57 protein-coding genes and 1 pseudogene (2 of these 58 running past the window's edge) are annotated in these 55,505 nt (G+C 59.6%); 31 read left to right on the top strand and 27 right to left on the bottom strand.

Annotation, left to right across the window (positions count from 1 at the left end; all coding sequences use genetic code 11):
• On the top strand, positions 1-133 hold the 3' end of the coding sequence (gene prfH / locus OLZ32_RS08625) for a peptide chain release factor H (protein WP_094087574.1). Its footprint begins 482 nt before the window's first position; the window shows 133 of its 615 coding nt (coding positions 483-615); the start codon falls outside the window, past its left edge; it ends in the stop codon at positions 131-133.
• A gap of 104 nt (positions 134-237) precedes the next feature.
• On the opposite strand, the gene preA is transcribed toward prfH, so the two are convergent.
• The 4 genes from preA to OLZ32_RS08605 form a co-directional block, all read right to left on the bottom strand.
• On the bottom strand, positions 238-1,551 hold the full coding sequence (preA, locus tag OLZ32_RS08620) for an NAD-dependent dihydropyrimidine dehydrogenase subunit PreA (protein WP_018073748.1): 1,314 nt from the start codon (positions 1,549-1,551) through the stop codon (positions 238-240).
• Positions 1,552-1,566: 15 nt separating this feature from the next.
• Positions 1,567-2,928 carry an NAD(P)-dependent oxidoreductase gene (locus OLZ32_RS08615; protein WP_264397496.1) on the bottom strand — a complete coding sequence of 454 codons (1,362 nt, stop codon included), beginning with the start codon at positions 2,926-2,928 and terminating at the stop codon, positions 1,567-1,569.
• 407 nt (positions 2,929-3,335) lie between these two features.
• On the bottom strand, positions 3,336-4,331 hold the full coding sequence (locus OLZ32_RS08610) for a sensor histidine kinase (RefSeq protein ID WP_172643670.1): 996 nt from the start codon (positions 4,329-4,331) through the stop codon (positions 3,336-3,338).
• Between the two features lie 192 nt (positions 4,332-4,523).
• Positions 4,524-5,318 carry a response regulator gene (locus OLZ32_RS08605; RefSeq protein WP_003542253.1) on the bottom strand — a complete coding sequence of 265 codons (795 nt, stop codon included), beginning with the start codon at positions 5,316-5,318 and terminating at the stop codon, positions 4,524-4,526.
• A 269-nt stretch (positions 5,319-5,587) separates the two neighbouring features.
• Between OLZ32_RS08605 and OLZ32_RS08600 the strand changes: the two genes are divergently transcribed.
• A complete protein-coding gene (locus OLZ32_RS08600) occupies positions 5,588-5,794 on the top strand; it encodes a NepR family anti-sigma factor (protein ID WP_026159989.1) in 207 nt (68 codons plus the stop codon).
• A 9-nt stretch (positions 5,795-5,803) separates the two neighbouring features.
• Complete coding sequence (locus OLZ32_RS08595; protein WP_003542247.1) at positions 5,804-6,361, top strand: RNA polymerase sigma factor; 558 nt, start codon at positions 5,804-5,806, stop codon at positions 6,359-6,361.
• A gap of 278 nt (positions 6,362-6,639) precedes the next feature.
• Here the strand turns inward: OLZ32_RS08595 and OLZ32_RS08590 are convergent, their stop codons facing one another.
• The 7 genes from OLZ32_RS08590 to hemP all read right to left on the bottom strand — a co-directional run bounded on the left by OLZ32_RS08590 (position 6,640) and on the right by hemP (position 11,673).
• The gene (locus OLZ32_RS08590; RefSeq protein ID WP_028743304.1) at positions 6,640-7,041 is read right to left on the bottom strand and encodes a hypothetical protein; all 402 of its coding nucleotides are present in this window, start codon (positions 7,039-7,041) and stop codon (positions 6,640-6,642) included.
• A gap of 9 nt (positions 7,042-7,050) precedes the next feature.
• A complete protein-coding gene (locus tag OLZ32_RS08585) occupies positions 7,051-7,395 on the bottom strand; it encodes a DUF883 family protein (RefSeq protein ID WP_003542229.1) in 345 nt (114 codons plus the stop codon).
• 148 nt (positions 7,396-7,543) lie between these two features.
• Entirely contained in the window at positions 7,544-8,338 is a 795-nt protein-coding gene (locus OLZ32_RS08580) for a heme ABC transporter ATP-binding protein (RefSeq protein WP_264397558.1), read from the bottom strand.
• A gap of 38 nt (positions 8,339-8,376) precedes the next feature.
• A complete protein-coding gene (locus OLZ32_RS08575; RefSeq protein ID WP_264397497.1) occupies positions 8,377-9,489 on the bottom strand; it encodes a FecCD family ABC transporter permease in 1,113 nt (370 codons plus the stop codon).
• A gap of 2 nt (positions 9,490-9,491) precedes the next feature.
• Positions 9,492-10,421, bottom strand: a complete 930-nt coding sequence (locus OLZ32_RS08570) for a heme/hemin ABC transporter substrate-binding protein (RefSeq protein WP_264397498.1) — start codon at positions 10,419-10,421, stop codon at positions 9,492-9,494.
• 11 nt (positions 10,422-10,432) lie between these two features.
• Positions 10,433-11,482, bottom strand: a complete 1,050-nt coding sequence (locus OLZ32_RS08565; RefSeq protein ID WP_264397499.1) for a hemin-degrading factor — start codon at positions 11,480-11,482, stop codon at positions 10,433-10,435.
• Positions 11,483-11,490: 8 nt separating this feature from the next.
• Positions 11,491-11,673, bottom strand: a complete 183-nt coding sequence (gene hemP, locus OLZ32_RS08560; protein WP_012758649.1) for a hemin uptake protein HemP — start codon at positions 11,671-11,673, stop codon at positions 11,491-11,493.
• Between the two features lie 176 nt (positions 11,674-11,849).
• Between hemP and OLZ32_RS08555 the strand changes: the two genes are divergently transcribed.
• The 5 genes from OLZ32_RS08555 (at position 11,850) to OLZ32_RS08535 (ending at position 14,780) form a co-directional block, all read left to right on the top strand.
• Positions 11,850-12,272, top strand: a complete 423-nt coding sequence (locus OLZ32_RS08555) for a hypothetical protein (protein ID WP_003542212.1) — start codon at positions 11,850-11,852, stop codon at positions 12,270-12,272.
• A 54-nt stretch (positions 12,273-12,326) separates the two neighbouring features.
• Entirely contained in the window at positions 12,327-13,670 is a 1,344-nt protein-coding gene (locus tag OLZ32_RS08550) for an energy transducer TonB family protein (protein WP_003542210.1), read from the top strand.
• 109 nt (positions 13,671-13,779) lie between these two features.
• A complete protein-coding gene (locus OLZ32_RS08545) occupies positions 13,780-14,187 on the top strand; it encodes a DUF2325 domain-containing protein (protein ID WP_003542208.1) in 408 nt (135 codons plus the stop codon).
• Positions 14,184-14,456 carry a hypothetical protein gene (locus tag OLZ32_RS08540; protein ID WP_003542206.1) on the top strand — a complete coding sequence of 91 codons (273 nt, stop codon included), beginning with the start codon at positions 14,184-14,186 and terminating at the stop codon, positions 14,454-14,456. The genes OLZ32_RS08545 and OLZ32_RS08540 overlap by 4 nt, the downstream gene beginning before the upstream one ends.
• Positions 14,457-14,465: 9 nt before the next feature.
• On the top strand, positions 14,466-14,780 hold the full coding sequence (locus OLZ32_RS08535; RefSeq protein ID WP_017989194.1) for an antibiotic biosynthesis monooxygenase family protein: 315 nt from the start codon (positions 14,466-14,468) through the stop codon (positions 14,778-14,780).
• 145 nt (positions 14,781-14,925) lie between these two features.
• Here OLZ32_RS08535 and OLZ32_RS08530 read toward each other — a convergent pair whose 3' ends face one another.
• Entirely contained in the window at positions 14,926-15,297 is a 372-nt protein-coding gene (locus OLZ32_RS08530; RefSeq protein ID WP_003542202.1) for a DUF423 domain-containing protein, read from the bottom strand.
• Positions 15,294-15,704 carry a group II truncated hemoglobin gene (locus OLZ32_RS08525; protein WP_003542200.1) on the bottom strand — a complete coding sequence of 137 codons (411 nt, stop codon included), beginning with the start codon at positions 15,702-15,704 and terminating at the stop codon, positions 15,294-15,296. The genes OLZ32_RS08530 and OLZ32_RS08525 overlap by 4 nt, the downstream gene beginning before the upstream one ends.
• 168 nt (positions 15,705-15,872) lie before the next feature.
• Between OLZ32_RS08525 and OLZ32_RS08520 the strand changes: the two genes are divergently transcribed.
• From OLZ32_RS08520 to OLZ32_RS08505, 4 genes are all read left to right on the top strand, one after another.
• Positions 15,873-16,436, top strand: coding sequence for a TetR/AcrR family transcriptional regulator (locus tag OLZ32_RS08520; protein ID WP_264397500.1), 564 nt, complete (start codon positions 15,873-15,875; stop codon positions 16,434-16,436).
• Between the two features lie 18 nt (positions 16,437-16,454).
• Positions 16,455-16,796, top strand: coding sequence for an SMR family transporter (locus tag OLZ32_RS08515; RefSeq protein ID WP_003542195.1), 342 nt, complete (start codon positions 16,455-16,457; stop codon positions 16,794-16,796).
• Positions 16,797-16,987: 191 nt separating this feature from the next.
• Positions 16,988-17,773 carry a ThuA domain-containing protein gene (locus tag OLZ32_RS08510; protein ID WP_264397501.1) on the top strand — a complete coding sequence of 262 codons (786 nt, stop codon included), beginning with the start codon at positions 16,988-16,990 and terminating at the stop codon, positions 17,771-17,773.
• A 9-nt stretch (positions 17,774-17,782) separates the two neighbouring features.
• Positions 17,783-18,826, top strand: coding sequence for a Gfo/Idh/MocA family protein (locus OLZ32_RS08505; protein WP_003542190.1), 1,044 nt, complete (start codon positions 17,783-17,785; stop codon positions 18,824-18,826).
• Positions 18,827-18,919: 93 nt separating this feature from the next.
• Here OLZ32_RS08505 and OLZ32_RS08500 read toward each other — a convergent pair whose 3' ends face one another.
• From OLZ32_RS08500 to OLZ32_RS08475, 6 genes are all read right to left on the bottom strand, one after another.
• Entirely contained in the window at positions 18,920-19,315 is a 396-nt protein-coding gene (locus tag OLZ32_RS08500; RefSeq protein WP_264397502.1) for a DUF1236 domain-containing protein, read from the bottom strand.
• Between the two features lie 120 nt (positions 19,316-19,435).
• Positions 19,436-20,545, bottom strand: coding sequence for an ABC transporter permease (locus tag OLZ32_RS08495; RefSeq protein WP_017989191.1), 1,110 nt, complete (start codon positions 20,543-20,545; stop codon positions 19,436-19,438).
• 1 nt (position 20,546) lies between these two features.
• Positions 20,547-21,674 carry an ABC transporter permease gene (locus OLZ32_RS08490; RefSeq protein WP_264397503.1) on the bottom strand — a complete coding sequence of 376 codons (1,128 nt, stop codon included), beginning with the start codon at positions 21,672-21,674 and terminating at the stop codon, positions 20,547-20,549.
• On the bottom strand, positions 21,671-23,416 hold the full coding sequence (locus OLZ32_RS08485) for an ATP-binding cassette domain-containing protein (RefSeq protein ID WP_264420532.1): 1,746 nt from the start codon (positions 23,414-23,416) through the stop codon (positions 21,671-21,673). Before OLZ32_RS08485 ends, OLZ32_RS08490 begins: the two co-directional genes overlap by 4 nt.
• Positions 23,413-24,426, bottom strand: coding sequence for a secretion protein HlyD (gene hlyD, locus OLZ32_RS08480; protein ID WP_264420529.1), 1,014 nt, complete (start codon positions 24,424-24,426; stop codon positions 23,413-23,415). The genes OLZ32_RS08485 and hlyD overlap by 4 nt, the downstream gene beginning before the upstream one ends.
• Positions 24,423-25,124 carry a CerR family C-terminal domain-containing protein gene (locus OLZ32_RS08475; RefSeq protein WP_032987679.1) on the bottom strand — a complete coding sequence of 234 codons (702 nt, stop codon included), beginning with the start codon at positions 25,122-25,124 and terminating at the stop codon, positions 24,423-24,425. Before OLZ32_RS08475 ends, hlyD begins: the two co-directional genes overlap by 4 nt.
• A 436-nt stretch (positions 25,125-25,560) precedes the next feature.
• Here OLZ32_RS08475 and OLZ32_RS08470 point away from each other — a divergent pair, with 436 nt between their 5' ends.
• The 7 genes from OLZ32_RS08470 (at position 25,561) to OLZ32_RS08440 (ending at position 34,047) form a co-directional block, all read left to right on the top strand.
• Positions 25,561-25,713: a hypothetical protein gene (locus OLZ32_RS08470; protein WP_003542181.1), complete on the top strand. Its 153-nt coding sequence runs from the start codon at positions 25,561-25,563 to the stop codon at positions 25,711-25,713.
• A 253-nt stretch (positions 25,714-25,966) separates the two neighbouring features.
• Positions 25,967-26,281: a hypothetical protein gene (locus OLZ32_RS08465; RefSeq protein ID WP_003542180.1), complete on the top strand. Its 315-nt coding sequence runs from the start codon at positions 25,967-25,969 to the stop codon at positions 26,279-26,281.
• A gap of 472 nt (positions 26,282-26,753) precedes the next feature.
• Complete coding sequence (locus OLZ32_RS08460; RefSeq protein WP_264397506.1) at positions 26,754-28,604, top strand: ATP-binding protein; 1,851 nt, start codon at positions 26,754-26,756, stop codon at positions 28,602-28,604.
• Entirely contained in the window at positions 28,601-29,935 is a 1,335-nt protein-coding gene (locus OLZ32_RS08455; protein ID WP_264397507.1) for a sigma-54-dependent transcriptional regulator, read from the top strand. The genes OLZ32_RS08460 and OLZ32_RS08455 overlap by 4 nt, the downstream gene beginning before the upstream one ends.
• Positions 29,936-30,225: 290 nt before the next feature.
• Entirely contained in the window at positions 30,226-31,107 is an 882-nt protein-coding gene (locus tag OLZ32_RS08450; RefSeq protein ID WP_264397509.1) for a transporter substrate-binding domain-containing protein, read from the top strand.
• Between the two features lie 99 nt (positions 31,108-31,206).
• Positions 31,207-32,655: an alanine/glycine:cation symporter family protein gene (locus OLZ32_RS08445; RefSeq protein ID WP_264397510.1), complete on the top strand. Its 1,449-nt coding sequence runs from the start codon at positions 31,207-31,209 to the stop codon at positions 32,653-32,655.
• 123 nt (positions 32,656-32,778) lie between these two features.
• On the top strand, positions 32,779-34,047 hold the full coding sequence (locus tag OLZ32_RS08440; RefSeq protein WP_264397511.1) for a Na+/H+ antiporter NhaA: 1,269 nt from the start codon (positions 32,779-32,781) through the stop codon (positions 34,045-34,047).
• Positions 34,048-34,137: 90 nt separating this feature from the next.
• Here the strand turns inward: OLZ32_RS08440 and OLZ32_RS08435 are convergent, their stop codons facing one another.
• Positions 34,138-35,154 carry an NAD-dependent epimerase gene (locus OLZ32_RS08435; protein ID WP_003542173.1) on the bottom strand — a complete coding sequence of 339 codons (1,017 nt, stop codon included), beginning with the start codon at positions 35,152-35,154 and terminating at the stop codon, positions 34,138-34,140.
• A 280-nt stretch (positions 35,155-35,434) separates the two neighbouring features.
• Between OLZ32_RS08435 and OLZ32_RS08430 the strand changes: the two genes are divergently transcribed.
• Positions 35,435-36,391 carry an endonuclease/exonuclease/phosphatase family protein gene (locus tag OLZ32_RS08430; RefSeq protein ID WP_003542172.1) on the top strand — a complete coding sequence of 319 codons (957 nt, stop codon included), beginning with the start codon at positions 35,435-35,437 and terminating at the stop codon, positions 36,389-36,391.
• A 36-nt stretch (positions 36,392-36,427) separates the two neighbouring features.
• Here the strand turns inward: OLZ32_RS08430 and OLZ32_RS08425 are convergent, their stop codons facing one another.
• The 3 genes from OLZ32_RS08425 to OLZ32_RS08415 all read right to left on the bottom strand — a co-directional run bounded on the left by OLZ32_RS08425 (position 36,428) and on the right by OLZ32_RS08415 (position 39,742).
• On the bottom strand, positions 36,428-36,733 hold the full coding sequence (locus OLZ32_RS08425) for a hypothetical protein (protein WP_026159984.1): 306 nt from the start codon (positions 36,731-36,733) through the stop codon (positions 36,428-36,430).
• Between the two features lie 119 nt (positions 36,734-36,852).
• On the bottom strand, positions 36,853-38,280 hold the full coding sequence (locus OLZ32_RS08420; RefSeq protein ID WP_003542169.1) for a mannose-1-phosphate guanylyltransferase/mannose-6-phosphate isomerase: 1,428 nt from the start codon (positions 38,278-38,280) through the stop codon (positions 36,853-36,855).
• Positions 38,281-38,317: 37 nt separating this feature from the next.
• The gene (locus OLZ32_RS08415; protein ID WP_264397512.1) at positions 38,318-39,742 is read right to left on the bottom strand and encodes a phosphomannomutase; all 1,425 of its coding nucleotides are present in this window, start codon (positions 39,740-39,742) and stop codon (positions 38,318-38,320) included.
• A 239-nt stretch (positions 39,743-39,981) separates the two neighbouring features.
• Between OLZ32_RS08415 and ung the strand changes: the two genes are divergently transcribed.
• The 3 genes from ung (at position 39,982) to OLZ32_RS08400 (ending at position 42,470) form a co-directional block, all read left to right on the top strand.
• Positions 39,982-40,683, top strand: coding sequence for a uracil-DNA glycosylase (gene ung, locus OLZ32_RS08410; RefSeq protein ID WP_003542167.1), 702 nt, complete (start codon positions 39,982-39,984; stop codon positions 40,681-40,683).
• A gap of 237 nt (positions 40,684-40,920) precedes the next feature.
• Complete coding sequence (locus tag OLZ32_RS08405; protein ID WP_003542166.1) at positions 40,921-41,853, top strand: VOC family protein; 933 nt, start codon at positions 40,921-40,923, stop codon at positions 41,851-41,853.
• Between the two features lie 11 nt (positions 41,854-41,864).
• Positions 41,865-42,470 (top strand): alpha/beta hydrolase, encoded by a 606-nt coding sequence (locus tag OLZ32_RS08400; protein WP_264397513.1) that lies wholly within the window; start codon positions 41,865-41,867, stop codon positions 42,468-42,470.
• 104 nt (positions 42,471-42,574) lie between these two features.
• Here OLZ32_RS08400 and OLZ32_RS08395 read toward each other — a convergent pair whose 3' ends face one another.
• Positions 42,575-42,817 (bottom strand): KTSC domain-containing protein, encoded by a 243-nt coding sequence (locus OLZ32_RS08395; protein WP_003542164.1) that lies wholly within the window; start codon positions 42,815-42,817, stop codon positions 42,575-42,577.
• Positions 42,818-43,175: 358 nt separating this feature from the next.
• Here OLZ32_RS08395 and OLZ32_RS08390 point away from each other — a divergent pair.
• Together OLZ32_RS08390 and OLZ32_RS08385 are read left to right on the top strand one after the other, a co-directional pair.
• A pseudogene (locus tag OLZ32_RS08390) lies at positions 43,176-43,445 on the top strand (TolC family protein); the annotation flags it as partial.
• Positions 43,446-43,491: 46 nt separating this feature from the next.
• Complete coding sequence (locus OLZ32_RS08385; protein WP_003542162.1) at positions 43,492-44,283, top strand: metallophosphoesterase family protein; 792 nt, start codon at positions 43,492-43,494, stop codon at positions 44,281-44,283.
• A gap of 115 nt (positions 44,284-44,398) precedes the next feature.
• Here OLZ32_RS08385 and OLZ32_RS08380 read toward each other — a convergent pair whose 3' ends face one another.
• Both OLZ32_RS08380 and OLZ32_RS08375 read right to left on the bottom strand, forming a co-directional pair.
• A complete protein-coding gene (locus OLZ32_RS08380; RefSeq protein WP_003542157.1) occupies positions 44,399-45,727 on the bottom strand; it encodes a UDP-glucose dehydrogenase family protein in 1,329 nt (442 codons plus the stop codon).
• A gap of 267 nt (positions 45,728-45,994) precedes the next feature.
• On the bottom strand, positions 45,995-46,594 hold the full coding sequence (locus OLZ32_RS08375; RefSeq protein WP_264397514.1) for a transglutaminase-like cysteine peptidase: 600 nt from the start codon (positions 46,592-46,594) through the stop codon (positions 45,995-45,997).
• A 309-nt stretch (positions 46,595-46,903) separates the two neighbouring features.
• Between OLZ32_RS08375 and OLZ32_RS08370 the strand changes: the two genes are divergently transcribed.
• From OLZ32_RS08370 to OLZ32_RS08350, 5 genes are all read left to right on the top strand, one after another.
• Positions 46,904-48,328, top strand: coding sequence for an O-antigen ligase family protein (locus OLZ32_RS08370; RefSeq protein ID WP_264397515.1), 1,425 nt, complete (start codon positions 46,904-46,906; stop codon positions 48,326-48,328).
• A 288-nt stretch (positions 48,329-48,616) separates the two neighbouring features.
• Complete coding sequence (locus OLZ32_RS08365) at positions 48,617-49,828, top strand: polysaccharide biosynthesis/export family protein (RefSeq protein ID WP_052635689.1); 1,212 nt, start codon at positions 48,617-48,619, stop codon at positions 49,826-49,828.
• 74 nt (positions 49,829-49,902) lie between these two features.
• Entirely contained in the window at positions 49,903-50,613 is a 711-nt protein-coding gene (locus OLZ32_RS08360) for a hypothetical protein (protein WP_017989173.1), read from the top strand.
• 51 nt (positions 50,614-50,664) lie between these two features.
• Entirely contained in the window at positions 50,665-52,941 is a 2,277-nt protein-coding gene (locus OLZ32_RS08355) for a polysaccharide biosynthesis tyrosine autokinase (protein ID WP_003542148.1), read from the top strand.
• A complete protein-coding gene (locus OLZ32_RS08350) occupies positions 52,941-53,645 on the top strand; it encodes a hypothetical protein (protein WP_264397517.1) in 705 nt (234 codons plus the stop codon). The genes OLZ32_RS08355 and OLZ32_RS08350 overlap by 1 nt, the downstream gene beginning before the upstream one ends.
• 148 nt (positions 53,646-53,793) lie before the next feature.
• Here OLZ32_RS08350 and OLZ32_RS08345 read toward each other — a convergent pair whose 3' ends face one another.
• A complete protein-coding gene (locus OLZ32_RS08345; RefSeq protein ID WP_264397518.1) occupies positions 53,794-54,492 on the bottom strand; it encodes an Ig-like domain-containing protein in 699 nt (232 codons plus the stop codon).
• Positions 54,493-55,180: 688 nt separating this feature from the next.
• Here OLZ32_RS08345 and OLZ32_RS08340 point away from each other — a divergent pair.
• Positions 55,181-55,505, top strand: partial view of a right-handed parallel beta-helix repeat-containing protein gene (locus tag OLZ32_RS08340; protein ID WP_264397519.1) — the 5' portion only. 1,286 nt of this gene lie beyond the right edge of the window; only the first 325 of its 1,611 coding nucleotides appear in the window; it begins with the start codon at positions 55,181-55,183; the stop codon falls past the right edge of the window.

The raw sequence follows: 55,505 nt of genomic DNA, 5'->3' as shown, positions 1-55,505 counted from the left end.
CCTGGCGCTCCGGCGTCTTGAGGCGATGCTGCGCCATATCGAGGCGGAAAAGCAGGAGGCGGCCAAATCCGGGCGCTTCATCGCCAACCGGACCATCGAGCGCGGCAACGAGGTCAAAACTTTCAAGCTGTAATCGGGAATAGCGTGTCCTGACCACAAACAACAACGGCGCCCTTTCATGAAGGGCGCCGTTTTCACCGGTCACGACATGCCGCGGATCCACGGCATTGCAATCCTTTACTCCGCCGCCTGGCGCGCCATCGGGTTGTTCGGGTGCGTCGTCCAGTTGGCATAGTTCGGGTCGACGACCCGGCCGGTGCGCTTGTCGAGGGCGCCGGCGGGAAGCTGCTCCATGGTGATGCAGTTCTCGACCGGACAGACGCTGACGCAGAGATTGCAGCCGACGCATTCCTCGTCCATCACCTCGAAATGGCGAGCGCCATCGACGAAGTTGGTAATCGCCTGGTGGGAGGTATCCTCGCAGGCGATGTAGCAGCGGCCGCATTTGATGCAGGCGTCCTGGTCGATCTTCGCCTTGGCGATGTAGTTGAGGTTCAGATATTGCCAGTCGGTGACGTTGGGGACGGCGCGGCCGGTGATATCTTCGAGGCTGCGATGGCCCTTTTCGTCCATCCAGTCGGAGAGGCCAGTGATCATCTCCTGGACGATCTTGAAACCGTAGGTCATCGCCGCCGTGCAGACCTGGACGTTGCCGGCGCCGAGGACAAGGAATTCGGCCGCGTCGCGCCAGGTGGTGATGCCGCCGATGCCCGAGATCGGCAGGCCGTAGGTTTCGGGGTCGCGGGCGATCTCGGCCACCATGTTGAGTGCGATCGGCTTCACCGCCGGGCCGCAATAACCGCCATGGCTGCCCTTGCCGCCGACCGTCGGGTTGGGGGCGAAGTTATCGAGATCGACGGAGACGATCGAATTGATCGTGTTGATCAGCGAGACGGCATCGGTACCGCCGGCCTTGGCGGCGCGGGCCGGGCGGCGGATATCGCTAATGTTGGGCGTCAGCTTGGTGATGACGGGCATGCGGGTGTACTGCTTGCACCAGCGCACGACCATCTCGATATACTCAGGCACCTGGCCGACCGCGGAACCCATGCCGCGCTCGGACATGCCGTGCGGACAGCCGAAATTGAGCTCGATGCCGTCGGCACCGGTCTCTTCGACCAAGGGCAGGATCGCCTTCCAGGCCTCTTCCTCGCAGGGTACCATGATCGAGGCGATCAGCGCCCGGTCCGGCCAGTTCATCTTCACCTGCTTCATTTCCCGCAGGTTGGTATAGAGATCGCGGTCGGTGATGAGCTCGATATTGTTCAGACCGAGCAGGCGCCTGTCGGCGCCCCAGATCGCGCCGTAGCGCGGGCCGTTGACGTTGACGACGGGCGGGCCTTCTTCGCCCAGCGTCTTCCAGACCACGCCGCCCCAGCCGGCCTTGAAGGCGCGCTCGACGTTGTAGGCCTTGTCGGTCGGCGGCGCAGATGCCAGCCAGAACGGGTTCGGGGACTTGATGCCGACGAAATTATTACGGAGATCAGCCATTGTTCATTCTCCCCTTCAAGCGACGGCGACAGCCGGAGCGGCTGCTGCGGTGAGGGCACGATGGATGGATTCAGCCGCGTCACGACCGTGGGCGACGGCCGAAACCGTGAGATCGTCACCGCCGAAGACGCAGTCGCCGCCGGCCCAGACGCCGTCGAGCGAGGTATGGCCTTCGCCATCGACAGCGATGCGGCCGGATTCCATGCGCAGCGAACCGAGACCAGAGGCGTCAAAGCTCTGGCCGATCGCCTTGAAGATCTGGTCGGCGGCAATCACACCGGTTTCGCCGGTGCCGACGAGGCGGCCATCGAGGATTTTGGTATATTCCACTTCGATCGCGGCGACTTTGCCGTCCTGCGACAGGATCGATTTCGGCGCCAGCCAGTGGCGGATGATGACGCCCTTGGAGCTTGCCAGATCCTGTTCGAATTCGGAGGCGTTCATATGCTCCTTGCCGCGGCGGTAACAGATCGTCACCTCTTCGGCGCCGAGCAGCTTTGCCTGCACGGCAGCGTCGATCGCCGTCATGCCGCCGCCGAGGACGACGACGCGGCGGCCGACGGCGATTTCGCTCTTGTCTTCGGCCTGGCGGAGTGCGGCGATGAAATCGACGGCGTCGTCGACGCCTGTGAGGTTCTCGCCCTCGATGCGCAGCGCGTTGACGCCGGCAAGGCCGATACCGAGGAAGACGCCGTCGTATTGGGCTTGCAGATCGGAAAGCGAGAAATCGCGGCCGAGAAGCTGCCCATGCCGGACCTCAATGCCGCCGATCGAGAGGACGTAATCGACTTCCTTCTGGGCGAAATCGTCGACCGTCTTATAGGTGGCGATGCCGTATTCGTTGAGACCACCGGATTTTTCCCTGGCATCATAGATAGTCACGGAATGGCCGTTCACGGCCAGGCGATGGGCGGCGGCAAGGCCGGCCGGGCCTGCGCCGACAACGGCGATCGTCTTTCTGCTCGGTTCGGCTCTGGCATAGAACTGCCGGCCCGCCTGCATGGCAGCATCGGTCGCATAACGCTGCAGGCGGCCGATCTCGACAGGCCGCTCTTCAGCCGTGTTGCGCACACAGGCCTGTTCACAGAGTTCTTCGGTGGGACAGACGCGGGCGCACATGCCGCCGAGGATGTTCTGGTCGAAGATCGTCTTTGCCGAGCCGATCGGATTGCCGGTCGAAATCTGGCGGATGAACAGCGGAATGTCGATCGAGGTGGGACAGGCCGTCATGCACGGCGCGTCATAACAGAAATAACAGCGGTCGGCGGCGACCAGCGCCTCATGATTGTCGAGGCGCGGATGAAGATCGGAAAAATTTGCCTCATACTCAGCGGGCGAAAGCCGGCCGGCATGAATCCCAGTTTCCAGTCGTTCCATTGAAGTTCCCTCATTATTGGTAAACGGCCTGTGAGGGAAAGCGTAACTCAGGTTTAAAAATTTATCAAACGGTAAAATTTTGACGATTTTTGAGTGTGATCCCGCAAGTAATCCACTGTTTTTACTGGAAGAATTTAATCGACCTCCATCCTTGAAACGGCTGAGCGCGCGACGAGGGAAGGGCATCTGAAAAAAGATGTAAAAAAGCCGATTTTTTTCGGATGGCAGGGAACCAAAGTTTGATGTCGTCGTTATTGCGATATCCGGATGGTGATCGCATCGACCCAACATGCGCGCCCCCAACCCACTATCCGGACGTACTCACGGTCCCCTCCCGGTGAGTGAAGACAGCCGGTGCGCCGCCCTCGCACCGGCTGTTTTTCCGTCTTAGGCTGTCTCCAGGGCTTTCACACTCGCTTGAAGATCTCGAATTCGGTTTCCGGAATGGTCAGACGGTACTCGATGCGGCCGGGAACGAGGTTCAACTCCGCCTTGCCGTTGACCGACGAAGGCACGACACGCTCCAGCACGGTGCGGCCGAAGCTGTTGTCGCTGAATTCGTGGACTTCTGCCTGATCATGCAGAACTTCCGCCCAGGCGACTTCGATCGCCTTTCTGTCGTTGATCATGGCTTCGCGGCAATTCAGCGTGATAGAGGCGGCACCGCCAGCAATCGCGCCGAAGGAGGCGGAGTTGACGATGAGTTCATGGAGGGCGAGCCCGAGATGCACGGCGGCATTCGGTGTCAGGTGAGCGTTGATGCCATAGATCGGCATGGAGCCGGCCGTCTCCGGCCAATAGGGAGCAAACTGCTTTTCGGCGAGTTCGAAGAGATAGGCGCCGCGCCAGCTCGAATCCGTGATCAGGTCCTGCGAGTTGGAAAGCGATTGCAGCCGTCCGCGGAATTTGAGGAGGAAGCTGTCGAGAGAGAGCGTGTTGCGGGCCGTCTGGGTGGCAATGCCTTGAATTATGGCGAGAAGGTTCTTCGAGCGGTGTGAGAGTTCGCGCAGCAGCGATTTCAGAACTTTTTCGCGATGCCGGCTTTCGGTGACTTCAGCCATGACGGACAGAAGTCCATATGCGCCGCGTTCGCCGGTGCGCTGGATCTTCAGTTCATAAGTGCGCCGTTCGCCGTCGACGTCGATCTCGACCTCGGCATTGTTGGGGATGCCGGTTTCCAGCACCTTGTGCTTCAGCGCCGTCAGATATCGGCCGTGCGCATCGCCAAAGAGGACAGCGTCGCTGCTGCCGGGCGCAAAGAGTGCTGCAAAATGCGGCGGCAGATTTTCGGCGTAGAAAATCGACAGTCGGGCGTCCTGGCAGAGGATCGAAATCCCGGCGCTGCCGAGCGCGCGTTCCATCATTGCGGCTTTGCCTTCGAAGGTAAAAGGCATGCCGGACAATGGTTCAGTCGTATTCACTCGGCCGCCTTTCCTTGTGACATCTTGAACGTCGCTGAAGGGAGCGCCCTTCCAGACACCGCCTGCCAACTCTAGAACAAAGCGCTGCAAAAACCGTTAAAGCCACCGGAGCGTCCCGGTAGCACCGGAACGCCTGCTTTGGCGATTTGGTTCCGAAGGCCGGAAAATTGCGTCTCAGGCGGCTACTCTGGTCGATTCATTGAAGAAAAGAGCTTGGCTGATCAATGCCTTGACCATGTCGGGATTGAACGGCTTGGTGACAAGGAAAGTCGGTTCCGGGCGCTCGCCGGTCAGAAGCCGTTCCGGGAAGGCAGTGATGAAGATCACCGGTACGCTCGACGTCTTGAGAATGTCGTTGACTGCGTCGATACCGGAGCTGCCATCGGCAAGCTGGATGTCGGCCAGCACCATGCTCGGCTTGGTCTTATTGTAGAGCGCCACGGCCTCCGCATGCGTACGGGCAATGCCGGTGACGCGATGGCCGAGGCTCTCGACCATCTGCTCGATATCCATAGCGATCAGCGGTTCGTCCTCGATGATCATGATATCGGTTGCGACTTGACGGGAAATCTCCTGCGACGCGACGTCGAGCAGATGCATGACATCCTGTTCTTCGGTTTCCAGGATTTCGGCGATTTCGGCGACGCGGAAATTCTCCACGGAGGCGAGCAGGAAGGCCTGACGGGCGCGCGGCGAAACCTTGGAAAGGTTCAGCGTGGCGCGTTGCTCCCAGGCATAGGGCGAGGTCGGCTCTGGAATCTGGACTGCGGTGGAACCAAACAGTTGCGTGAACAGTTTGTAGAGTGCGACCCGGTCATTCGCCGTATCCGGGAAAATCGACAGATCGGCGATGATGGCTTCGAGAACGGCGGCGACGTAAGCGTCGCCCGAAGTCTGAGTGCCGGTAAGGGCGCGGGAATAGCGGCGCAGATAAGGAAGGTGCGGCGCAATCCGAGTAGAAAGTGTCATTAATGGGCTCCTGCATACAGGCCGGCATTGGCTTCAATGAGCGGTTAACGCCGCCTTGATAAAAAAGTTCCGGAACGGCAGGAACTTTTTTCGTTGCGCCGCATTATTCCAGCCGACGAAGAAAGGGCGTAGCGTTTTGACCCATGCAACGGCAAATGCCATCGACATCGACAATCGAACGTTCGATGTCGATGGTCGAAATCGTTTTTGATCCCATCCACGCCCCTCGACACGCCCCTCGAACAGACAACCGGCGAGAAGACGAATTGATGACTACACGCAAGAAAGAAGTAGCCGATCAGCGAAAGCTGGAGCTGCGGGCAAGCGACATCCTGGACCCGAACAACCAGATCGGCGTCAGGCTGCGGTCGCTCTATTCGGCCGCACAGGATGAGGCGATTCCCGATCGTTTTCTCGACCTTCTCGAAAAGCTCGACCATGCTGAAATGATGGCTTCTGCCAAGATGGCCGAATAGGATCGCCGCATGGAAGACAAATCGCAACCCAGCTTCAAGCGGGAACTGCTGGCGGCACTCCCAAGCCTTCGCGCCTTCGCGATCTCGCTCATCGGGCGGCACGACCGTGCCGACGATCTCGTCCAGGACACCATCATGAAAGCCTGGGCCAAGCAGGATCATTTCGAGATGGGCACCAATATGAAGGCCTGGCTCTTTACGATCCTGCGCAACGAACTCTACAGCCAGATGCGCAAGAGCGGCCGCGAAGTGCAGGACAGCGACGGGCTGTTTACCGAATCGATGGCGATGCACCCCTCGCAATATGGCGCGCTTGATCTGCAGGACTTCAAGAAGGCGCTCGACCAGCTGCCGCCGGATCAACGCGAGGCGATCATCCTCGTCGGCGCCTCGGGTTTTTCCTACGAGGAAGCGGCCGAAATTTGCGGCTGCGCCGTGGGCACCATCAAAAGCCGCGTCAACCGGGCGCGCCAGCGGCTGCAGGAGTTGCTGCAGATCTCAGGCGAGGCTGATTTCGGCCCCGACGCCACCTCGGCGCCGCTGACATCGAAGGCTTTCGCGTTCTGACAGGAGTTATATTTGGGAGGAAAGCCGGCCGCCCCTCGGGGCGCCGGCTTTTTTGCGTCGAAGGGTAGGGAGAAGGACGGGCTCCACGGGATGGACGGCCATTCGGGCCACTACCTCTCATCCTCATTCCTGTGCTTGTCACAGGAATCCAGTGCGCCCAAGTCCTTGGGCGCGAAAGACTCTTTCCACTTGATGTTGGTTCATTCACGGCGCGGACGCGCCGTGGCTGGATTCCTGTGACAAGCACAGGAATGAAGGAGGGGTCGGCTAGTGCCTCTTCAATCCTCGCGCTTTGACCCTACCAGATTGGCCGCGACGATTGCTGCCAGAACACCGGCGGTCAGGAGCGGCTGGGCGCGGATAAGACCGAGCCCGACCGTTGCCAGCGATTCGAGCGCCGCACGGCGTTCGCGGGCGCGGCGTGCTTCCCGGGCGTTGATGATCGACATCGCCACCAGGGCGATGATGGCGATCAGCAGCGCGCAGGCGGCCAGGAAGAGGGCAGCGCCGACCGGGCCGTAGATGCCGGCGAGCCAGATGGCGCCGGCGGTGACAGCCAGCGCGTAGGCGGTGAGAAGGAAGAGCACGGCAAGCGCAATGAAGATGCCGTTGCGCTTGGCGCGCGCAACGGTCCGGTGCACGCTTGCGCCCGTCAGCAGGCTGAGGATCGGTAAGAGCATCGCGCTTCCTCAGCGCCGGGCGAGGAAGGCGATGGCAAGGCCGAAAGCGGCCGCGGCGCCGATGGTTGCTAAGGGATGCTTGCGCACGGTCTCGCGCATTTCCGTCGTTCCACGCTCATAGCCGTGCTGCAATTCGCGCAGCAGATCCTCGCTGCGGCCGAGCAGTTCCTCATAGCCGGCACCGGCCTGGCTGCGGATTTTCTCGCCCTGATGGCGTGAGCTCTTGCCGACGAGGCGCGTCAGTTCGGCGAGTTCGTTGCGCAGCGCCTCAATCTGCTCCTCGATGCCGGATTCCAAATTATGGAAAGTGCCGTTGCGGCGGCTGCGGCCGGACTGGAATATAGAATAGCTCATGGCTGTCTCCATTGGCTGGGGCGCGCGCAAGCCCGCCTATTTCGCACGAGGGTCACCACCGTCCGTTGCATGAATGATATCGCCCGGCATTGACCCAGATCACTGCCGACAACGTGCCGGGCGATCAAAAGTTCCGCTCGCGCAGTGCTCAGAGGCGGGAAATGGCGCTGTGGGCGAGCACAAAGGGCGTGCCATCGGCCGGCACCTGATTGATGCGCAGCGCGCAGCCGAACACCGAGAGCATCGTTTCGTTTGTCAGCACTTCACCGATGCTGCCGGCGGCGGCGAGGCGGCCGGATTTCATCAGCACGATGCGGTCGGCAAAGAGCGCCGTCAGGTTGAGATCGTGCATGACGGCGATGACACCGCCGCCGCGTTCGCAGAAATTGCGGGCGAGCGTCATGATGGTCAACTGGTGGCTGATGTCGAGGCTCGAGACCGGCTCGTCGAGCAGCAGCCAGCAGGGCTTGCCGTCGACGACAGGCTCGGCGATCTGGCAGAGCACGCGGGCAAGCTGCACACGCTGCTGCTCGCCGCCGGAGAGTTCCTGATAGAAACGGCCTTCGAAGCCGGTCAAATCGACGGAGGAAAGCGCTGCCGCCGCCGTCTGCTCGGCCTTGTCGGGATGCAGGTTGAGACCTGACGTCAGGCCCATGCGGACGATCTCGCGCACGGTAAAGGGAAAGGAGATGGTGCTTGCCTGCGGCAGCACGCCACGAATGGCGGCAAGCTGCCAGGGTTTCAGCCCCTTCACCTCGTCGGCGCCGATGCGCACCGAGCCGCCATAGGCAAGTTCGCCGGAGATGGCTTTCATCGTCGTCGTCTTGCCGGAGCCGTTCGGCCCGGCAATCGCCGTCAGTTCGCCGGCCTTTGCCGTAAAAGTGACGTCGCTGATGATGGTTTTGCCGGAAAGGCGCACGGAGACGCCGGAAACTTCGATCATCTCAATGTCACTCACGGGGGGTCACTCACAGGTGTCACTCACAGGGCAAGGCGCGAACGCTGCCGCAGCAGGATCCACAGGAAGAACGGTCCGCCGACCGCCGCGGTGATGATGCCGATCGGCAGCTCAGCCGGGGCCACCAGGGTGCGGGCCAGGACATCCGCGAAGATCAGCAAAGAGCCGCCGAGAAGAGCTGCGGCCGGCAGCAGGAAACGATGGTCGGGGCCGATCGCCATACGCAGGATATGCGGCACGACGATCCCGACGAAACCGATGCCGCCGCTGACGGCGACGGACGCGCCGGTCGCCGCAGCGACACCGACGATCGCGACATTTTTCAGCCGCTGCACCGGAACGCCTATATGAAAGGCGGCCGCCTCGCCGAGCGTGATGGCATTGAGGCCGCGCGCCATGAAGGGCAGAGCGGTGAAGGACAACAGGATGATCGGGCTGGCGGCGGCGATCTTCGTCCATGTGGCGCCGGCAAGCGAGCCCATGCTCCAGAAGGTCAGGTCGCGCAGCTGCTGGTCGTTGGCCATGTAGATCAGCAGTCCCGTGATGGCGAGGGCGAGTGCGCCAAGCGCGATGCCGGCAAGCAGCATCGTCGCCACCGAGGTCTGTCCGTGACGGGTGGCGATCCTGTAGAGCAGCAGCGTCGTGACGAGGCCGCCGCCGAAGGCCGCCGTCGGCAGAGCGTAGATACTGAGAAGCGCCTCGAGTGGAGCTGCGAGGCCGCCGCCGAGCACGATCATCGCGACCGCGCCGAGGCTTGCGCCGGAGGAGACGCCGACGAGGCCGGGATCGGCCAGCGGATTGCGGAACAGGCCCTGCATCACCGTGCCGGAAACGGCCAACGAGGCGCCGATCAGGAAACCGAGGATTGCCCTGGGCAGGCGGATGTCGAAGATGATGATCCGGTCACGTGTGCTGAGCGCCGCCTCGGAACCGGCCATGTTGCTGATGACGTCGAGGATCGAGGCATCCGAGGCGCCGGTCGTTACCGAAAACAGCATCGAAAAGACCGAGCCGACGACGAGCAGCGCGATCGCCAGCAAGGCGAGCCGCGTCCTGTCGCCCGCCTGCCTGATTTCGCGGATGTCCGCCATCGGGAATCGTCGCCTTTGTTCCATCATGGCTTGCGGCAGGGCCATGATCAGCCCCCGTAGATCGCCGTGTTGAGCTCACGCGCGGCGGCTGCGGTGCGCGGGCCGAAGCCGAGCAGGTAGACGCCATCCATTCGGATGATCGCTTTTTTATCGCCTGCCGGCGTCAGCGCGATCGCCGGCTGAGCCAGCAGGTCCTCGTTCTTGGTGCCGGCGCCGTCGCCGCGATTCATCATCAGGATGATGTCGGGCTTGGCTTCGATGATCGCCTCGTCCGTCAACGGCTTGTAGCCCGGGAATGCGCCGACGGCGTTGATGGCGCCGGCGAGCTTGACGATGCCATCGGCGGCCGTGCCGGTCCCCGATGCCATGATCCGGCCGTTCTGGGCGCTGAGGATGAAGAGAACGCGCTTGCGCTCGGCCTCCGGGCGCCTTTCGGCATCGGCGATCGCCGCGTCGAGGTCGGCCGCGACCTTTTCTTCGAGCGCCTTTGCCTTGTCGGGCACGCCCAGCAGCGTGCCGACACGGTCGATCTTGGCGATGATGCCGTCACGGGTAAAGGCGCTCGGCACGGTCTCGAAGGGCACGCTGGCATTCTTCAGCACAGCCAGCGCTTCCTGCGGGCCTGAACCTTCGACGGCGATGATCGCCGTCGGGTTCATGGCGAGGATGCCTTCCGGTGAGAGCGCACGCATGTAGCCGACGTTCGGCAGCTTCAGCGCAGCCTCCGGATACATGCTCGTCGTGTCGCGGGCGATCAGCCGGCTTTCCTCGCCGAGCGCATAGACGATTTCTGTGATGTCGCCGCCGACCGAAACCAGGCGCGACGTGTCGAGCTTCTTTTCCTCGGCGTGGGCGGCGCGGATGAAGGCGAAGCCTTCGACGGTCGGCGCCGTCGGGATCAGCGGCAGCGCCATGATAGCCGCCGTCAGGGCCAGTTCCCAAGGGCGGATCCGGCGCAGATTGTTACGCATCGTCATCGTTGCGATCCTTATGCGGCCACGCTTGCTGCCCGCGGCAGGTTTTCCATGATCTCGCGCCACTCGGCGCGTTCGTCGGAGCCTTCCTTCCGCTTGCCGAAGAACTGGATGATCATCTCGCCTTCGGCATTGTAGGCCTCCAGCGAGGTGACGTGGCCGTCCGTGGTCGGCTTACGTACGGCCCAGGTCTCGGCGATGTGATCCTGGCGCAGATGCAGGTGAAAGGTCGGATCCATGATATTGATCCACGGACCCATCGGCTGCACGTTGAAGATCGGGCCGGAATGGATCTGGACGATGCCGTTATTGGCGACGAAGCACATGATCGGCAGGCCGGATTTCACCGAGGCATGCATCATGTCTGCCGTCGCGCTGTTGTCGAGCTTCCAGGCATAGTCGTCGCCGACGGTGCGCACGGCCGCCTGGCGGCCGATCTTCAGGCGCTTCAGCATGCCGAAGAACTCATGCGTATCGGTGAGCTTGCTCCAGTTGTCGCGCAGTTCGTCGCGGTTGACGTCGGCGGTTTCATCGACGGCATTTAAGGTCTCAGCCTCGACAAATTCCTGCGATTGGTCTTCCAGCTTCAACTCGGCGACGATCGCGTGATAGGCCTCGACATTCGAGCTCGGGCGCAGGTGCACCTTGTGCACCGCGTTGCCCGCCTTATCGAAATATTGCAGGCTGAGGCGCTCCTGGTCACCATCCTTCTTGGATACGGCGAAACCATGCTCCCAGCGGCTCGGGAAGATGCGCAGATCGATATTCTCGCCGAGAACGATCGCGGCCTGCGCGGCGCTCTTGATGTTTTCGAAGACACCGATCTTCTCGTGAACGGCACTTTCGTTGCGCGACAGCGCCATCACTTCGCCGAGGCCGGCCACGCGCTCGAGAAGCTTCAGCGCACTGCCATCGATTCGGGTCACGCTGATGCCGGTTTCGGCGGCGACGAGGGCTGCCTCGGAAATCTTCAGCTGGGCGGCGATATCACGCTCGCGCATTTTCGGATTCTCGGCGCGAAACGCACGGATTTCGGCTGGCGCCGGTCTTGTCTGTTCGGTCATGTCCTACCCTACTTATTGAGAATGAGCTTGCCCTGACGGGTGATCTTCAGGCGATAGACCAAGCCGTCATGTCTTATCATGATCTCGTTCGTGCCGCGGAAAAGATCCGCGCTTTCGACGATCCGGTGCTGCGCCGCAGGCTCGCTCTGCAGCGGCACATGCTTAAAGTTATCTGGCTTTTCAACCATCATTTCGGTTGGCAATTCCGTGAGGCCGGTGATCAGGGTCCCCGGTTGTGATGACAATTATCTTGACTTTATTACTCATAGTTTTTTAAAGACGCAATAGGAGACTAATGCAGTCAAGTTTTTGAGATTGCTGATATGAGGCCGCCTGGCGGCGGTTCGCGACAATGGCGGAGAAGATGATGACGGGTAGGTTTGCGGCTGTTGCAGCCGGCATGGTGATGGCGGTTTCAGGCATATGCCAGGCTCAGGATGCGGCAACCGCCAAGCTGGATGTCGAACTCAACGCTCTGGCGCCATCGCAAAAGGGCTGCATGATGACTTTCGTCGCCGAGAACAATCTCCAGACCCCGATCAACAAGATCTCCTTCGAGCTTGCCTTTTTCAACGACAAGAATGCCGTCGACCGCATCACCGTGCTCGACTTCCGCGATCTGCCGCAGGGCAAGAAGCGCGTGCGCCAGTTCGATATGCCGAATGTGAAGTGCGAGACGGTCACCCGCATCATCATCAACGACACGCCGGTCTGCGACGGTCCGGCGGCCGGCGAATGCATGAAGGGTCTCGTCACCCGCTCGCAGATTTCGGTTCCCTTCGAGGGCTAAGAATACGCCGGGAATGAATCCCGGCGGGCATGTCCAGACTGTCCGAGGCATAAGATGGCAATTTCAGCGAAGACCAGATCGAGACAGGTGCTCATCGGGGAGCCGGACGCTGACGGCGGTCTGAACGATAACAACATGCATCCCGGCCACGAGCTTTCCGACCTGCGCAATGTGCAGCGGCAGCCGGCCGGTGAGGCGGTGGTCCACTACGCGCGCTTCGCACAGATCTCCTCCTTTCCCGATCATCCGGAAACCGAACCGACAGCCTCTGTCCCTGCGCCGCCGATGGATGCAGCGGTGGAAAAGCAGGAGGACGAGAAGGCACCGGTGCGGCGACGGGTGGCGCTGACTTGTGTCGGTTCATTCCTTTTCCATGCAGGTTTGGTGGTCGCTCTTACTCTGTTTGTGCCGAAACCACCGAACGAAGTGATTGAAGATGCCGGGGAGGCCGTCAGCGTCGTCGTATTTGGTGACTTCGATGTTGACCAGACGTCGGCAGGTGATCCCGAGCTAGAAGTGAAGCCGGAAGAAATTGCCGCTGAGGAGGTTAAGCCGGATACGGTCCAATCGACCACTGAGACTGACGAAGTTCAACCAACAGAGATGCAGCCCGAGCAGGCACAACCAGTTGAGGCCGAATCTGTGGAAGCTGTGTCGCCTTCGCAGGAGGTGACACGTGTTTCGCCCGAGACAGTTGTAGCCGCGGAGCCAGAGATTCTTGTTTCTCAGAATCCTGCCGAAACTTTCGTCGCACAGCCGATGGCAACGGCAGTGCCGGAGCAGCCCGTGCCTGATATCATGCCGACTACAGTACCAGAACAGGTGGTGGCGGTGCAGCCGACCGAAGTTCAGCCAGAGGAAGTGAAGCCAGTCGAGGCTGCCGAAGTCTCGCCGGAACCCGAAGAAAGGCCTGAACCGCAACCGAAGTCGAAGATTGAAAAGCCGAAACCGGAGGAAAAGAAACCGCCTCGGAAGAAGGTGGAACCTACGGGTGGAAAAAATGGCACGGATCGCAAAGACACGACGAGGGGCGTAGCGACCGGTCAGGACGCGCCAGAGTTTAATGGCATGGCGACGACAGCGGGCAGAGGCGACGGCATTGGAAGCGCGGCTGTAGCGAATTATCCTGGCAAGGTGCAGAAGCGTATTCGCCGCGCAATTCGAGTGCCTAACGAATACAAGAGAATGGGCGAGGCCATTTCCGTGCGCGTCAGATTGACGATTGATGGAACGGGTAGGCTGTCCTCAGTCTCCGTTGCCGGCAGTTCAGGTATTCCGGATTTGGACAAGGCTGCTCTTGACGGAGTGCGCCGCGCCGCGCCGTTTCCGCCATTGCCCCCCCAGTGGGGCAAGGCTAGCTGGAGCTTCACTCAGGAGGTTCAGGTCACCTCTCGGTAAAATATGATAAAAGCAATCAACTTTATACTTTACTCTAAAAATCAAGTTTAATAAGGTCCACCCGCACACGCAGGAATCGTGTGACGATCAACGAGCGAACGGGTGGCATATGGCTCGCAAGGGCAAGAAGGGTTCGAACCGGGAGGTCCGCGATAGCGCGGGCGAGGACGCCGGTCAGGCATCCTCCGGGCGATCCAAACTGGATGGCCGCAGTTTCCTTTATGTCGGCGGTCGTGACTGCCAGGTGGCGCATCTTCGCCAGATCTGCAGCAATTTCGGCGCTGAGCTCATCCACCATGATGGCGGTCTGCGCGAAGCGGTTTCGCGCATCGATACTCTGCTCCCCTCGGTCGACTGCGTCTTCTGCCCCATCGACTGTATCAGCCACGATGCCTGCCTGCGTGTGAAGACCGGCTGCAAGAAGTTCAGCAAGACCTTCATCCCGCTTCGCAACGGCAGCAAGTCCAGCCTGGAGCGTGCGCTGCAGACGATGAACGAGCGAGACAATTCCCGATGAACGACCAGCGCCCCGACGGCTTCACCATGATCGGCCTGCATAAGCTCGCCGCGCAGACAGGCGAGGGCCTCGTGCCCGAACTTTACGAACTTTTCCAGCAGCATGCCGAACGCCAGCAGATCTACCAGAATGTGACGCTGTTCCCGACCTGGGAAGCGCGCATGCCGGGGGAAGCGACAACAAGACCGCTTGGCCCAGCAGCGGCAAACGGCGATAATGTTCTCGCCTTTCCCTTGCGTTCTGCCAGGGCGGGCAAGAGGAAGGCGTAAGGAGATTTCATGTATATCGCAATGAACCGCTTCAAGGTTGCAACCGGGAGCGAAGGTGATTTCGAGACGGTCTGGCGCAATCGCGATTCCAGCCTAGCCGCGGTGCCCGGTTTCGTCGAATTCCGCCTGCTGCGCGGCAAGGTCAACGACGAGGAGGGCTATACGCTCTATTCCTCGCACACGGTCTGGAAGAGCGAAGCTGATTTTCAGAACTGGACGAAGTCCGAGAGCTTTCGCGCGGCGCACCGCAATGCCGGCGATCACAAAGCGATCTACAAGGGGCCGCCGGTCTTCGAGGGCTTCAACGTGGTCGACAGCATTTAATTCCGGTCGATACGGTTTCGCCTTTCGGTATAGGCGATACTCTTCGTTCCTGTGACAGGCACAGGAACGAAGGAGGAGAGATGCGTCTGCGCCGTGATGCCTCATTGAGGCTTAAGCAATCGGTAGAGCGCTATTCCAAGCTCCCTTACGGACGGACGCGCAGAACCGCGCCCGCCGTAACGGCCAGCCAGCCAAGCATCATCGCCCAGCCGCCGGTCGGCGCGGCGTAGGGGAAGAGGCCGGAGCCGGTGAAGCGCAGGGTGACGAGATCGCCCGCAAAAAGCAGCGTTCCGACAATCATCAGGAAACCGGCCAGCCAGGCGGTTCTGAACCTGGCGTTGCCGAGAGCCAATGCGAGCAGGGCAGGGGCGTGGGCAAGGCACATGGCAGATGCGGATGCCGCAAGATTGGCCTCTCCGCCGCCATGGGCAGCAAGGGCGGCAAGCGCCACGCCGGCTACGCCAAACAGGCCGGCAAAGAGATAGAGCACCGGCTCCAGACGCGCGTTCAAGCTCATGATTGTTCCTTGTTGTCGGTAGCCTTGTTCTGCATGTGATAGGCGAGCCGTTCCACCGGCGCCCAGATGAGATCGCGCAGCGCTTGGCTTGCGACCGTCTCGTCCAGGGCGCGGCGGAAGCAGAGCAGCCATTCGTCGCGCTCGACAGGGCCGATCTCGGCGACGAAATGGCGGCTGCGCAGACGCGGATGGCCGCGCTTATCGGTATAGAGCGGCGGGCCGCCGAGATAACCGGTCATATATTCGTAAAATTTCTCTTCGCTGCCCACAAGGCTCGGCGGGTGTACGGCGCGCACGTTGCTCGCCTCCGGCAAGCTGTCCATCAGTTCGTAGAAACGGTGCGTCAGTGCCCGCACGACAGGATCGCCGCCGATCGCCTGATATAAGGTGGTGACCTTCTCCGTCACGAAACCATCCCCATTGCCTCAACCATTCCCCGGCCTCTTCATGCACCGGTCGGAAAATGATCGCAACTGTCATCAAGTTGCCGCGGCATTTCGCGCATAATGCCGGCACGGCAGGGGTTGCGGCCGATTCTCCTTGACAAAACCGTCCGGACGGTATCTTTTATCTGCATGTCGAACGCTCATCATCGCAAGAAACAGCCCGTGCTCGTGCGCCAGCAGTTGCTGGAGGTCGCCGCGCGCCTTGCTGCCAGCGACGGCATGGCCGCCGTCACGCTCGATGCGGTTTCCGCTGCGTCCAGCGTCAGCAAGGGCGGGCTGCTGCATCACTTCCCGACGAAGAATGCGCTGCTCGATGCGCTGTTCGAGAGCCTGCTCGAAAAGTTCGACGCCGATATAGAGGAACTGATGCGCGGCGATCCGCTGCCGCAGGGGCGCTTCACCCGCGCTTATCTGAGGGCGGTATCCGGTCTCAAGGAGCGTCCCGACGATTCCAGGAGTTGGACGCAGGTGACGATCGCGCTTCTTGCCGAACCCCGGCTGCGTCTTCGTTGGCGCCAATGGGTGCAGGCGCGGGCGGAGGAATATATCGGCACCGACTCCTCCCTCGACGCGCAAGTCGTGCGTTTCGCCGCCGACGGTCTTTGGTTCGCAGATACGTTGGAAAGCCATGATATCAACGGCGTTCTAAGGCGGGATCTTATCGTTCGCCTTGTCGAACTGACCGGCAAGTAATTCGAAAAGGAATTCGCCATGAGCCAGGCCGCCGTCTACGGGCTGCTGTTTGCAGCCATCGTGCTCGAGGTCATCGGCACGACCGCACTGCAGCTGTCGCAGCAGTTTACCCGCATCGGGCCGACGGCACTCGTCGTCGCCTGTTATGCGGCCGCCTTCTATTGCCTGTCGCTGACTCTGAAAAGCATCCCGGTCGGTATCGCCTATGCGATTTGGAGCGCTTTGGGAATCGTGCTGATTTCCTCGGTCGGCCTGGTGTTCTTCAAGCAGCGCCTCGACCTGCCGGCGATCGTCGGCCTTGGGCTGATCATATCGGGCGTTATGGTCGTCAATCTGTTCTCGAAATCCGTTTCGCATTGATATTGCTGTGATATTGGCAGGTGGTTTCTCCGCCTTCGGCCGATAAATTTTCCCCTTTGTCAAAATACTGACAAAGGTCTATGTGTTCCTTGGACGTGGAGGAGACGAGGCGCAACCAGCGCCGTTTTCCAAAGCGCTTTGAATCCTGCCTTCCCGCCTATCGATATTTCCAGGTCCTACAGGAGCACATCATGGCCATTCGCACCGTCGTCTGGGGAGAGAATATTCACGAGACTACCAATGAGATCGTCCGGGGGATCTATCCTGAGGGCATGCACACGACGATCGCCAATGCGCTAAACACCGATCCAAGTATCTCGGCGACGACGGCGACGCTGCAGGAGCCGGAACACGGCCTCAGCGAAGCCCGCCTTACTGAGACCGACGTCTTGACCTGGTGGGGCCACAAGGATCACGGCGCGGTCTCCGACGTCGTCGTCGAGCGTGTTGCCAAGCGCGTCTGGGAAGGCATGGGCCTGCTGGTGCTGCATTCCGGCCATTTCTCCAAGATCTTCAAGCGGCTTATGGGCACGCCCTGCGCACTGAAATGGCGCGAAGCGGGTGAGCGTGAGCGTCTGTGGACGATCAACCAGCGCCATCCGATCGCCGCCGGCATCGGCGAGCATTTCGAGCTTGAGAACGAGGAAATGTACGGCGAGCAGTTCTCTGTGCCGGAACCGCTCGAAACGGTGTTCATCTCGTGGTTCCAGGGCGGTGAAGTGTTCCGCTCAGGCCTGACCTGGCGCCGCGGCGCCGGCAACATCTTCTATTTCCGCCCCGGCCACGAGACCTATCCGACCTATCATGACGTCAATGTCCAGAAGGTGCTGATCAACGGCGTGAAGTGGGCCTATAATCCCGAGGGGCCGTTGACGAGCATTACCGATGCTCCAAATGTGCCGGTAGAAAAAGCACTGGAGCCGATCGTCGAACGCGGCCCGAGACTGCACCAGGCCGGCGAAGCCGGTTACCGCTGAGGAGCATCCATGCGACTACTCGTTCTTGGCACGGGGGTGATGGCGAAAAACCAGCTCGCCCGCTTCCCCCTCATCGACGGCGTGACGGTGGTCGGCGCCGTCGACACCGATCCCGAGCGGCTTTCGGCCTTTGCCGACAAGTTCAACATTGAAAAGCGATTTCTTTCGCTGGAGGAGGCGATCGCCTGGGGTGAATTCGATGCGGCGACAAATGTCACGCCCGACCGCATCCATCACCCGACGACGATGGCGCTGATTGCTGCGGGCAAGCACGTCTTCTGCGAAAAGCCGCTGGCGGAGAACTATGCGAAGGCGCTGGAGATGACGGAGGCGGCCGAAAAGGCCGGCGTCATCAACATGGTCAATCTCACCTATCGCAACGTCGCGCCGCTGCAGCGCGCCCGCGAGATGGTGCTCGCCGGCGAGCTAGGCACGATCAGACACGTGGAAGCCTCCTATCTCCAGAGCTGGCTGGTGTCGCGTGCCTGGGGCGACTGGCGCACGGAATCGACCTGGCTGTGGCGGCTTTCCACCGGCCACGGTTCGAACGGCGTGCTTGGCGACGTCGGCATCCATATTCTCGATTTCGCCGCCTATGGCGCGGCGACCGACATCGATCACGTCTTTGCCCGGTTGAAGACGTTCAACAAGGCGCCGGGCGGCCAGATCGGCGAATATTTGCTCGATGCCAATGACAGCTTCACCATGTCCGTCGATTTTGCCAACGGTGCGCTCGGCGTCATCCATGCCAGCCGCTGGGCGACAGGGCATCTGAACGAGTTGAAGCTGCGCATTTATGGCGAGAGGGGCAGCCTTGAGGTCATCCATCGTCCCAGCGGTTCCGAGCTGCATGGCTGCCTCGGCGAGGATGTCGAAACCGCCACCTGGACGAAGATCGAGGTTGAACCGGTGGCGACCAACTACCAGCGTTTTGCCGAGGCCGTGGCAAGCGGCATCCAGCCGGACCCGAACTTCCGCCACGCCGCCAACCTGCAGAAGGTGCTAGACCTCGCGATGGTGACCGAACGCGAGCGGCGCGAGCTGAAGGTCTGATCCGCCCGATCAGACAGCACGACCGCCGTCCTTTCGGGGCGGCGGCTTTCGCTTAGAGAAGAAAGGGTCCGGAGGCGGACCCTTTCTTCTTGTTTATTCAATCACCTGCACCACGCGGTGGGTGCGGGGTTCGACAATCACGCGTTGATTGTTGATGACCGTATAGGCATATTTCGGATTGTCAGGCACCGGCGTCACGATGACGTCTGCCGGAAGCGGCTTGCCGACGACGATCGGTTCCTGGATGACCACGGAGGCGGTCGGAGCCGGCTGCTGCTGGACATAGGTGACGACCTCGCGCGGTGGCGGATCGACAACGGCACCGGCGACACCACCGGCCACACCGCCAATGGCAGCACCCACGGGGCCGCCGACGATTGCGCCGGTGATGGCGCCACCGGCAGCACCGGTGACCGCTCCGTCAGCTAGCGCATTGGTGACGAGCGACGACAGCGCAAGGGCGCTGGAGACAAGTAGGATCTTGTACATTTTGCTTCTCCTTTGCTGGGGTTGCGCTTGGGTAACGACCGCGCCAATCCGAGGTTCCGGCAGGAGAGAGTCACGCTTTGGAAGGCCGGTTCACATTCTGTGAGGCGGCCGAAGCATTGGTTATTCCAGCCGCCGGCGGAAGAGCCAGGCGGCGGCGCTGAGCGTAACAGTGGCGATCAGCGCCAGCGGAATCGTCTGGTTCACCACCTCGCTCAGCGGAATATCCTTGAGGAAGACGCCTTTGACGATCACCAGGAAATAGCGCAGCGGATTGATCAGGGTCACCGGTTGCAACCAGCCCGGCATGTTCTCGATCGGCGTCGCGAAGCCGGAAAGGAGCATGGCGGGGACCATGAACAGGAAGGCGCCGAGGATCGCCTGCTGCTGCGTCATCGACAGCGCCGAGATGAAGAGGCCAAGGCCGGCGACCGAACCGAGATAGAAGATCGCGCTGCCGTACAGCAGGAAGAGCGAGCCGCGCAGCGGCACGTCGAAGAGGAAGACGGCGGCCAGGATATAGACGGTGATGTGGAAGAGGCCGATCATCATCGGCGGGATCAGTTTGCCGATCAGGATCTCGTGGATGCGGAGCGGCGAGACCATCAGTTGATCGAAGGTGCCGAGCTCGCGTTCGCGGGCGATCGACAGCGCCGTGACGATCAGGCCGATCAGCAGCGCGATGCTAGCGATCAGGTTCGGCACCATGAACCATTGATAGGTGAGGTTCGGGTTGAACCAGTTGCGCGGCACGGTCGAGACGATATCGGCGCCGGCGCGTTTGCCGGCCGGGGTCTCGGCAGCGAGGGCTGCACCGATCTGCGAGAGATAGCCCGCGACGATCTGCGAGGCGTTGGAGCGACGGCCATCAAGCACCATCTGCAGGTCGGCCGGCGTTCCCGCCTCGATATTGCGGGAAAAGTCCGGGCCGATCTCAACGGCGGCAATGGCCGTCTGGTTGTCGATCGCCACCCGGACCTCCGCCTGGCTTCCTGCAATCTCGATTTTCCGGAAGGTTGGCGAGCCATCGATGCGCTCGATCAGTTCCTGGCCCCAGTGACCGCTGTCTCGGTTGAGGATCATCACGTCGACATTGCGGACTTCGAGCGTTGCCGCATAGGAGAAGACGAGAAGCTGGACGATCGGCGGGCCGATCAGGATGGCGCGGCCCTTGGGATCACGCAGGACGGCGAGCAGTTCCTTGACGATCAGGGCGTAGAGCCTTGTCCACATCTCAAGCGATCCTCTTTCTAGTGCTGCGGGCCGCAAGCACGAACATGATGGCGCCGATCGTCAGCATCACGCCGATCGCTTGGCCGAACATCGGCCAGATGTCGCCGGCCAGGAACACCGTCTGCAGGCTGGGGATCAGGTAGCGCGCCGGCACGATGAAGGTGATCCACTGGATCACTTCAGGCATGGAATTGATCTCGAAGAGGAAGCCAGACAGCAGGAAAGCAGGGAGAAAGGCGGAGATCAGCGCCAGCTGCGAGGCAAGGAACTGGTTCTTCGTGGCCGTCGAGATCAACAGGCCCTGGCCAAGCGCCGGGATCAGGAAAGCGGCCGACAGCGCGTAAAGAGCCGCGACGGAGCCGCGAAACGGCACGCCGAAGAGAAAGACCGCAAGCAGCACGCAGAGCGTCATCGAGGTGAGGCCGAGCAGGAAATAGGGCAGGATCTTGCCGGCGAGCAGTTCGACCGCCGTCACCGGTGTCGCCATCATCGCCTCCATCGTACCGCGCTCCCATTCGCGGGCGACGACGAGCGAGGTCAGAAGCGTGCCGACCAGCGTCATGACGATGGCGATCGAGCCGGGCACGAGGAAATTGCGGCTGGTCAGTTCGGGATTGAACCAGAAGCGCTGCTCGACCGAAATGGCGGGACTGTGGGAGGCGACGTCCGCCTGCCTCTGCCGCTCCCAGTTGGCAACAGTGCCTTGGGCATAGTTCTGCACGAAATTCGCCGTGTTCGGTTCGGAGCCATCGACGATCACCTGGATATCGGGGCGGTTGCCGGCGGTGTAGCGCGTGGTGAAGTCGGCGGGGATGACGACGATGCCGCGCAGCTTGCCGAGCACGAGGTCTTCCTCGAACAGATGCCGGTCGCGGCCGATCGCCACATCGAAATAGCGCGAGGCCTGGAAACTGGCCGACAGATCCTGCGTCAGCGGCGTCATCTCCTCGGTCACGAGGCCGATGCGGGTGCGGGTGGTATCGAGCGAGACGCCGTAGCCGAAAAGAAAAAGCAGAATCAGCGGCAGCACGAAGGCGATGAGGATGCTGCTCGGATCGCGGATCGCCTGAAAGCTTTCCTTGCGCACGAGCGCCAGGAGACGTCGCATCCGGCCGGAAGAGGTGCTCATGCTGCATCCTCCTTCTCGGATTGCTGCACCAGGGCGATGAAGGCATCCTCCATCGTCGGGTCGGGCAGCTCCTTGGTCGCGACGCGGGCCTTCAATTCATCGGGCGAACCAAGCGCGATCGAGCGGCCGCGGTAGATCAGCGAGATGCGGTCGCAATATTCCGCCTCGTCCATGAAATGGGTGGTGACGAGCACGGTAACGCCCTTTTCGACCAGGGCGTTGATATGCGTCCAGAATTCGCGCCGGGTGATCGGATCGACGCCGGAGGTCGGTTCGTCGAGGAAGAGGGCGCGCGGCTCGTGCATGACGGCGCAGGCAAGCGCCAGGCGCTGCTTCAGGCCGAGCGGGAGGTCCTTGGCCGGTTGGCTGATATGGCGGCCGAAATCGAAGATGCCGGCCACCAGGTCAATGCGCTCGCGCCGGTGTCTTCCGCGAAGGCCATAGACGCCGGAGAAGAATTCGAGGTTCTGCATGACGGTCAGATCGCCATAGAGCGAGAATTTCTGCGCCATATAGCCAAGCTGGTTGCGGGCTTCGGCGGCATCGCGACGAAGGTCGAAACCGGCGACGCGGCCTTCGCCACCGGTCGGCTTCAGCAGGCCGCAGAGCATCTTGAAGGTGGTGGATTTGCCGGCGCCGTTCGGGCCGAGCAGGCCGAAGATTTCGCCGCGACGGATATCGAAGCTGATATTGTCGGCAGCGGTGAAATCGCCGAAGCGCTTGGTCAGCCCCTTGGCCTCGATCACCGGCCGGTCGTCCTCGCCTTTCGTTGGTTCTTGCGCTTCGGCCAGCCTCGAGCGGCCGCCAGGACCACCGCCCAGCATGTCGATGAAGGCATCCTCGAAACGCGGGGGGGCAGGGGTGAGCGTTGCGCCATCGCCGGCCGAGCCGATATCCGGTTTCTTGTCCTTGGCGGCGACCAGGCGGATCGCTTCGCCCTGGATCACGCCGTCGATGACGCCATCGGCCTGCAGAAGCCCTGCGAGCACCTGCCGGCGGCGCCCTGTCATGCCCGAGACGCGGAAAACCCGGTCGCTGACGCGGCCGGTCATGTCATCAGGTTTTCCCGAAAAGAGCAGCTTTCCCTGGTTCAAGAGCAGCACATGGTCGCAGGCTTCAGCCTCGTCGAGATAGGCGGTCGACCAGAGCACGCCGATGCCTTCCTTGGTCAGGTTTTCAACCATCTTCCAGAGGTCGCGGCGCGAGATCGGGTCGACGCCGACGCCCGGCTCGTCGAGCAGCAGCAGGCGCGGCTTCTTCAGAAGCGCGCAGGCAAGGCCGAGCTTCTGCTTCATGCCGCCGGAGAGCTTTCCGGCGAACCTACCGGTGAAACGCTTGAGGTCGGTAAAGGTCAGCAGCTCGTCGAACGCCTCGGCACGCTCACCCTTCGGCAGGCCGCGCAGATCGGCATAGAGATCGAGGTTTTCCTGCACCGAAAGGTCCTCATAGAGACCGAAGCGCTGCGGCATATAGCCGATCGCCGCCTGGATGCCGGCGGCGTTCTTGCGTGTGTCGAAGCCGAGAACCTCCATCGTTCCCGTGTCGGGCAGCATCAGGCCGGTCATTAGGCGGATCAGCGTCGTCTTGCCGGCGCCGTCAGGGCCGACGAGACCGGTGATTGCGCCGCCGCCGATCATGCCGGAGACGGCGTCAAGGGCGGCCGGTGCATCGCCGAAGCGCTTGGTGACGCCGTCCATCCGGACGAGGGGCTTGTCGCCCCGGCCGGCCTCGGCGGCGGTCATTGTCCGCCCGCCGTCGGCGTGGGAAAACGCACGGTGACCGGCATTCCCTGGCGCAGATCCGGGCCGGGCTTGCCGATGACAACACGCAGGCGATAGACGAGGTCTGTCCTCAGTTCCGGCGTTTCCACCGATTTCGGCGTGAATTCGGCAACCGGCGAGATGAAGCCGATCGTGCCTTCATAGGGTTTGTCGGGCGCCGTATCGGAGGTGACCGCAACCTTCATGCCGGGATGGATGCGGCCGAGATCGGGTTCGGCAACATAGGTGCGCACCCAGACCGGTTCGGTCAGCGACAACACGAAGACGGTGTCTGCCGGCGAGACGATCGCGCCATTCTCCCTGACGCGGGAGAGGATGACGCCGTCGTTCGGCGCGCGCAGTTCGGTATCATCCAGCGAGGTGCGGGCGGAGGCAAGCGTTGCCTGCGCCGCCTTCAGCTGGGCGTCGGCTACGGCGATATCCTCGACACGGGAGCCTTCCAGCAGCAGTTTCAACGCCTCGTTGGCGGAGTCGGAGCGTGCGGCGGCCATGGCTCTTGCAGCGGTCGCCTGATCAAGGCTGGCCTCGGAGATCGTGCCCTGCGGGCGCAACTGGCGGGCGCGGTCATAGGCGAGGTTGGCATTGCGGAGATCGGCGATACTTTCGTCATAAGCGGCGCGCGCCTGGGCAATTTCTGTCGGCCGCGGACCGGCCTTCAGCTTGTCGAGCGTTGCCTGGAGGGCTGCGACATTGGCTTCGCCCGAGCGGACCGCGAATTCATAGGGTGCTGCATCGAGTTTTGCCAGAACCGTTCCAGTTTTGACGACATCGCCTTCGTCGGCATGGAGTTCGGCGAGACGGCCGCTGACACGGAACCCGAGCGAGACCTGGCGGATATCGACATTGCCGTAAAGGACGAACTCGTGGCTGGCCTCAGGCAACCAGCCGAGCTTTTGGGGCAGGGCGTACCACCAGGCGGCGGCACCCGCCGCAACGAGAAGAAGGATGGCGATGGGAAGGATGCGTTTCATGCTGCACTTCCTTTCGATGCGCCGATGGCATCGACCAGCTCTGCGGCGAGGCCGCGCACGGTTTCCACCTGTTCCGGGCCGACGCCGTCCCACTCCATCTGGGCGAGCACGGCTGCATGGGCGACGCGAAAGACGAGGATGCTGCCGAGAAGGGTGAAGGTGCGCAGGCGCACATGTTCCGAGGCGGGATCCTCACGAAGGATAGCGCCGATCAGCCGCCGGCCCATCTCGATCATCGGCCGCATGAGGCCCTGATAGATCCGTGTGAAGGCTTCTGTCGGCTCCATCTGCTCGCGGATCAGGAAGCGCGCCCAGGATTCGGATTCCTTGCCGACGAACAACGTCACCATGGTCTGCAAAATCTCGGTCAGGAAATGGCGAGCCTCCGCTTCACCAAGCGGTTTGCCTGCAGCGTCGAGCGCCAGCAGATGCGCGCCGACGCGCGCCCTCATGTCACCGACATGCGTATTGATCCGCATCATCAGATATTCGGCGGTGGCGATGTAGAGACCTTCCTTGCTGCCGAAATAATAGGGGATTGCCTGGAGGTTGACGCCGGCCGCTTCCGTGAGCTGGCGCGTCGACGCGCCGTCGAAACCATAACGGCCGAAGACGTCGAGGGCGGCGGACAGCATCTTCTGACGCGCGATCTCGGCACGGGCGGAGGCCGGTGACTGGCTGTCGTGTTCTTGGGTCATGACAGTTTTATAGCGCTTGCATAAAAATAAGTCAATCGAATGATATATTTTGACGGCCGATGTCATGGACTGATGCCTTCGCTGATGCAAGGGCAAGAAACGTGACATCGCGCATGGCTGGATGCGTGGCCTGATTGGGGATCGAGATGTGCCGTTCAGCGGTTCAGCGTCAATTCGGATCAGGCGATCTCTGCTGTTCTGGAAACAAGGCAAAGAGGCCCGTTGGGAACGGGTCTCTCAGGGTTCTCAGGGTGGGAAGAGGAACCAAGCCTCGGGGTCGGCTGCTAACAGGTAGCGATACAATATCGCTAATTTTCACGACACTAATGTGTCTGGCGCCAACCGACTGCGAAACAAAAAGCCCGCCACTTTTTCATGATTCTTGTGACCATGTTTTGACACAAAACTGCCTTGCTCGTTCCGTATCGCCGGTTCGATGCGTATTCAGATTTATATCATCGCGCTGCTGCTCAGCGCCATCATGTGGTCGATCTCGTTCGATGCGGCCCGCGAATCCTATCATGCCGCGCAAAGCGCGGGAGTGATGCCGAACCTGCATATCAACAAGAAGCTGGATCGCATTTTGTAGACTGCGATACAGCGTCCAGGTCATTGCCGATGTTGCATTCCCGGCTCGCGGCCGGGACCTATTTCCTTCTGCGTTCCGAGCCCTTCCGTACAGAAAATCAAATTTCGTAAAATTTGACCGATCCGCTTAAAAGCCCTGAAAATACTGATGTGTAGAGTGGTCTCATGAAAGCGACCGAAGCGTGGACAGACGCATCGATCGTTTGGAGCCGGGCAAACCGAACGCCCGCCGATCCGCAAACGGGGACTTCAACATGCACAGAACTCTTGCCGCCATCGCCTTGACCCTGACCATCACTGCCGCTGCCAAGCCGGCATTCGCCGTCGGCCCCGCCAGCCTTGCCCGCGACCTGATGTACACCTCCGCCATCGGCCATTCGAGCGAGGTTCCGCTGACGACTCGCGCCGGTTTCGTGCGCCCGGGCGTTCCGTTCGTTCTGCGCAGCCCGGCTCAAATCGAGGGCGAGAACAACCAGCTCAAGATCTATTCGCAGAGGCTGACCGTTGTCGTCGACTACATGTTCTCGAAAGCGGTCGCGGCCGTGGACGCCGTGACGTTTCTCCGCTGAAACTCGGGTCTTCACTGAAACATTGGGCCGGCTGGGAACAGTTCGGCTTGTCGCGACCGGCGGGATCGGCTAGAGGCCGCGCGTCTTTTCAGACGCGCTATAGGATCCTGCAACCCGCTCGTTGGCTCGTTGGACGGTATGCGTCGGTGCAACCGCTTTGCGTAAGCCGGATCGAACTTACAGGCCCCATCGCTGGATGCGGCAACGCCGCGCTCCAACGGCATTTCCTCAATCACCTGTAGGCTTAAAGGGAAGCGGAAGGACGCCGGACCGCACGGGCGATGCTCTGCGGCGGAAAGCGGTGGTGAATCGTTAAGTCGCCGACAACGTGAGATCGCCGCCGCTTTCGGTGCGGCAATCAATGCATGGAATTGGATCAACTCACATCTTGCCTCTATTGACCTGTGAAAAATCGGAGCATTAAATTCGTTTCCCTGCCATCTTCAGAGGTATGAATATTTCCGACAAGAATATGCGCCGCCCTGTTGCAGCGGCTGTCGCGCTGCTGGCCGTCGCCGCCATCACGCTTGCCGGCGTTGCGGGTTACAGGTTGGGTTACGCCAAAGCGATGACGGCGCTCATGTCCGACGCCGGCCATCGGCTTGATATTTTCACAAGTACCGCGGTCTTGATGATCAACCGGCTGAGCAGCATTCCGGCAACCATCGAGTTGAATGCGGATGTCGTCTCTCTTGTCAGCGGCGGAGCGCCGCAGAATGTCGAATCCGTCAACCTCTTCCTCCACAGACTGAGCGCCCAGCTCGGCAGCGAGGCGATCTTTGTCGCGGACGAGCGGGGCCTGGTCGTCGGATCGAGCAACACGACCCGGCAGGATGACAGCAGGCTTGGGGCGGACATTGCCTATCGCCCCTATTATCAGGATGCCCTGTCCGGCTTCGTCGGACGGCATTTCTCGCTGGGCGAGGCACGCGATACGCCCGGATATTTCGTCGCCTACCCGATACACAACGGCAAGCGTGTCACCGGCGTCGCCACCGTCAAGATCAGCCTCAATCCGGTTGTTGATGCGTTTCCGCTGCTTGGCAAGCCGGCGCTGATCGCGGATCGCGACAACGTCGTCATTCTCTCGTCGCAGAAAGATTGGCTCTATACCTCCCTCACGCCCGTCTCCATCGACCAGCGCGTGGATCTGGAGCTGACCGGCATGTATGGCTGCAATCGCATTGGGGCCTTTCCCCTTACAGTCGAACTCAACACCGAAGCGGCATCGCTCGGGCTCGATTCCGTCGTTGATATTCCGGCCGGTGATAACAGCCGCAAGGCTCAGCTGTTGATTCAAGGACGCACGCTCGACGGCATGGATTGGCGGCTGCTGGTCTTTTCCGACCTTGCCGGTGTTCGCTCAGAGGCGATGATCGTGGCAGCTCTATCCTCGCTCTTAGCCACATTCCTGTTCACGCTTGTCCTCTTCGCATGGCAGCGGCGCCGTGCCGCCTGGCAGAAACAGCAGGCGCGGCAGGCGTTGGAGCGGGCGAATGCCGAACTCGAGGAAACGGTCGCGCGCCGCACCCGGGCGCTGACGGATGCCAACGCCGAACTCCTCCGGGAAATGGCGGAGCGCATCCAGACGGAAGCCATGCTGCGCGCCACGCAGGACGATCTCGTTCAGGCCGCCAAGTTGACGGCATTCGGCGAGTTGGCTACCGGCATCACACACGAACTCGCCCAGCCGCTCGGAGCCATTCAGACGCTTGCCGGCAATGCTCGCGAATTTGTCCGGCGCGGCGACATTGCCAATGCCCAGGGCAATCTGGCGATCGTCGACGATCTGATTGAGAAGATAGGAGGGATCATCCATCCACTGAGGTCCTTTGCGCGAAAATCCCCGGCCGAGCCTGAGGAGGCCGACGTCTCGGCTGCGGTTCGCAACGTGCTCTTCCTACTTGATGCGCGTCTTCGCACGGCAGAGATCGCAGTGGCCAACGCCTGCGGCAGATCAACGGCAACCGTCTGGTGCAATCGCAACAGGCTCGAGCAGGTGCTCGTCAATTTGATCGTCAACGCCATCGACGCGATGGATCTGACGGAGACGCGGGATCTCGGCATTCACGCCGGGCAAAAGCCCGATGGACGCGTCTTCGTCGCCGTGGAAGACAGCGGCAAGGGCCTTGATGCGGAGCAGATCGAGACGCTGTTCGTTCCCTTCAGCACGACCAAGGCGACAGGACTGGGGTTGGGACTAGCGATATCGCGCGGCATCGCCCGCGACTACGGTGGCGATCTCCTTGCAAGCAACCGGCCGGAGGGGGGCGCCATGTTTCTGCTGCTGCTTCCACAGCCGCCATCAAGGGTTGGTCCATGAATGGCCGTTTCACTGTTCTCGTCATCGAGGACGATCACAATCTGCGGCTCGGTTGCGTGCAGGCTATCCAACTCGCCGGCATGGAGGCGCTCGGATTTGACAAAGCCGAGGACGCCCTGCGTCTTCTGAAGTCTGGCTTTGAGGGCATCGTCGTCACGGATCTCAAGCTTCCTGGCATGGACGGCCTCAGCGTTGTCAAGCGCTGCGCGGAGCTCGACCGTGACCTGCCGGTGATTGTCGTCACCGGCCATGGTGATATCGCGGTCGCCGTCGAGGCGATGCGTAGCGGTGCCTATGAGTTCATGACAAAACCTTTCGGATCGGACAGGCTGATCGATGTCGTTCAGCGCGCGCGGGAGAAGCGAATGCTGACACTGGAAGTCTCCGATCTGCGTCAGCGTCTGGCCCGCCTCGATGGTGTCGAGGGCAAGCTGATCGGCAAATCGGCGCAGATCCGCAAGGTGCGCAGCGTCATTGCCGATATCGCCGACGCGAATGTCGACGTGCTTCTTCTGGGAGAGACGGGCGTCGGCAAAGAACTCGTTGCACGGGCATTGCACAGGCATTCGCGCCGCAGGAACGCGTCGCTGGTCTCCGTCAGTTGCACGGGGATCGCCGACGAACTGCTCGAAAGCGAATTGTTCGGCCATGAAGCTGGGGCTTTCCCGGGCACTTCGCAACGCCGAATCGGCAAGGCCGAGCACGCGACACGCGGCACGCTGTTTCTCGACGAGATCGACGCTATTCAGCCGAACGTGCAGATCAAGCTGTTCCGGCTGCTTCACGACCGAACGATCGAGCGGGTCGGGTCGAACCGCAGCATCTCCGTCGAGTGCCGTGTCGTGGCAGCCGCCGGTACCAATCTTTCCGAGCGCGTGCAGTCGGGCGCTTTCCGTAGCGATCTTTACTATCGCCTCAGCGCCGTAACGATCGAATTGCCGCCGTTGCGGGAACGGCGCGAGGATATTCCGATCCTACTTGAGCATTTCATGCTGCATGCCGCCGGCCGTTTCCGCAAGCCGCATCCGTCGGTGACGACCGAACAGATGAACCGGCTCATGGCCTATTCCTGGCCCGGGAACGTCCGCGAATTGGAGACCGTCGCAGATTGTCTTGTCCTTGGTATTGCATGGCATGGTCTTTCCGATCCGGCGCTTGCCGGACAAGCCTCACCGCAATCGCTCGCCGAATGGGTCGGCGACTTCGAGCGCAACCTGATTGCCTCCGAACTCCAGCGCTTCGGCGGTAGCCTTGCGCAGACGGCCCGTGCTCTCAAGGTGCCGAAGGCGACACTCCACGACAAGATCCGCAAATACAAGATTTCGGAGTAGACAATACCCGACGGCGATCTCTGCCGCGTTCGGATACCCGAACAAAAAACCGGCGCGATATTCGGATTTCCGAACGAAAATTCGGCCACCGTGAGCAATAACAATTGCAATTTCAATCTATTAAAGTTTTCCCAACGTAAGTCCTTTTTGTGATGCAACAAAATTCGGCATGGTGTCAAACTGCACAAATAGAGACCGCCAAAGAGTCTCAGGCAACCGATATGCGCGTCGCCTGTCACCTGACGTCATATCGATCCTGAACAGTGAGGGGTACGATGGGGAAGTCTTGCATGGCAGCCCTTGCAGGCGCTTTCGTCGCTGGCATGGCGTGCCCCGCCTATGCCGATGAAACCGCGACGCTAAAGCGGATCGCCGCGACTTCGACGATCCGGATCGGTCAGCGTGTGTCGTCCGTGCCGTTTTCCTACTATGCCGACCGTCGGCGCGTGGTCGGGTATTCGCAGGACATAATGCTGAATATCGTCGCCGCCGTTCAGACTGAGCTAAAACTGCAGTCGTTGACCATCGCGCTGGCGCCCATCACATCGCAGAACTGGATCCCTTTGCTGATAAACGGCACCATCGATATCGAGTGCAGTTCGACAAGTCATACCGTCGACCGCGAACAGAAGGTCGCCTTCTCCAACACCATTTTCGTCATTGGCACGCGCATCCTGTCGCACAAGGATGCCGGAATTGGGGATTTTGCTGATCTTGCCGGGCGGCGGGTCGTCGTCACGGCGGGAACAACTGCCGAGCGCTCGCTGCACAGGTTCAACGAAGAGCATTCGGCAGGCATGGTCATCACCGCTGCGAAGGAACACGACGTGGCGTTCCAGCAGCTCGAAGCCGGGACCGTCGCGGCCTTCGTGATGGACGATGCGCTGCTCTACGGTGAACGCGCCAAGGCGAGAGAACCGAATGACTGGATCGTCACCGGAACGCCGCTCGCGCTCGAGGCTTACGCCTGCACCATGCGCAGGGACGATGCCCCGTTCAAGGCGCTGGTCGACAAGGCGATCGCGACGCTGATGGCCTCCGGTGAGGCGCGCACTCTCTATGAGAAGTGGTTCACACAGCCAATTCCGCCGAAAGGCATGAACCTCAACTGGCCTATCTCCAATCGTCTGGTCGAACTGTTCAATGCACCGAACGATCGGCCGATCGAATGACAGCACAAGCACTGGAGACCCGGCACCGCCGACAAGGATAATCGCGCCTTTCCAGGCCGCAATGCCATCCCATCAAAAACACAACAGGAGAACACTGGCATGACGACAATCATAAGCTTCCTCAATACCTTCTTTTGGGGTTATGTCCTCATCTACGGGTTGCTTGCGGTGGGGGTATATTTCACGGTCCGCTTGGGCTTCCTGCAGATCCGCTACTTTCCGGAGTTCATCCGTGTTGTCATGCGGGCGCCGGAAACGGATGCAGCCGGCATCACGCCGTTTCAGGCGCTCTGCACCAGTCTGGCCTCGCGTGTCGGGACCGGTAATTTGGCTGGTGTTGCGGTAGCGATGACGCTCGGGGGACCTGGCGCACTTTTCTGGATGTGGGTGGTGGCGGCCCTGGGAATGGCGACAGCCTATGCAGAAAGCACGCTGGCACAGTTGTTCAAGGTACGCGGGCAGAGCGGCGAGTACCGCGGCGGCCCTGCCTTTTACATCGCCCGCGGCCTGAATGCGCCTTGGGCGGCCGCGGTTTTCGCGGTATGCCTTCTCGTGGTATTTGGTCTTGTCTTCAACGCGGTGCAGGCCAACTCTATTGCCGAGGCGATGAACGGTGCGTTTGGCGTGCCGAAGCTCGGTGTCGGTGTCGTGATCGCGGTCATTTCCGGCGTGGTCATCTTCGGCGGCATCAAGTCAATCGCACGGTGCGCCGAGTATGTCGTGCCTTTCATGGCGGTCGCCTATCTCGGCGTTGCGCTCTATGTGCTGATTGTTAACATCTCCGACGTGCCGGCAGCACTCGCCCTTATCGTCAAGAGCGCTTTTGGCTTCGAACAGGCGGTTGGCGGTATCGCTGGCGCCATGCTGAACGGTGTCAAGCGCGGCCTTTTCTCGAACGAAGCCGGCATGGGTTCAGCGCCGAACATTGCCGCAGCCGCTACGCCCAATCCGCATCACCCGTCCTCGCAAGGCATGGTGCAGGCGCTCGGCGTCTTCATCGATACGCTGCTGATCTGCACCGCTACGGGGCTGATGATCGTCCTGTCCGGCGCCCTGGTTCCAGGAAGTGAACTGACCGGTACACCGCTGACCCAGGCTGCGATGACTGCGCATATCGGCGGCGCGGGGCATTACTTTATCGCCATCGCAATCTTCTTCTTCGCCTGGACCTCGGTGCTGGGCAACTACTCCTATGCCGAGAATGCGCTCGTCTATCTCGGGCTGGACAACAAGATCGGCCTGATGAGCGCCCGCATCGGCCTGCTTCTCATGGTCCTTTGGGGCTCTTACGAGAGCGCCACCACGGTGTTCGACGCGGCCGATGCATCGATGGGCCTGATGGCGTCAATCAATCTCGTGGCGATTTGCATCCTGTCGCCGCTGGTCATCAAGTTGACCCGTGACTACTTCGAACAAAGGCGCACGAAGACGCCGGTCTTCGACCCGCACATGTATCCGGAGCTTGCCGGAAAGATCGATGCGGAAATCTGGCACGAGGTATCGGCATCTCCGGTTGCCAGCGCGGGGCTGAACCCTGCTAGGGCCTGATACCATCGTCACCATCCGCCCGCCGGCTATCCGGCGGGTGGTTTTACGACAGGAAATAGGTTTTCAACTGCCGGCGGCATGGCGATCGCCAACGCCGGAGACGAAGCCGGCCAGGAGAACTGCATGTATCGCGCGTGGAAATTCTTGAGTGAATATTCGCTGCTTCTGATCATCGGCGCGGGTGCGGCGCTGATCTGGGCAAATATCTCGCCGGAAAGCTATCACGCGCTAGTCGAATTTACCCTCTGGGAAAACGCACCTGTCGGCCATTTGCACATAGATCCAGATGGCCACGGACACAGGACGCTGACCGCCCACTATCTGATCAATGACATGCTGATGGCTCTTTTCTTCGCGATAGCGGGAAAGGAGGTTTGGGAAGCCATTGCCTTGCCGGACGGATCGCTCAGGGGCAAGAAAGCGGTGACCCCGCTGATTGCAACGATGGGCGGAATGCTTGGTCCCGTGACGGTCTATCTTCTGGGCGCGGTCGCTCTCGGCAAGTTCGCATTGCTCGCCAATGGCTGGGCAATCCCGACGGCTACCGACATCGCCTTTTCCTACCTCGTCGGTCGGCTTGTCTTCGGCGCCGGTCACCCCGCGGTGATGTTCTTGCTCCTGCTTGCCATTGCCGACGATGCAGCAGGTCTTGTGATCCTCGCGATCTTTTACCCACAGGGCGATCTCGCACCAGCATGGCTCCTGCTCTCATTTGGCGCAGCGATTGCCGTCTGGTTCCTTGCCAACCGGCTTCCACGCATGCTCGATGCGTCGCGTCCCTCCCTTCCCGCATCCACCTTCGTGCTGCAAAAACTGTCCTTCTGGCCCTATCTGATCGCGGGGGCTGCCAGTTGGTATGGCTTTCACCAAGCCGGGATCCATCCCGCGCTCGGCCTGTTGCCGATCATCCCTGCGATCCCGCATTCCGACGTCGAGTTCGGCTTCTTTGCGGAGGAGGAGGAACATCAGACGGACCTCCTGAATACGATCGAGCACGGGTTGAAGTCGCCTGTCGAAGCCATCCTTTTTCTGTTCGGGCTTGCCAACGCCGGGGTGGAGTTTTCGGCCATCGGCGAGGCAACGTGGCTGGTCTTCCTGGGCCTGGTCATCGGCAAGCCGCTCGGTATCGCTGCCATGGGCTGGATCGCGGCTCGCCCGCTCGGCTTTGGTCTGCCCGTCGGCATGCGCATGTCCGATCTGATCGTGCTCGGTTGTGTGGCGGCTATCGGCTTTACGGTTTCGCTGTTTGTGGCGGGTGTGGCCTTTCCGCCGGGACCGGTGCAGGACGCCGCCAAAATGGGCGCCCTGTTTTCCTTCGCTGCCGCCGCGATCGCCATCGCAGCCGGCAAACTCGTGCGGGTGAAGCGTCAGGCTTTACCAGCTGCAGTTTGAGCGGTCGACATCGAAGCACAACGTTTATGGTGGAGATACGGCCAAACCTCCGTCAGAATACCAGTCGATTCCGATTTTCGGGGTTATGCGCTAAGCGTCGAGTTCGCCGCGTACGTCGAGATACCAGTCGACGAAGGCCTTGACGCCGATATCCAATGTCGTGTCCGGCTTGTATCCGGTCAGCGCGACGAGCAGATCGGGGGCGGCGAAGGTGCGTGGCACGTCGCCCTTCTGCATTGCCAGCATCTTGCGGATCGCGGGATGGCCGAGCGCTTTTTCCACCGTTTCGACGAAATCCATCAGGCTGACGGGCTGGCCGCCGCCAATATTGACGACACGGAAGGGCGCCTGGCGCGAGAGCGTTTCGACAGCCGTGTTTTCGAGGCGATTATCCTCGGATGGGACGACTGCCGACAGCCTGACGATCGCCTCGATGAGATCGTCTATATAGGTGAAGTCGCGGCTCATATTGCCTTCGCCGTAGATCTCGATCGGCTGGCCTTCGAGCATGTTCTTGGTGAACTTGAAGAGCGCCATGTCGGGCCGGCCCCATGGGCCGTAAACGGTGAAGAAGCGAAAGGCCGTGGTCGGGATCTTGTGGAGATGGGCATAGCTGTGCGCCATCAGTTCCATAGATTTCTTCGTCGCGGCATAGATGGTCAACGGCTCGTCGGCACGATCGGTCTCGTGAAAGGGCACCGTCGGATTGGCGCCGTAGATCGACGAGGTGGAAGCCAGCATAAGGTGGCGGATCTCGACGTGCCGTGCGATTTCCAGGATGTTCCACGAGCCTTCGACATTCGAGCGAAGATAGGCTTCGGGATTTTCAAGGCTGTAGCGCACACCGGCCTGCGCGGCGAGGTGGATCAGGATATCAGGCTTGGCGGCGAGAACAGCCTTCTCCAGCGCCTTGCGGTCCTCGAGCATTGATATAACGGGCTTGAAGGCTGGAAACTGGGAGAGTGCTGCATGGCGCATCTCCTTGAGCTTGACGTTGTAATACGGTGTCAGGCCGTCGAAGCCTGTGACGTCATGCCCCTCTTGCAGCAGGCGCCTGGCCAGATGAAAACCGATAAAGCCGGCAGTCCCTGTAATAAAGTAGCGCATTCCCACCTTTTCTCGGCTCCCGCCGACGGCAAAGAGCCGATTCCGTATCAAGTGACCCCACTTACAAGATAAAAAGAGGCCGAGTCGATAGGCCTTCGAAAGAGAAGGCCACAGCACTGTCCCTACTGTCGGCGGCCTGTCCGCCGCTGCCTTGCCGGATGAGGGCGAGACTATCGATATCGTCTGCCGGTCAGCCGCAACTCTCGGCCGTTATGCTGCATTGCAACATGATTGCTTGCATGTTATGGCCGGCCGGTCGTCTGCAAGCAGGTCAGGATCGATGAGAGATATAATTTATTGGATTCTCTGCGCGTTTCTGACCGTTGCCATCGCGATCGTGTCGTTACGCTATGTCACGAACTTTTGGCTTCTGTCCTTTGTCTACAGCTTTCAGGTTCACCTCGGTATCGCGTTTGTCGCCGCCAGCCTCATCATTCTGGCCATCAAGAGACAGATTTACGGCTTCATCCTTCTGCTTGCCTCGCTTCTTCTCGTCGCTCACGGCGTCATCATGCTGCGCGAGTTCTCGGAGGGCGACAGAGGCACCGACAGGCCGCCGCTTTTTCGTCTGATGTCGTTCAACATCGCGATCGACAACTGGAAAAACTCGACTGAAATCGCCGACATGGTGATCGCGTCGAATGCCGACGTCGTCAATCTGCTCGAAGCCAAGCCGCTGACGTTTCACCTGCAGCAATTGTTCAAGGCCTATCCCTACCATATCGGCTGCGATACCGGGAAAGATACATGCGATACGCTGGTGCTGTCCAAACGCCCGTTCGTCAGCCGGCAGGTCGCAAGCATGGGCAGCCTGCGAAAAAACAGGCTCGTTATGGCAAGCGTCAACTTCGGCGGCGAGACCATCAATCTGGTTTCGGCGCACCTGACCAAACCATATTTCGACGACTTCCAGATGGCTGAATTGGAAGATCTCGGCAAAGCGCTTGGCTCGATCGACGGCCCGCTGGTGCTGTCAGGTGATTTCAACTCCTCGGCGATCGCCCCGAGCATCCAAGCTTTACTGCGCGAGCAGAAGCTGAAAACGATCACGCCAGAACCGGCAACATGGCCGATCGGCGCCGGCGCGCTCGGGATCGCCATCGACCACATATTTGCGCGCGCGCCGCTTCATCTGACATCGCTGAAACGTCTTGATGATAACCTCGGCTCGAACCATTCGGGTCTAGTCGCCGACTTCGTTCTCGACAAAGGTGGTGAAGCGCCTCCGGCAAAATGATTTTGCCTGGGCAAGGAAATCTTGCCGGGCCACAAATCAGAATCTGGTTCGGCCGCCTTTTTTGTCGATCATCTGAAAGGTCTTGCCGTCTGTCTTCACGTTGACGCAATCAGTCTTCTTGCTGGGGAACAGGACGCACACCTGGCCATTGGTTATCTTGTAGCCATTCTTATTGCCGTCGCGATATTCGTAGCCGTTCTTGCTTTCTTTCAGTTCGGACGTACCGGGCAGGTGCTGGCGAATTTCCGACTCGTTCGCGGTTCGCATGCTTGCCGTTTCGGCAAACGCCATTCCCGGCAATATGATTGCAAGAAATCCGGCGAGGACGGGCAAGGTACGCATCATGGGGATATCTCCAGTCATGTCTGTCGGTACATCCATTCTACGAGAACCCCAAGGGGAAATTCAACAGCGAGGATGGTCGCGCCGGAAAAGGCCCGACCATCGCTCCGGCTACGATTTTATGTTCTTCCAAACTCATCGACGATACGGATGATGTCGTCCTCGCCGAGATAGGAGCCCGTCTGAACCTCGATGAGCTCAAGAAGAATCTTTCCGGGGTTGGCGAGGCGGTGGACTTCGCCCAGCGGAATATAGACGCTTTCGTTCTCGCGCAGCATGCGCACGTTCTCGCCGACTGTCACCTCAGCCGTTCCCTTGACGACGATCCAGTGTTCGGAGCGATGGTGGTGTTTTTGCAGCGAAAGCTTCTTGCCCGGCGTCACGAAGATGCGCTTCACCTGGAAACGATCGCCGTTGAAGATGGAGGTATAGCCGCCCCATGGGCGATAGGATGTCGGATGGGTTTCGGCGAATTTCGCCGTGGCGGAAGACGAGGCCAGCATCTTGACCAATTGTCCGACATTCTGGCTGTCTTTGAGCGGTCCGACATAGACGGCGTCTTCGCTGGCGATGACGGCGACATCATCCATGCCCTGGACGGCAAGATGCACGCCATGGGTCATAACGAGCGAGTTGCGGGTATTGACGACGGTGGTGTTTGCGGCGGCAACATTGCCGTTGTCGTCGCGGGCGCCTGATTTCCAGACGGCATCCCAGCTACCCATGTCGGACCATTTGAACGGCGAGGGGACGATGGCGGCCTTGGAGGTCTTTTCCATGATCGCATAGTCGATGGAGATATCGGGGCTCTTGGCGAAATGGTCGGCGTCAAGGCGGGTGAAATCGAGGTCGCGGCTTGCTTTCGAAACGGCCTTGCTGGCAGCCTTCAGTACATCGGGCGCATATTCCTGCAGTTCGTCGATGAGTTCCGTCACCGGGAACATGAAGATGCCTGAGTTCCAGTAGAAGCCGCCGTCGGCGAGCATCTGCTCGGCCTTCTCAAGTGCCGGCTTTTCGACAAAGCGCTTGACCTTGTGCGCACCGTTTTCGAGGGCATCGCCGATTTCGATATAGCCGTAACCCGTCGCCGGCTCCGTCGGGGTGATGCCGAAGGTTACGAGCTTGCCGTCGGCAGCGGCATCGCGGGCGATGCGGATGCAATCGAAATAGCTCTTGTCGGCAAGGATCTCGTGATCCGAGGCGAGCATCTGGATGATGGTGTGCTTGCCGAAGAGGTCGGCGGCAAGCGTTGCGGCCGCGGCCACCGCTGCGGCTGTGTTGCGGGCGACCGGTTCGAGCAGGATCGCTGCGAGCGGGATGGCGCGCTCGCGAGCCTGTTCGGCGACCAGGAAGCGGAATTCCTCATTGGTGACGACGATCGGGGCTTCATAGAGCTCGGGATCGGAAACGCGTTCGAGAGTTTCCTGAAACAACGTCTTGTCGCCGACGAACTGGATGAATTGTTTCGGTGCGGTGGCACGGGAAAGCGGCCAGAGCCGCGTGCCTTTGCCGCCGGCCATGATCACGGGAACGATTTTCTGCGTCATAGGCGGGTTCCTTGAAAAAAGCGTGTTCGTCGCATGTTTAGCGGGCTTCTGCCCAGTCTCGTATACGGGTCAGCCCGGCGGTCAGAAGATCCAGGGCTGCTGTCTCGCTCCTGGCTTCCACGTAACAGCGCATTTCCGGCGCATTGCCGGACGGGCGGAAATGGATGATCCTACCGTCTTTCAGTGTCACGCGAAGTCCGTCGATGTCGGACTTCGTCGCCACTTCGCCGATCGGCTGCAGCAAGGCCGAAAGATTTTCATCGGTGGCACGCAGATACTGCATCAGCGCCGCGCTCGTCTCGACCGGAAAATTCTCCAGGCGGTCGGCGGCGGCAAATGGCAGATGATAGGAGGCGGCAACGGCCGAAAGCGGCTGCTTGCGGGTGGCGGCGAGCGACAGGATCGCGAGCATCGGGATAAAACAATCGCGTGTCGGCAAGGCACGCACGTTCCGGCCATTGATATCAAAGGCGGTTGCGGTCAGCAGCCCGCCATTGGCTTCAAAGCCCATGACATGATCCATGCCAGCCGCCACGGCCTCTTCCATGCCTGAAATGACGAAGGGTGAGCCGACGCGGGTGCGCCGGACGGCGAAAGAGCCCGCGGCCTCGATGCCGGAATTGGAGGTAACCGGTGTCACCACCGTGCCGGCTCGCAAGAAATTGGCTGCCACAAGGCCGAGAAGGTCACCGCGCAACGGCGTGCCGGTTTCGTCTGCGACCAACGGGCGGTCGCCGTCGCCATCGGTCGAGACGATTGCATCGAACTTGTGCTCGGACACCCAGCGCTTCATCAGCGTGATCGTCTCGTCGGAAACGGCTTCGGTGTCGACGGGAATGAAACTGTCCGAACGTCCAAGAGCGGTGATCTCGGCGCCGTAATGAGCGAGAACGTCAACCAACAGGTCGCGGGCGACGCTGCTGTGCTGGTAGACACCTATCTTCATGCCGGACAGCGCGCCCTGCGGAAGCAGGGCTGCATTGCGTTCGAAAAAGAGCTGCCGGCAGATCGCTTCATGCTCCTCCGTCTCGGCCGGCGCCTGCGTCACGGTTTCACTGGTTCGCTCGATCTCGGCCGCCAATGCGGTGATAGCAGCCTCGTCCGATTTGTCGATTTCACCATCCGGGCGATAGAATTTGATGCCGTTGCGGTCCGCCGGAATATGCGAGCCCGTAACCATAAGGCAGGCGGCGTTACTCTCAAGCCCATAGAGGGCAAGGGCGGGTGTGGGGACTGTGCCGCAGTCGAATATCCGGAAGCCGAGCGCGGCAAGCGCACCGGCACAATTCCCCGAGATTTCAGGGCTTGAATCGCGAAAATCGCGGCCGATCAGAATGACGTCGCCGGCGTGCGCCTTGCCGGTCTGCAGCAGATATTTGCCGAACGCGGTGGCGTAGAGGGCAGAGGCGCGTCCCTTGAGGTCGACTGAAAGTCCGCGAAGGCCGCTCGTGCCGAATTTCATGGGAAGACATGGCTCCGATTTCACCATCAAAGTTCTACTCAGGCCGCCTGCCGGCGTAAATACCAAAGCCGTCATATAGTTAAATACGGACGACGATGCCTCGGACAGCCTCTCGCAATCTTCTCTCACCGAATTCTGAAAGTGTAGACCCATTGCCGCGCCGGCAGGCATTGCAGCGTAGATCGATTTTGTTAGAACCGTGTGTCCGTTGTTTCGTCATATGCGAAGGATTTTCCTAGATGAGCGATACATCCGTCAGTCTCGAGGAGAGCTGGAAAGCCGCGCTGGAGGGGGAGTTTTCAAGCCCCTACATGCAACAGCTCAAATCCTTCCTCGTCGCGCAGAAAGAGGTCGGCAAGCGGATTTTCCCCAAGGGCAGCGAATATTTCCGCGCCCTCGATCTGACGCCGATCTCCAACGTCAAGGCCGTCATCCTCGGCCAGGACCCGTATCATGGACTCGGGCAAGCCCATGGACTGTGTTTCAGTGTCCGGCCGGGCGTGCGCATACCGCCCTCCCTGGTCAATATCTACAAGGAGATGGAGACGGATCTTGGCATAGCGCCGGCACGTCACGGTTTTCTCGAGCATTGGGCAAAGCAGGGCGTACTCCTGCTGAACAGCGTGCTGACCGTCGAGGAAGGGCAGGCGGCTGCTCATCAGGGCAAGGGATGGGAACGCTTCACCGACGCCGTCATCCGCAAGGTTAACGATGAATGCGAATCCGTAGTCTTCATGCTGTGGGGTTCCTATGCCCAACGCAAGGCCGCCTTTGTCGATACGACGCGGCATCTCGTGCTCCGGGCGCCGCATCCCTCGCCGCTTTCGGCGCATAACGGGTTTTTTGGCTGTGGGCATTTTTCGAAGGCGAATGCCTTCCTGCAGTCGCGCGGACGTGCGCCGATCGACTGGCAATTGCCGGCCGATCCCCATGGGGCCTAAAGCGCGACGCAATCTTTCAGATTCGCTCCTCGCGCTTTAGATCCTTGTTTTACGCATGTCGTTATCGCAGAACCGCTGCACACTTTTGCGCGACATGCTTTAGTGTGAACGGACTTTGTCGTTCGTTCACTAAAAGAAGACAATGCGTTTTGGTCTACGGGTCTGTTCGACGGGAGTTTCAGCGCGCATCTTAGCCTCATCGAAAGCCCGCAACGGCGGGTATGAAAGGGGTTTGACATGCTCGATCAGATCAAGGGTCTGCACCACGTCACGTCGATGGCGCAGGATGCCCGCACCAACAACCAGTTTTTCACCAATGCGCTCGGCCTGCGACGCGTCAAGAAGACGGTGAATTTCGACGCGCCCGATGTCTATCACCTCTATTATGGTGACGAGACCGGTGCGCCCGGCACGGTCATGACCTATTTTCCGTTCCCGAAGATGGCGCAGGGCCGTCCCGGTACCGGCGAAGTCGGCACGACAGTATTTTCCGTTCCGCAGGGCTCGCTCGGCTTCTGGAGCGATCGCTTTGCCGCGCTTGGTGTCGGCGGCCTGAAGGCCGAGGAAAGTTTCGGCGAAAAACGGCTGAACTTCTCCGGCCCGGATGGCGACGGCTTCGCGCTCGTCGAGGTCAAGGATGACGCCCGCCAAGCCTGGACACATGGCGGCATCAGCGAAGACCATGCCATTTACGGCTTCCACTCCGTCGCCATGCGGCTGAGGGATGAAGGCGCCACGGCCGAACTTCTGAAGTTCATGGGGTATGAGGTCGCCGAGGAAAGAGACGGCGTCAAGCGGCTGATCAAGCCTTCCGGCAATGGCGCGCATCTCATCGATCTCGAGACCATGCCGAACATTGCCCGCGCCCTTCCGGGTGCCGGCTCCGTCCACCATGTCGCCTTCGCCGTCGAAAACCGCGAGAAGCAACTCGAAGTGCGCAAGGCGCTGATGGACACCGGTTATCAGGTCACGCCGGTGATCGACCGCGATTATTTCTGGGCGATCTATTTCCGCACGCCGGGCGGCGTGCTGTTCGAGGTCGCGACCAACGAGCCCGGCTTCGACCGCGACGAGGATACGGCCCATCTTGGCGAAGCCCTGAAACTGCCGCAACAGCACGCCCATCTTCGCGCGCTGCTCGAGCAGCATCTGCAGCCGCTCGAAGTGTGAGGATAGGCGCTATGACCGAAACCGGATATGTGCACCGGCTGCATGCCGGTGCACCTGATAAACCCATCCTGCTGGTGCTGCACGGCACCGGCGGCGACGAGAACCAGTTCTTCGACTTCGGCCGGCGCCTGCTGCCTGAAGCGACGATTCTCTCGCCGCGCGGCGATGTTTCCGAACATGGCGCGGCGCGGTTCTTTCGCCGCACCGGGGAGGGGGTCTACGACATGCCCGATCTCTCACGCGCGACGGAGAAGATGGCCGCCTACGTCAAGGCATTCGCCGACGAGTACCAGGCTTCCCATATTCTCGGCCTGGGTTTTTCGAACGGCGCAAATATTCTTGCCAATGTCCTGATCGAGAAGGGTATCTTCGATGCCGCGGTTCTGATGCACCCGCTCATTCCGTTTCACCCCGAAGCCCAGTCGACGCTGGCGGGAAGAAAGGTGCTGATGACGGCCGGGCAACGAGACCCGATCGCGCCCGTCTCCATGACCGAGGCGCTGTCCGAACATCTGAAAAACCGAGGGGCGGAGACCAGGGTGATCTGGCATCCCGGCGGTCACGAGATTGCGCCGCTCGAGATCGATGCGGTCCGCGATTTTCTCGGCGGTTATTGACGGCGTGCACCATCGGTCGTCGGGAAACTGGTTTGCGGGACCGGCGAATGCCGGTCCCGCATCTTTGCTGAAACAAGGATCCTATCGTCGTGATCGATAGGACATTAGGGGCGAGGAGGATATTTGCCCCTGATTGCCTTCATGTAGAAATTTCCCGGTGATTCCGCCATCGTCAACCCGACGACGACGCCCTTGGGAACGCCTTCATATTCTCGCCTCTGACCGTTGGTCAGATAGACCCGTAGATGCCGGCTGTCTTCGTCGTAGGTGATCGCCTCGATAAGTTTCGAATCAACCGCAGTTTCCACTTTGCACCCCGCAATTTTGGATCTGAGATTCCTGATCAAGAAATGTCATTCACACTCGCAACGCGCCATCATTATGCTGCGCCGCGGGGGCGTCAAGCATCATCTTCTTTAACGTTCATTTTTTCCTGATGGCTATCGTTATGGTTGATTTCTACAGCTTTTTCGAAGGTGTGGCCTGTGGAAATCCGATACCTGTGGCTCCTGCGTTTGGGGAATATTCGCCGATAACGACGCGAGAAACGCAATAATCGCCGGTTTAACGCCGGATTAACCATCATATAGCAAATTGTAGCGTAATATTAACCGCGGCACCCTCCCAAGTATGAATGATTACATCCGCAAGGCGGGGCGTGACCTCGCCGCTGCGACGGCCAATATCGGCATTGCCGAGTCGCGGGCGCTGCGCGCTCAGGTGAAGACCACGCAGGAGACTCTTGCGCTTTCAATCGGGAGCTACAAGGATGGACAATCCTCCTTGCTTGATGTGCTGGATGCGCGGCGTTCGGTCGCGACCAGTCAGGCGAAGCTGGCGCAGGCGGTGCAGCAAATGGCGAAGGACTATGTCACTTTGAATGTGGCAATCGGTTCGGGTTACAACTTCGGTGGGGCCGCGATCGGGCCAAATTCTTATGAACACTGTGCCTCATGCCGTTGCAGCGATGGATAAGAGATGGATTGTTTCCGACAACCCGCCATTCGGTCGGGTCTCATAAATGGGTTCCATGTTTAACTATCTAGCGCCGTGGCGACAACAAATACCGATACTGGCTGGCAACCGTAAAAGACGCGCTCGGTTGACGTTCGCCGAAGGCGAATTCGCTGCGGTTTACGCGATGAGCGATGTTCACGGATGTTATAAAGAACTCGTCGAGGCGCATCGCCGCATCGAGGAGGATGCCGCGCGCATTCCGGGGCCGAAGCTCATCGTCATGCTCGGCGATTATGTCGATCGCGGGCCTGATTCGAGCGCGGTGCTGGAATTCCTGAGCAAGACCCCGCCGCCGGGGTTTCAACGTTTCGTCCTGTGCGGCAATCATGACGCCGAGTTGGTGAATCTCTATCGTAAACCGGCGCGCATTCTCGAATGGCTCGGCTTTGCCGGAACGGAGACGCTGCACTCATATGGTATCGATATCGAGCATCTGCTGCAGTCGGCGGCCGGAAGTGAAACAATCGCCCGCGTCATTCGCAACATGATACCCGAGCGGCATATCCAATTTCTGGAATCGCTGCCGGTCATGCTGCGGATGGGAAGGATCCTCTTTGTTCATGCGGGCATCAGGCCGGGCATCGACCTCAAGAGGCAGAAAGACAGCGACCTCATGTGGATCCGTCAGCCCTTCCTGGATGAAGGGCCGCAGCTTCCTGTCCTCGTGATTCACGGTCACACCCCGGCGCGAATCCCGACATTCGGTCCGCAACGCATCGGCATCGACACTGCGGTTTCGGCGACGGGCCGGCTGACCGTGCTGACGATAAAGGGTACACGGGTCGGAATTCTTTAAATCGGTGAGCATGATGTCGTCCGAAACGCTTGCACTTTTCGGCGTCATCCTCAAAATCAAACGCCGCGGATTATGCTCCGCGGCGTCAGGACGATCAGATGTTCAGGAGGCTATCTCAGGCGCCGGTCGTTTCCTGATAAAGGTTGGTGCCGATGCCGGTATAGGTAAAGCCGTGTTTGCGGACTTCGTCGCTGCGGTAGATATTGCGCAGATCGACCAGGATCGGAGTGCGCATCGACTGCTTCAGGCGACTGAAATCGAGCGCACGGAACTGGTTCCATTCGGTGACGATGACAAGCGCATCCGCACCGGCGGCCGCTTCATAGGGACCGCTCGCATATTCGATGTTGTCGATTACTTTGCGGGCGTTCTCCATGCCCTCGGGATCGTAGCCGACCACTTGCGCGCCGTTGTCCTGCAAGGTCTGGATGACTGCGATCGCCGGGCTGTCGCGCATATCGTCGGTGTTCGGCTTGAAGGTCAGGCCGAGGATCGCGATCTTCTTGCCGCGAATGTCTCCGCCGACGGCCGAAATGACTTTGCGTCCCATCGCCCGCTTGCGGTTGTCGTTGATCGAGATCGTCGTCTCGATGAGACGCATCGGCGCGTCGTAATCCTGCGCCGTCTTGGCAAGGGCAAGCGTATCCTTGGGGAAGCACGAACCGCCGTAACCCGGGCCGGCATGCAGGAACTTGGAGCCGATACGGCCGTCGAGACCGATTCCGCGCGAAACGTCCTGGACGTTTGCATCGACCCGTTCGCAGAGATCTGCGATCTCGTTGATGAAGGTGATCTTCATCGCGAGGAAGGCATTGGCCGCATATTTGATCAGTTCGGAGGTGCGGCGGGTGGTGAAGACCAAGGGGGCCTGGTTGAGATAGAGCGGGCGGTAGACCTCGGTCATGGTTTCGCGCGCCCGGTCGTCGTTCAGGCCGACGACGATACGGTCGGGACGCTTGAAGTCTTCGATCGCCGCACCTTCACGCAGGAATTCCGGATTGGAAACGACGGCGACATCCGCCGCAGGATTGGTTTCGCGCATGATGCGCTCGACCTCGTCTCCGGTGCCGACCGGCACCGTCGACTTGGTGACGATAACGGTGAAGCCTTCCACATAGGTGGCAATCTCGCGTGCCGCGGCGTAGACATAGGAAAGGTCTGCGTGGCCGTCGCCGCGCCTGGACGGCGTGCCGACTGCGATGAACACGACATCGGCGCTGCGGACGCTTTCGCCGACATCCGTCGAAAACGACAGCCGGCCGGTGCTGGTATTTTCGGCGACCAATTGCTCCAGACCCGGCTCGTAGATCGGAATGCGGCCTTCGCGAAGGGCTTCGATCTTACTCAGATCCTTGTCGACGCAGATGACGTCGTGGCCGAAATCCGCAAAGCAAACGCCTGAAACGAGGCCGACATAGCCTGATCCAATCATCGTGATGCGCATATTTCCCTCAAATCATTAGAGTAGAACTCATGCTGCGTCGCAGCATGAGTTCGTCATAGTTAATCTGGACGAAAAGACAATACCGAAGATCGCCTGAAACCCACATCGAAAATCGAACTCCGGGCACCGCAGCCTGCCGCGCGCTGCCCCGTCGATAGCCAAAACATAGGTTTGTGTGGGCGATATGACAAGTCGAGCGGCTCGTCAGAGCCGGCTCGACTTCAATCCGGAAACAGGGTCAATCAGTCTATGTCGATGCCTCGGCTGTTATAGCCGGTACCAGACGTAGGGGTCTGTTCCCGATTGAATCTTGTCCCAGCGCAGATCGGTATCGTGCCAGTTCTTGATGCTGCTTTTCCTGTTGTCGAGGACGAGATCGCCCTTGTCGGTTCTGACGACGAGGACCGCATGTCCTTCACCGGAGGGCGTATATGCCGTCGCGATCCGCAAAGCGCGCGACGACCAGCCCATCGCGATCAGCCGGCTGCGTTTGGTCAAAGCGAAATCTTCGCAGTCGCCGCTGCGCACATTCACCTTCCAGACGTCGCCATTCAGTTCGTTGCGGGAGTCGTTCCGGCCGATCATCGTACGATTGACGGCGGCGTTGACGTCCTTCAGTTGCAGCATTTGCTTGTCCGTCAGTGCAACGACCGCCAAACCATTGTTGTCGCGGCATTCGGTCGGGTTCTGCGCGCAGAACAGCACCTGGGCGAAAGGCGGAATGATCTTGCCTTTTTCAGAGATATAGCTGACCGCCGAACTACCGGTCAAACCGCGGGCGAAACCAGCGGGACCGGCGGCAAATGCTGAGCATGCATTGCCTGCTGTAAAGGCCAGTGCCAGAAGTGTAACGACTGTTTTCTTCATCTCTTAAATCCCCGTTCAGGGCAACCGATTGAGATCAGGCTTGCCTTTTTTCTCGGTCAATGGCATGGCGATCTGATGATCTGCCAAGTATTGGGCGCAGAATATCTGTCCCGTTTCTGCTGCTTGGAAGGAGCATAGCCGGGCCTTGTCTCGATTGGCTTAAACCTTTCGCGACAATTTTAAACGATGTGGAATTCTGTTACACTTTAGCACGCAAGCGCTTGATGTTCAACTTATGTTAGTACGAGTAAATTAATCTCTTCGGTTGCAATCACTTTGGTCGCCGCCCACTCTGGTAAACGAATTCACATGTTCTCCAACCTCATCAATAAGCGGGTCTTGCGAGAAGTTTTGCTTTTTGCCTTCATCGGCCTCGTTATATTGACTCTCATACCGTTCGGGAGCGTCACGCCCTTTCCCTTCGCCTTCGCCGCGATCGGAATGTTTGCCCTCGCCATCATTTCGGGACTGCTGTTCGGAGAGCCGAGACAAAGCAGATGGGTTTTCAGTATCGCTTTGTTTCTACTCGTCGTCCTGGCGGGCTGGACGTTCATCCAAACCATCGAACTGCCCTCCAATTGGCTGGCGAATCCCGCCTGGAATGCCGCGCGTGATCTGGCAGGCGCCCAATCCGCGGCGATTTCGGTCGAACCGGCCGACACGCTCGCGTCGATTCTCTGGGTTGCCCTGCCTTTCGTCACGTTTCTGACCGGGCTGCTCTTATGCGATACCGATCAGCGCGCGCGGAAAGTGCTCTCCGGGCTCGGGCTTACGGCGGGCATCATCGCTGTCTTCGGCCTGCTGCAGTTTTTGCTGTTTCCCAACATCCTGATCGTCGTGGAGAAACGCGCCTACCTCGACAGCCTGACTGCGGTCTTCGTCAACCGCAATACCGCCGCAACCTTCCTCGGGCTTGGAACGCTGCTGATGCTGACCCTGGTCAGGGACATTACCCGAGCCTATTCGAACTATCCGCCCGGCGAGCCGGGCCGAAACGCGCTTCTCTTGAGATCGTGGATCTATATCCTGCTCTTGTGCGCATGCTTCACCGCGCTGATGCTGAGCCGCTCGCGTGCCGGGATATTTGCGACCTTTGTTGCCGCTCTCATCTATTTTCCATGGCTCGTCATCAATTGGAACGGCTCGAGGCGTCATCTGAGACCGGCGCCAAGATGGCGTTCGGTGCTGAAGCTCCTCTCGGCGATTGGTTTCGTCGTACTGCTGCTGACGGTGTTTGCGGGCCAGGCGATTTTGCGCGCGCAAGAGCGGCGACTCGAGGATGATGATCGATTTTGCATTCTGCCTGGCATATGGCATGCCATTTCGGATCATTGGTTGACGGGAACGGGGCTTGGAACCTTCCGGACCGTGTTTTCCGCCTACCGCGATCCGGCCTGCGGAATTTTCGGGGTCTTCGACCGCGCGCATAATTTCTATCTCGAAGGATTTCTGGGCCTCGGAATATTGTTCCCGATTGCGACAGTAGTTGCCTTCTCGGTGCTTGCCAGAGTGTTCCGGCGCGGGTTCGCCCAAAGACGGCGTCTCAGGCACTATGTTCTTCTTGGCCTGGCGGCGACCGTTTTGGTCGCCCTTCATGCGGCGGTCGATTTTTCGCTGCAGATACCGGGTTTTGCGGTGTTTTACTCCGCCTTCTTGAGTGCGGTTGTCGCGATATGCCTGGGACGCAGCAACGGAGAGGCGGATTTGGCATATGAGCGGCCGTTAACCACGTAAAGTTTAAATGGATGGATTTTAATAAGATTTTCGGAAAAGATCGATTGTGCAGGTGCGAACGGTTGACTCTGAAACCCTAGAAATTTTATAGCGGGTGCAGCCTTCGGATTGTTGCGACGCAAGAAAAGTCGGACCGAAGTCGTTTTTCGCTTCCTAAAGGCTGGGCGTTGCCAGCCTGCCACAGTTAGGGGAATGTTAATCGGCTTTCAGTGTTATTGATCGGGGATTGTCTTGTATTTTGTCAGGTTGCGAGGCAGTAGCTTCAGGGGCGTTAACGCAGGGTATTCTATGGGTTGTTCTCGTATCGGTAGTACACGCGTCGCCATTGTTGTAGCGCTAACGACTATATTGGCAAGCTGCACGTCGTTGCCAAGATCCGGTCCCGATCACAAAGACGTTGATCGAGATGCAGCGGTGAAAGTGACAACGAAGGAACGTCGCGTCGGTATCGACTACGCCCTGGTTGATCTCAGCAAGAACGTCCTGTCGTATTTTACCGCTCCCCAGCCGACCTCGTTCAAAGGGTTTGGTGGTGGTCGAGGCGGGGCGCCTGAAATTCCGCTCGGTTACGGCGACGTCGTCCAGGTCGCCATCTTCGAAGCTCAGTCGGGCGGCCTCTTCATTCCGTCCGATGCAGGTAGCCGACCCGGCAATTACATTTCGCTGCCAGAGCAGACCATCGATAGAAACGGAACGATCACAATTCCCTATGCGGGTCGGGTTCCGGCTGCCGGTCGCCTGAAGGAGACCGTGGAGCAGGACGTCGAGGACCGCCTGGCGAGCCGCGCGATCGAACCACAGGTGGTTATCACGACAACGACAAGCCGCTCCAGTCAGGTTGCCGTGCTCGGTGATGTCAACAATCCCCAGCGCGTCGAGATCAGCCCGGCCGGTGAGCGTGTTCTCGATATCATTTCCGCCGCGGGCGGGTTGACGACCAACAATATCGAAACGAATGTGACGCTGCAGCGCCGCGGCAAGACGGCAACCGTCGCCTACACTACGCTATTGAAGAACCCGGCGGAAAATATCTATGTTGCGCCAGATGATACGATCTCGATCGATCATGAGCGCCGCACCTATCTTGCGCTCGGTGCCGCAGGCACCAGCGGTCGCTTCGATTTCGAAGAGTCCAACCTGACCCTTGGAGAGGCAATCGCCAAGGCGGGCGGCCTGCGCGACGACCGCGCCGACCCGGCCCAGGTCCTGCTCTATCGTCTTGTCCCGAAGAAAACGGTTCAAGCGATGCATGTGGACACGACGAGATTTGCGGGTGAAATGGTTCCGGTGATCATTCGTGCGAATATGCGCGACCCGGCAACCTTCTTCGCGGTTCAGCAATTCAAGATGGAAGACAAGGATATTATCTATATTTCCAACTCGGACTCTGTCGAACTGGTCAAGTTCCTTGACATCGTAAACTCGGTATCGTCCACTGTTTCCGGCGTGGCCGACGATGCGAATGATACCCGCAACGCGGTAAACGATCTTGGAAATTGATTGAAATAGGCGGGCCGTCATCGATCTCGAATGATCAATGACGGCGGCCTATATAGCGGATTTGATGAAGGACTATGGTTATGGCAAGGTCTGGTGTTTATCGTAAGCTTGCATATAGCGGAATTGTCGTTGCGATGTTTGCCGGCACGAATTCAAGCGCTTTTGCGGCAGCTTGCTTGGGTCCGGCTAATCTGACTACCGTCGATGTCAGTGGATTTACGGCTAGCCCGGCCGTTCTGCTCGACATGTCCGATCCGTTGATTTTGTCATCGCGCGTTCGCGCGCTCGTTGGAAGTAGCAATGATGCTCTGTCGCCAGTGATCGAGCAGGCCAAGAAGGCCAGTGCCGCACAGATGGCGGCTATCGGCTCCGGTCTCGCACGGGCCGCAAACAGCTGCCAGGTGACGGATCCGCAATTCAAGCTGGCTATCGAAAAGGCTGTTGCCGAGGCGGCGAGCGCCGATCCGAACCTGGCGCCGCTGCTTGCGGCCTTTGCAAAGGTCCTTGCCGAAGGCGGGACCGCGGCGCTCGGCCCGGGCGCAAGTGCCGCCGCCGCGTCCGGCATCGGCAATGACGGGCAAGTCGGACAAACCGGGCCTGGAGCGGACGACGGTACGCCGTTCGACGGCGCTGCGACAACAGCGGGTACGCTGAAAGTTTCGAATGCCGGCGCAGATGATTCGTCGTCGACTTCAACGACAACGATCCTCAGCACCGGAGCGGGAGGGCAGTCGTCTACCGACACGACGGAGTCGACGAGTCAGAGTGTCCCGGTCATACAATAGCTGGAATTGCCCTTAGATCTTAGCACTTGACGCCTTTGTTGGAGATCGAAATTGCTATCGCCAGATAAACTTACACCGCGTATCGACCCCTCCCGCGATGCCGGAAATGATGCTGATTTCATCGATTTCGACAAGCTCATCGCAATCGCCCGCCGACAGTGGCGGATGGTTGCGGCGTGCGGTTTCGCCTTCGCCATTCTCGGCATTGTGTATGTGTTGACTTCGGTGCCTGTCTACACCGCCGACACCAGCGTGCTGATCGACCGCAGCGATAGTCAGGTGATCAATCAGCTGGCGGCCTTCGGCCAGATGGACGATGACGAAGGCACTGTGCTCAGTCAGGTCGAGCTGTTGAAGTCCGACACTATCGCCTATGCTGTTGTCGACAAACTGAAACTCGTCGACAATCCGGTGTTCACGGCACCGAAAAGCTCGCTTTTTTCTGTCTCAACGCTGAAATCCTTCATGAATTTTCGGTCGTGGTTTGCCGACGACGTAGCCGTCGCACCCGATCCGGAAAGGAAGCGGCGCAGCGCTGCGGAGACTGTTGCAGGCAATATCGACGTCGAACGCGTCGGTCGCTCCTACGTCCTCGATGTCAGTTATACCGCGCAGTCGCCCGACCTGGCGCGTGATATCGCGGCTGGGATCGCCGACGTCTATTTGGTCGACAAGCTCAATTCCAAATACGAGGCGACGCGCCGGGCCGGCCAATGGCTGCAGGAGCGCATCGAAGAGCTCCGGCAGCAGGCGCTGGACACCGACCTTGCGGTTCAGAAATTCCGCGGCGAGCATGGGCTTGTCGAGGCCGGATCCGGTACGCTGATCAGCGAGCAGCAGCTTTCCGAGATCAATACCCAATTGATCAATGCGCAGGCCGAGACAGCGAAGGCCGAGGCAAGATATGCGCGCGTCAAGTCGATTATCGACGCCAAGCAGACAGATGCGATCGTCACGGATGTGCTCGACAGCTCCATTTCGAACGACCTGCGCAAGAAATATCTGGAGGCTTCCAAGCTCGAGACCGAAATCGAGGCGCGGCTCGGTCCCGATCACGTCCAGGCGGTTCGGCTTCGTGCGGAAATGGAAGAATATAAAAGGCTCATGTTCGATGAGTTGAACCGCATCGCCGAGAGCTATCAAAGCGAGCTGCAGGTCGCGAAATCGCGGGAAAACTCTTTGCGCGACAGTGTTACACAGGCGACGGGCGTGGCCGCAACGGCTGGCGAAACGCAGGTGCAACTTCGCGAGCTCGAGCGCACGCGCGATACCTACAAGAATCTGTATCAGAGCTTCTTGACGCGCTACCAGGAAGCAATTCAGCAGCAGAGCTTTCCGATTACCGCTGCGCGCATCATCACGACGGCGGAGACGCCGACGAAGCCGAGTGCTCCGAGGAGAGCTCTCGTCGTTGCTTTCGCGATGTTCGTGGGATGTGCATTTGGAAGTGGTATAGCTGCCTTCCGCGAATTCCGGGATCGGTTCTTCCGCACCGGCGATGATGTCCGGGACGTGCTCGATGTCGAGTCTCTCGGTGTCATGCCGCTGATTGAAAACAACGCAGACGATCCGACGCTTGTTGATCCCAGCAATCCGCGAAGCATCGCCAGGGGCGGGAAGACCACGACCTATGTCGAGGAGCATCCGCTCTCGGCATTTGCCGAGACGCTTCGAAGCGCCAAGATTGCCATCGACCTCAGTGCTGCCGATCAGCGCTGCAAGGTTATTGGCGTCGTGTCGAGCTTACCCGGCGAGGGGAAGTCGACGACATCCATCAATTTTGCGAAACTCCTGGCAATGCAGGGTGCGCGTTGCCTGCTTATCGACGGCGATATGCGCAATCCCGGTGCCACCCGGGCGATCGGCCGCCATGCCGAGGCCGGCTTGCTCGAGGCGATCGTCGACAGCCGTCCGCTCAAGGATCTGATCCTTCTCGATCCAAAAACAAAGCTCGCATTTTTGCCGACGGTGGCACGATATCGTGTTCCGCATTCGTCGGAGCTGCTTGCGTCACGCGGCATGGATCAGCTTCTTGAAACGGCGCGTCAAAGCTTCGATTATATTATCGTCGACTTGCCGCCCTTGGCGCCAGTTGTGGATGCGCGCGCTATCAATTCGAAGCTCGATGCGGTGGTTTTCGTTATCGAGTGGGGAAAAACATCGCGTAAGGTCGTGCAGTCGACCCTGCTGTCCGAGCCGGAACTCTATGCGAAATGCGTCGGTACCATATTGACCAAGGTCGACCCGTCGCAGATGAAACTCTACCGGACATTCGGTTCGAGCGAATATTATTATAAGCGTTATTCGCGATATTATACCGAAAGCTGATGTTCCGCAGTCAGTCCGTTTCGATTACCAGGATCGCCTTCGTTATCGTCACCGTCGTCTTGGTGGTGCTGGCCGGTCGAGAGCTCTACGCTTCGATAAGAACGGCCAGCATCTCGATCGTCGCCGAAAGGATCGAGCGTGGCGAGACCGTTGCGGATGATGTCGTGACCAAATATGCGTCGCTCGGTGTCGACGTCGTTGACGGACATTATTGTCGATCCGACATCGTGGCTGCTGGCGTAACCCTCGTTCTGGCGCAACTCGATCGGCAGAATGTCAATGTCAATTACGACGGCTGGGCCGCTGCGGCCTCGAGTGCGCGCCAGTATCTGCGGCATGCGCTTTCGTGCATGCCGACGAACAGCAATTTTTGGCTTCGTCTTGCGGCGGTGCAGTCGACAATTGCAGAAGAGCCGGTCTCGATCGCGGGAATGATGAAGCGTTCGGTTGCGCTTGCGCCTTACGACCAGGTGATGATCCTGACGCGATTTTATTTCTGGAACGATTTCACCGATGCAACACTCGCCGCGGCAGAGCGCGCGCTCGACAGCGATCTCATGACCATGCTGAAACGGGGCGATCGCTGCAGGGTCAATGCCACGATAAGAGAGATCAGCCCACAGCTTCGCCCGATCTTCGATCGAAGCTGGACAAACGTCGGAGAGGCCGCGACGGCGCGGTTCCGACAGCGCTGCAGCAAGTAGTCACCGAAACTGGTTTTTAAAGACAGTTCCGAGCTCGTGGCCGACATGCTGAGCGGCTACGGCTCTTTCTCTTGGCCGAATTCAGCTTGCATAAAACAACGCCCGCAGTCTGCACGGCGGGCGTTGCTTGTTGATTGGCTATTGATGATCAGACTTCTGCGTCCGCGCCAGTGATGTTGAGTGTCAGAACGCCGGCGTCGGTGTGGCCTTCGCCGTCGGAGATCTTGTAGAACTGGATGGTTTCCGTGACCTGATCCCCGGGAGCGATATCTGTTGTCAGATCATAGGTGAATGATCCATCCGCTTTTACATGGAACGTACCATACGTACCGGCGACGTCGGTTGTTGCGCTCGGGTCGCCGTTTACGGTCGTGGTGCCGAATAGGCGGAGGAAGAGGTGGCCATTGTCGCCAGCAATGTCGTTGTCCAACGCGTTGCCGCTGATGGCGTCGCCTTCGGTGAAGCTGTAGTGGTCGTCGACAGCGATCGGCTTTACCTGGGTTACGCCCTGAATGTTCAGGGTGAACAGGCCGACATCGGTATGACCGCTGCCGTCGGAGATCTTGTACGCGACTTTCTCCTGGAGCAACTCACCATTGGTGAAGTTGACCTTGGCAGCATCGCTTAGCACATAGGTGTAGCTGCCATCGGGCTTGACGAAGAAGGTGCCGTAGTCGCCCTGGATCTCTGTGATCTGGCTATTGCCGCTCTTGGCGCCTACGCTCGCGCCGTCGAAGGCGCGCAGGAACAAGTGTCCGTTATCGGATGAATCGTTGGAAAGCAGATTTCCTGAAATGGCGTCTGTTTCCAGGAATGTTGCACTATCGTCGGTTGCGTGAACAGCCATCAGTTCTCTCCTTGAATTATTCTTTGCTAAGTCAATTCTGACCTTTAGCGAGCTGGTCGATTAAGGATATCTTAATACAGAGAGTCAAGGGTGCAGTTAACAGCAAGTGAACATTTTAGGGTGTATAGTACAATAATGACACACCTGTAACACGCATAAGGCGATGAAACGCATGGTAATTATTGCGTTAATAATAAGTGAAAGTACCAAATGATAGATGCGGACCTCAGTTTCTTCAGAGGAGAAGAATGTTTATTCAGGGGCAATTTATAAGAATACGCCGAGGTGCTTATGCGCAGATGAGATGTTGATATAATCACTACGGGTTACAGCCTGAAAACTCAGTCTTGCTTCGGCTCCCGCACCGGCGTCTGCTTTTCGACGAAGTAACTGATGCCATGATTTTGTAACGTTTGCTTATCAAGCAATGTTTCTCTCGAGGCGCAATTGGCGTAAACTAATATGCGATGCGTGGAGAGTAATCTTATTTACACTAGAGATATTGGGTAACATTGTTATAACTGTGCAACGCAATTTGTGTTGCAATGCAAAATATCCGAGAAATGAAGATGTTTTGTGGGGAGCGTAAGAATTATCGCGAGATAGAACGCATTTTAGTGTTCCATTTTAGCAGGCAGAGAGAGGTCCGCGGTTAAAAGATTTTCCAGTATCTTTGGGAGATCAAGGCGTGACCGTCTACTATGTAAATTCGGCAACAGGATCCAATCAGAACAGTGGAGTGAGCGAGCAGTCTGCTTTCGCGACGCTTTCCGCTGTCGAATCCTTGAGGCTAAAGCCGGGAGACAGCGTGCTGCTTGCCGCCGGAAGCGTGTTTAACGAGCAATTCGACCTGAAATACTCCGGCACCGTCAGCTCTCCGATTACAATTGGCAGTTACGGCGTTGGCGATGCGCCGGTTATTCACAGTAGCAATGACGGCATCCACGGCTCGAAGGCTTCAAACATCATCGTGGAGAACATCAAGATTGCTGATACCGGGGGTGCGGCGATAT

The sequence above is a fragment of the Rhizobium acaciae genome (assembly GCF_025941625.1).
Lineage (GTDB): Bacteria > Pseudomonadota > Alphaproteobacteria > Rhizobiales > Rhizobiaceae > Rhizobium > Rhizobium acaciae.
Note: the sequence above shows the minus strand (reverse complement) of the source record. Positions and strands in the feature narration are given on the sequence as shown.

Coding starts and splice junctions, on each gene's coding strand:
- preA (WP_018073748.1), bottom strand. CDS start 1,551: ATGGCTGATCTCCGTAATAATTTCGTCGGCATCAAGTCCCCGAACCCG.
- OLZ32_RS08570 (WP_264397498.1), bottom strand. CDS start 10,421: ATGACGATGCGTAACAATCTGCGCCGGATCCGCCCTTGGGAACTGGCC.
- OLZ32_RS08445 (WP_264397510.1), top strand. CDS start 31,207: ATGACGACAATCATAAGCTTCCTCAATACCTTCTTTTGGGGTTATGTC.
- OLZ32_RS08605 (WP_003542253.1), bottom strand. CDS start 5,318: ATGACACTTTCTACTCGGATTGCGCCGCACCTTCCTTATCTGCGCCGC.
- OLZ32_RS08615 (WP_264397496.1), bottom strand. CDS start 2,928: ATGGAACGACTGGAAACTGGGATTCATGCCGGCCGGCTTTCGCCCGCT.
- OLZ32_RS08460 (WP_264397506.1), top strand. CDS start 26,754: ATGCGCCGCCCTGTTGCAGCGGCTGTCGCGCTGCTGGCCGTCGCCGCC.
- OLZ32_RS08365 (WP_052635689.1), top strand. CDS start 48,617: ATGGGTTGTTCTCGTATCGGTAGTACACGCGTCGCCATTGTTGTAGCG.
- OLZ32_RS08485 (WP_264420532.1), bottom strand. CDS start 23,416: ATGACCGCCGCCGAGGCCGGCCGGGGCGACAAGCCCCTCGTCCGGATG.
- OLZ32_RS08555 (WP_003542212.1), top strand. CDS start 11,850: ATGACGGGTAGGTTTGCGGCTGTTGCAGCCGGCATGGTGATGGCGGTT.
- OLZ32_RS08495 (WP_017989191.1), bottom strand. CDS start 20,545: ATGTGGACAAGGCTCTACGCCCTGATCGTCAAGGAACTGCTCGCCGTC.
- OLZ32_RS08565 (WP_264397499.1), bottom strand. CDS start 11,482: ATGACCGAACAGACAAGACCGGCGCCAGCCGAAATCCGTGCGTTTCGC.
- OLZ32_RS08510 (WP_264397501.1), top strand. CDS start 16,988: ATGGCCATTCGCACCGTCGTCTGGGGAGAGAATATTCACGAGACTACC.
- OLZ32_RS08375 (WP_264397514.1), bottom strand. CDS start 46,594: ATGAAGAAAACAGTCGTTACACTTCTGGCACTGGCCTTTACAGCAGGC.
- OLZ32_RS08505 (WP_003542190.1), top strand. CDS start 17,783: ATGCGACTACTCGTTCTTGGCACGGGGGTGATGGCGAAAAACCAGCTC.
- OLZ32_RS08400 (WP_264397513.1), top strand. CDS start 41,865: ATGACCGAAACCGGATATGTGCACCGGCTGCATGCCGGTGCACCTGAT.
- OLZ32_RS08350 (WP_264397517.1), top strand. CDS start 52,941: ATGTTCCGCAGTCAGTCCGTTTCGATTACCAGGATCGCCTTCGTTATC.
- OLZ32_RS08385 (WP_003542162.1), top strand. CDS start 43,492: ATGGGTTCCATGTTTAACTATCTAGCGCCGTGGCGACAACAAATACCG.
- OLZ32_RS08470 (WP_003542181.1), top strand. CDS start 25,561: ATGCGTATTCAGATTTATATCATCGCGCTGCTGCTCAGCGCCATCATG.
- OLZ32_RS08455 (WP_264397507.1), top strand. CDS start 28,601: ATGAATGGCCGTTTCACTGTTCTCGTCATCGAGGACGATCACAATCTG.
- OLZ32_RS08595 (WP_003542247.1), top strand. CDS start 5,804: ATGGAAGACAAATCGCAACCCAGCTTCAAGCGGGAACTGCTGGCGGCA.
- ung (WP_003542167.1), top strand. CDS start 39,982: ATGAGCGATACATCCGTCAGTCTCGAGGAGAGCTGGAAAGCCGCGCTG.
- OLZ32_RS08430 (WP_003542172.1), top strand. CDS start 35,435: ATGAGAGATATAATTTATTGGATTCTCTGCGCGTTTCTGACCGTTGCC.
- OLZ32_RS08575 (WP_264397497.1), bottom strand. CDS start 9,489: ATGGCCCTGCCGCAAGCCATGATGGAACAAAGGCGACGATTCCCGATG.
- OLZ32_RS08490 (WP_264397503.1), bottom strand. CDS start 21,674: ATGAGCACCTCTTCCGGCCGGATGCGACGTCTCCTGGCGCTCGTGCGC.
- OLZ32_RS08530 (WP_003542202.1), bottom strand. CDS start 15,297: ATGAGCTTGAACGCGCGTCTGGAGCCGGTGCTCTATCTCTTTGCCGGC.
- OLZ32_RS08415 (WP_264397512.1), bottom strand. CDS start 39,742: ATGAAATTCGGCACGAGCGGCCTTCGCGGACTTTCAGTCGACCTCAAG.
- OLZ32_RS08500 (WP_264397502.1), bottom strand. CDS start 19,315: ATGTACAAGATCCTACTTGTCTCCAGCGCCCTTGCGCTGTCGTCGCTC.
- OLZ32_RS08370 (WP_264397515.1), top strand. CDS start 46,904: ATGTTCTCCAACCTCATCAATAAGCGGGTCTTGCGAGAAGTTTTGCTT.
- OLZ32_RS08540 (WP_003542206.1), top strand. CDS start 14,184: ATGAACGACCAGCGCCCCGACGGCTTCACCATGATCGGCCTGCATAAG.
- OLZ32_RS08535 (WP_017989194.1), top strand. CDS start 14,466: ATGTATATCGCAATGAACCGCTTCAAGGTTGCAACCGGGAGCGAAGGT.
- OLZ32_RS08580 (WP_264397558.1), bottom strand. CDS start 8,338: ATGATCGAAGTTTCCGGCGTCTCCGTGCGCCTTTCCGGCAAAACCATC.
- OLZ32_RS08545 (WP_003542208.1), top strand. CDS start 13,780: ATGGCTCGCAAGGGCAAGAAGGGTTCGAACCGGGAGGTCCGCGATAGC.
- OLZ32_RS08420 (WP_003542169.1), bottom strand. CDS start 38,280: ATGACGCAGAAAATCGTTCCCGTGATCATGGCCGGCGGCAAAGGCACG.
- OLZ32_RS08440 (WP_264397511.1), top strand. CDS start 32,779: ATGTATCGCGCGTGGAAATTCTTGAGTGAATATTCGCTGCTTCTGATC.
- OLZ32_RS08405 (WP_003542166.1), top strand. CDS start 40,921: ATGCTCGATCAGATCAAGGGTCTGCACCACGTCACGTCGATGGCGCAG.
- OLZ32_RS08600 (WP_026159989.1), top strand. CDS start 5,588: ATGACTACACGCAAGAAAGAAGTAGCCGATCAGCGAAAGCTGGAGCTG.
- OLZ32_RS08425 (WP_026159984.1), bottom strand. CDS start 36,733: ATGCGTACCTTGCCCGTCCTCGCCGGATTTCTTGCAATCATATTGCCG.
- OLZ32_RS08590 (WP_028743304.1), bottom strand. CDS start 7,041: ATGCTCTTACCGATCCTCAGCCTGCTGACGGGCGCAAGCGTGCACCGG.
- OLZ32_RS08475 (WP_032987679.1), bottom strand. CDS start 25,124: ATGACCCAAGAACACGACAGCCAGTCACCGGCCTCCGCCCGTGCCGAG.
- OLZ32_RS08550 (WP_003542210.1), top strand. CDS start 12,327: ATGGCAATTTCAGCGAAGACCAGATCGAGACAGGTGCTCATCGGGGAG.
- OLZ32_RS08520 (WP_264397500.1), top strand. CDS start 15,873: ATGTCGAACGCTCATCATCGCAAGAAACAGCCCGTGCTCGTGCGCCAG.
- hemP (WP_012758649.1), bottom strand. CDS start 11,673: ATGATGGTTGAAAAGCCAGATAACTTTAAGCATGTGCCGCTGCAGAGC.
- OLZ32_RS08380 (WP_003542157.1), bottom strand. CDS start 45,727: ATGCGCATCACGATGATTGGATCAGGCTATGTCGGCCTCGTTTCAGGC.
- OLZ32_RS08450 (WP_264397509.1), top strand. CDS start 30,226: ATGGCAGCCCTTGCAGGCGCTTTCGTCGCTGGCATGGCGTGCCCCGCC.
- OLZ32_RS08345 (WP_264397518.1), bottom strand. CDS start 54,492: ATGGCTGTTCACGCAACCGACGATAGTGCAACATTCCTGGAAACAGAC.
- OLZ32_RS08465 (WP_003542180.1), top strand. CDS start 25,967: ATGCACAGAACTCTTGCCGCCATCGCCTTGACCCTGACCATCACTGCC.
- OLZ32_RS08360 (WP_017989173.1), top strand. CDS start 49,903: ATGGTTATGGCAAGGTCTGGTGTTTATCGTAAGCTTGCATATAGCGGA.
- OLZ32_RS08585 (WP_003542229.1), bottom strand. CDS start 7,395: ATGAGCTATTCTATATTCCAGTCCGGCCGCAGCCGCCGCAACGGCACT.
- OLZ32_RS08515 (WP_003542195.1), top strand. CDS start 16,455: ATGAGCCAGGCCGCCGTCTACGGGCTGCTGTTTGCAGCCATCGTGCTC.
- OLZ32_RS08435 (WP_003542173.1), bottom strand. CDS start 35,154: ATGCGCTACTTTATTACAGGGACTGCCGGCTTTATCGGTTTTCATCTG.
- hlyD (WP_264420529.1), bottom strand. CDS start 24,426: ATGAAACGCATCCTTCCCATCGCCATCCTTCTTCTCGTTGCGGCGGGT.